The sequence below is a fragment of the Halomonas sp. OfavH-34-E genome, from assembly GCF_024124525.1.
Classification (GTDB): Bacteria; Pseudomonadota; Gammaproteobacteria; order Pseudomonadales; family Halomonadaceae; genus Halomonas; species Halomonas litopenaei.
Genome location: NZ_JAMXRY010000008.1, coordinates 1 through 57,488 on the forward strand (window position 1 = coordinate 1; position 57,488 = coordinate 57,488).

The 57,488-nt window shown below is 66.1% G+C and carries 49 protein-coding genes (1 of these 49 running past the window's edge); 15 read left to right on the plus strand and 34 right to left on the minus strand.

Features of this window, described 5'->3' with window-relative positions:
• Positions 1-98 precede the first annotated feature (98 nt).
• The 19 genes from NH448_RS05335 to NH448_RS05425 form a co-directional block, all read right to left on the minus strand.
• Entirely contained in the window at positions 99-662 is a 564-nt protein-coding gene (locus NH448_RS05335) for a cytochrome b/b6 domain-containing protein (RefSeq protein WP_045993503.1), read from the minus strand.
• Between the two features lie 92 nt (positions 663-754).
• Positions 755-1,630 (minus strand): DMT family transporter, encoded by an 876-nt coding sequence (locus NH448_RS05340; RefSeq protein ID WP_045993504.1) that lies wholly within the window; start codon positions 1,628-1,630, stop codon positions 755-757.
• 240 nt (positions 1,631-1,870) lie between these two features.
• Positions 1,871-3,415, minus strand: a complete 1,545-nt coding sequence (locus NH448_RS05345) for a D-alanyl-D-alanine carboxypeptidase (protein WP_045993505.1) — start codon at positions 3,413-3,415, stop codon at positions 1,871-1,873.
• 208 nt (positions 3,416-3,623) lie between these two features.
• Positions 3,624-6,494: an HD domain-containing phosphohydrolase gene (locus NH448_RS05350; RefSeq protein WP_045993506.1), complete on the minus strand. Its 2,871-nt coding sequence runs from the start codon at positions 6,492-6,494 to the stop codon at positions 3,624-3,626.
• 140 nt (positions 6,495-6,634) lie between these two features.
• Positions 6,635-9,484 carry an HD domain-containing phosphohydrolase gene (locus NH448_RS05355; RefSeq protein ID WP_045993507.1) on the minus strand — a complete coding sequence of 950 codons (2,850 nt, stop codon included), beginning with the start codon at positions 9,482-9,484 and terminating at the stop codon, positions 6,635-6,637.
• Between the two features lie 160 nt (positions 9,485-9,644).
• Positions 9,645-10,406 (minus strand): sulfite exporter TauE/SafE family protein, encoded by a 762-nt coding sequence (locus tag NH448_RS05360; protein WP_045993508.1) that lies wholly within the window; start codon positions 10,404-10,406, stop codon positions 9,645-9,647.
• 249 nt (positions 10,407-10,655) lie between these two features.
• Positions 10,656-11,993: a VOC family protein gene (locus tag NH448_RS05365; RefSeq protein ID WP_045993509.1), complete on the minus strand. Its 1,338-nt coding sequence runs from the start codon at positions 11,991-11,993 to the stop codon at positions 10,656-10,658.
• Positions 11,994-12,276: 283 nt separating this feature from the next.
• Entirely contained in the window at positions 12,277-13,005 is a 729-nt protein-coding gene (locus NH448_RS05370) for an amino acid ABC transporter ATP-binding protein (RefSeq protein WP_045993549.1), read from the minus strand.
• Positions 13,006-13,082: 77 nt separating this feature from the next.
• Positions 13,083-14,159: an amino acid ABC transporter permease gene (locus NH448_RS05375; RefSeq protein WP_045993550.1), complete on the minus strand. Its 1,077-nt coding sequence runs from the start codon at positions 14,157-14,159 to the stop codon at positions 13,083-13,085.
• A 159-nt stretch (positions 14,160-14,318) separates the two neighbouring features.
• Positions 14,319-15,494: an amino acid ABC transporter permease gene (locus tag NH448_RS05380; RefSeq protein WP_157033075.1), complete on the minus strand. Its 1,176-nt coding sequence runs from the start codon at positions 15,492-15,494 to the stop codon at positions 14,319-14,321.
• 155 nt (positions 15,495-15,649) lie between these two features.
• Positions 15,650-16,687: an amino acid ABC transporter substrate-binding protein gene (locus NH448_RS05385; RefSeq protein WP_045993511.1), complete on the minus strand. Its 1,038-nt coding sequence runs from the start codon at positions 16,685-16,687 to the stop codon at positions 15,650-15,652.
• A 282-nt stretch (positions 16,688-16,969) separates the two neighbouring features.
• The gene (locus NH448_RS05390; protein ID WP_083970483.1) at positions 16,970-18,577 is read right to left on the minus strand and encodes a nitrite reductase; all 1,608 of its coding nucleotides are present in this window, start codon (positions 18,575-18,577) and stop codon (positions 16,970-16,972) included.
• Positions 18,574-19,377, minus strand: a complete 804-nt coding sequence (gene cobA, locus NH448_RS05395; RefSeq protein ID WP_045993512.1) for a uroporphyrinogen-III C-methyltransferase — start codon at positions 19,375-19,377, stop codon at positions 18,574-18,576. Before cobA ends, NH448_RS05390 begins: the two co-directional genes overlap by 4 nt.
• A 13-nt stretch (positions 19,378-19,390) precedes the next feature.
• Positions 19,391-20,569, minus strand: coding sequence for a heme d1 biosynthesis radical SAM protein NirJ (gene nirJ / locus NH448_RS05400; RefSeq protein ID WP_045993513.1), 1,179 nt, complete (start codon positions 20,567-20,569; stop codon positions 19,391-19,393).
• The gene (locus NH448_RS05405) at positions 20,557-21,105 is read right to left on the minus strand and encodes an AsnC family transcriptional regulator (RefSeq protein ID WP_045993514.1); all 549 of its coding nucleotides are present in this window, start codon (positions 21,103-21,105) and stop codon (positions 20,557-20,559) included. Before NH448_RS05405 ends, nirJ begins: the two co-directional genes overlap by 13 nt.
• Complete coding sequence (locus tag NH448_RS05410) at positions 21,080-21,616, minus strand: Lrp/AsnC family transcriptional regulator (protein ID WP_239452570.1); 537 nt, start codon at positions 21,614-21,616, stop codon at positions 21,080-21,082. Before NH448_RS05410 ends, NH448_RS05405 begins: the two co-directional genes overlap by 26 nt.
• A 16-nt stretch (positions 21,617-21,632) precedes the next feature.
• Positions 21,633-22,169: an Lrp/AsnC family transcriptional regulator gene (locus tag NH448_RS05415; RefSeq protein ID WP_045993515.1), complete on the minus strand. Its 537-nt coding sequence runs from the start codon at positions 22,167-22,169 to the stop codon at positions 21,633-21,635.
• On the minus strand, positions 22,166-22,657 hold the full coding sequence (locus tag NH448_RS05420) for an Lrp/AsnC family transcriptional regulator (protein ID WP_045993516.1): 492 nt from the start codon (positions 22,655-22,657) through the stop codon (positions 22,166-22,168). Before NH448_RS05420 ends, NH448_RS05415 begins: the two co-directional genes overlap by 4 nt.
• Before the next feature lie 62 nt (positions 22,658-22,719).
• Positions 22,720-24,444, minus strand: coding sequence for a nitrite reductase (locus NH448_RS05425; RefSeq protein WP_083970485.1), 1,725 nt, complete (start codon positions 24,442-24,444; stop codon positions 22,720-22,722).
• Positions 24,445-25,107: 663 nt separating this feature from the next.
• Here NH448_RS05425 and NH448_RS05430 point away from each other — a divergent pair.
• The 6 genes from NH448_RS05430 to NH448_RS05455 all read left to right on the plus strand — a co-directional run bounded on the left by NH448_RS05430 (position 25,108) and on the right by NH448_RS05455 (position 28,701).
• Positions 25,108-25,458, plus strand: a complete 351-nt coding sequence (locus tag NH448_RS05430; RefSeq protein ID WP_052704405.1) for a cytochrome c — start codon at positions 25,108-25,110, stop codon at positions 25,456-25,458.
• Positions 25,455-26,780 carry a cytochrome D1 domain-containing protein gene (locus NH448_RS05435; protein ID WP_275041605.1) on the plus strand — a complete coding sequence of 442 codons (1,326 nt, stop codon included), beginning with the start codon at positions 25,455-25,457 and terminating at the stop codon, positions 26,778-26,780. The genes NH448_RS05430 and NH448_RS05435 overlap by 4 nt, the downstream gene beginning before the upstream one ends.
• Before the next feature lie 16 nt (positions 26,781-26,796).
• The gene (locus tag NH448_RS05440) at positions 26,797-27,267 is read left to right on the plus strand and encodes a hypothetical protein (protein WP_052704406.1); all 471 of its coding nucleotides are present in this window, start codon (positions 26,797-26,799) and stop codon (positions 27,265-27,267) included.
• Positions 27,268-27,365: 98 nt separating this feature from the next.
• Complete coding sequence (locus NH448_RS05445) at positions 27,366-27,932, plus strand: cytochrome c oxidase subunit 3 (protein WP_045993557.1); 567 nt, start codon at positions 27,366-27,368, stop codon at positions 27,930-27,932.
• 5 nt (positions 27,933-27,937) lie between these two features.
• On the plus strand, positions 27,938-28,357 hold the full coding sequence (locus NH448_RS05450) for a hypothetical protein (protein ID WP_052704407.1): 420 nt from the start codon (positions 27,938-27,940) through the stop codon (positions 28,355-28,357).
• Positions 28,354-28,701, plus strand: coding sequence for a hypothetical protein (locus tag NH448_RS05455; protein WP_045993517.1), 348 nt, complete (start codon positions 28,354-28,356; stop codon positions 28,699-28,701). Before NH448_RS05450 ends, NH448_RS05455 begins: the two co-directional genes overlap by 4 nt.
• 40 nt (positions 28,702-28,741) lie before the next feature.
• Here NH448_RS05455 and NH448_RS05460 read toward each other — a convergent pair whose 3' ends face one another.
• From NH448_RS05460 to norR, 8 genes are all read right to left on the minus strand, one after another.
• Positions 28,742-28,942, minus strand: a complete 201-nt coding sequence (locus tag NH448_RS05460) for a hypothetical protein (RefSeq protein ID WP_052704412.1) — start codon at positions 28,940-28,942, stop codon at positions 28,742-28,744.
• Between the two features lie 5 nt (positions 28,943-28,947).
• Positions 28,948-30,933, minus strand: a complete 1,986-nt coding sequence (locus NH448_RS05465) for a VWA domain-containing protein (RefSeq protein WP_045993519.1) — start codon at positions 30,931-30,933, stop codon at positions 28,948-28,950.
• Between the two features lie 8 nt (positions 30,934-30,941).
• On the minus strand, positions 30,942-31,769 hold the full coding sequence (locus tag NH448_RS05470) for a CbbQ/NirQ/NorQ/GpvN family protein (protein WP_045993520.1): 828 nt from the start codon (positions 31,767-31,769) through the stop codon (positions 30,942-30,944).
• Positions 31,770-31,821: 52 nt separating this feature from the next.
• Positions 31,822-33,162, minus strand: coding sequence for a cbb3-type cytochrome c oxidase subunit I (locus NH448_RS05475; protein ID WP_045993521.1), 1,341 nt, complete (start codon positions 33,160-33,162; stop codon positions 31,822-31,824).
• 82 nt (positions 33,163-33,244) lie between these two features.
• Complete coding sequence (locus NH448_RS05480; RefSeq protein ID WP_045993522.1) at positions 33,245-33,697, minus strand: cytochrome c; 453 nt, start codon at positions 33,695-33,697, stop codon at positions 33,245-33,247.
• 286 nt (positions 33,698-33,983) lie between these two features.
• Entirely contained in the window at positions 33,984-34,373 is a 390-nt protein-coding gene (locus NH448_RS05485) for a SirB2 family protein (protein ID WP_045993523.1), read from the minus strand.
• A 6-nt stretch (positions 34,374-34,379) separates the two neighbouring features.
• The gene (locus tag NH448_RS05490) at positions 34,380-35,564 is read right to left on the minus strand and encodes an NnrS family protein (protein WP_045993524.1); all 1,185 of its coding nucleotides are present in this window, start codon (positions 35,562-35,564) and stop codon (positions 34,380-34,382) included.
• A 186-nt stretch (positions 35,565-35,750) separates the two neighbouring features.
• Positions 35,751-37,340, minus strand: a complete 1,590-nt coding sequence (norR, locus tag NH448_RS05495) for a nitric oxide reductase transcriptional regulator NorR (protein WP_221621218.1) — start codon at positions 37,338-37,340, stop codon at positions 35,751-35,753.
• A gap of 490 nt (positions 37,341-37,830) precedes the next feature.
• Here norR and hmpA point away from each other — a divergent pair, with 490 nt between their 5' ends.
• On the plus strand, positions 37,831-39,015 hold the full coding sequence (hmpA, locus tag NH448_RS05500) for an NO-inducible flavohemoprotein (protein ID WP_124805204.1): 1,185 nt from the start codon (positions 37,831-37,833) through the stop codon (positions 39,013-39,015).
• A 204-nt stretch (positions 39,016-39,219) separates the two neighbouring features.
• Here the strand turns inward: hmpA and NH448_RS05505 are convergent, their stop codons facing one another.
• From NH448_RS05505 to NH448_RS05515, 3 genes are read right to left on the minus strand one after another with little or no spacing between them, the layout of a single operon-like run.
• Positions 39,220-40,734 carry a tripartite tricarboxylate transporter permease gene (locus tag NH448_RS05505; protein WP_045993526.1) on the minus strand — a complete coding sequence of 505 codons (1,515 nt, stop codon included), beginning with the start codon at positions 40,732-40,734 and terminating at the stop codon, positions 39,220-39,222.
• Between the two features lie 3 nt (positions 40,735-40,737).
• Entirely contained in the window at positions 40,738-41,277 is a 540-nt protein-coding gene (locus tag NH448_RS05510) for a tripartite tricarboxylate transporter TctB family protein (RefSeq protein ID WP_045993527.1), read from the minus strand.
• 46 nt (positions 41,278-41,323) lie between these two features.
• Entirely contained in the window at positions 41,324-42,295 is a 972-nt protein-coding gene (locus tag NH448_RS05515; protein WP_045993528.1) for a tripartite tricarboxylate transporter substrate binding protein, read from the minus strand.
• Positions 42,296-42,965: 670 nt separating this feature from the next.
• On the opposite strand from NH448_RS05515, the gene NH448_RS05520 reads away from it, so the two are divergent.
• From NH448_RS05520 to NH448_RS05535, 4 genes are all read left to right on the plus strand, one after another.
• Complete coding sequence (locus NH448_RS05520) at positions 42,966-44,246, plus strand: aminotransferase class III-fold pyridoxal phosphate-dependent enzyme (protein WP_239452573.1); 1,281 nt, start codon at positions 42,966-42,968, stop codon at positions 44,244-44,246.
• A gap of 184 nt (positions 44,247-44,430) precedes the next feature.
• A complete protein-coding gene (locus tag NH448_RS05525; protein WP_045993530.1) occupies positions 44,431-45,927 on the plus strand; it encodes a CoA-acylating methylmalonate-semialdehyde dehydrogenase in 1,497 nt (498 codons plus the stop codon).
• 370 nt (positions 45,928-46,297) lie between these two features.
• Positions 46,298-47,293, plus strand: a complete 996-nt coding sequence (locus NH448_RS05530) for a peptidase U32 family protein (RefSeq protein WP_045993531.1) — start codon at positions 46,298-46,300, stop codon at positions 47,291-47,293.
• Positions 47,294-47,304: 11 nt separating this feature from the next.
• Positions 47,305-48,222 (plus strand): U32 family peptidase, encoded by a 918-nt coding sequence (locus NH448_RS05535; protein ID WP_045993532.1) that lies wholly within the window; start codon positions 47,305-47,307, stop codon positions 48,220-48,222.
• A gap of 100 nt (positions 48,223-48,322) precedes the next feature.
• Here NH448_RS05535 and NH448_RS05540 read toward each other — a convergent pair whose 3' ends face one another.
• Positions 48,323-48,883 carry an SCP2 sterol-binding domain-containing protein gene (locus tag NH448_RS05540; protein WP_083970484.1) on the minus strand — a complete coding sequence of 187 codons (561 nt, stop codon included), beginning with the start codon at positions 48,881-48,883 and terminating at the stop codon, positions 48,323-48,325.
• A 235-nt stretch (positions 48,884-49,118) separates the two neighbouring features.
• Here NH448_RS05540 and NH448_RS05545 point away from each other — a divergent pair, with 235 nt between their 5' ends.
• Together NH448_RS05545 and NH448_RS05550 are read left to right on the plus strand one after the other, a co-directional pair.
• Positions 49,119-49,307 (plus strand): hypothetical protein, encoded by a 189-nt coding sequence (locus tag NH448_RS05545; RefSeq protein ID WP_045993533.1) that lies wholly within the window; start codon positions 49,119-49,121, stop codon positions 49,305-49,307.
• Positions 49,304-50,215: a hypothetical protein gene (locus NH448_RS05550; RefSeq protein WP_045993534.1), complete on the plus strand. Its 912-nt coding sequence runs from the start codon at positions 49,304-49,306 to the stop codon at positions 50,213-50,215. Before NH448_RS05545 ends, NH448_RS05550 begins: the two co-directional genes overlap by 4 nt.
• A gap of 152 nt (positions 50,216-50,367) precedes the next feature.
• On the opposite strand, the gene NH448_RS05555 is transcribed toward NH448_RS05550, so the two are convergent.
• From NH448_RS05555 to hemN, 3 genes are all read right to left on the minus strand, one after another.
• Complete coding sequence (locus tag NH448_RS05555) at positions 50,368-51,144, minus strand: hypothetical protein (protein ID WP_045993535.1); 777 nt, start codon at positions 51,142-51,144, stop codon at positions 50,368-50,370.
• Positions 51,145-51,225: 81 nt separating this feature from the next.
• On the minus strand, positions 51,226-53,337 hold the full coding sequence (locus tag NH448_RS05560) for an adenosylcobalamin-dependent ribonucleoside-diphosphate reductase (protein ID WP_045993536.1): 2,112 nt from the start codon (positions 53,335-53,337) through the stop codon (positions 51,226-51,228).
• Positions 53,338-53,571: 234 nt separating this feature from the next.
• Positions 53,572-54,957 carry an oxygen-independent coproporphyrinogen III oxidase gene (hemN, locus tag NH448_RS05565; RefSeq protein WP_045993537.1) on the minus strand — a complete coding sequence of 462 codons (1,386 nt, stop codon included), beginning with the start codon at positions 54,955-54,957 and terminating at the stop codon, positions 53,572-53,574.
• Between the two features lie 398 nt (positions 54,958-55,355).
• Between hemN and NH448_RS05570 the strand changes: the two genes are divergently transcribed.
• A complete protein-coding gene (locus NH448_RS05570; protein WP_045993538.1) occupies positions 55,356-55,673 on the plus strand; it encodes a cytochrome c in 318 nt (105 codons plus the stop codon).
• Positions 55,674-55,728: 55 nt separating this feature from the next.
• Positions 55,729-57,488, plus strand: the 5' portion of a protein-coding gene (locus NH448_RS05575) for a NosR/NirI family protein (RefSeq protein ID WP_052704409.1). The gene runs 436 nt beyond the window's last position; only the first 1,760 of its 2,196 coding nucleotides appear in the window; its start codon is at positions 55,729-55,731; its stop codon lies off the right edge, out of view.

Sequence of the window (57,488 nt, forward strand, 5' to 3'; positions counted from 1 at the left end):
GGCGGACCCGGCGTGCGCCGCGAGGGACCTGCTGACGGCCTGGGAAGGCTGAACCGGCCTGGGAGCCCGGCCAGGCAGCCCACCGCCGAACGCGACCCTCAGACGCGAGGCCCGACCCTTCGACGCCCATGGACCATTGCGGCGATCAGGTTGTCGCCCAGTCGTCGCCCCTCCAGGATGGCGCCGCCCACGTGCAACGGCACCAGACACAGTACCGCCGTGGCGAGGCCCTCGTGCAGCTCCTCCATCCAGTGCACATCGTGGAAACGCTCGGTGTGCACCATCAAGATGCCGGTGGTACCGAGCCCCACCAGCAAGGCCAGCATCAGCAACATCATCACCGCCCCCAGCGGGGTATGGGTGATGCGCTGAGGGGAACTGTTTTCCTTTGCTTCCTGTGCTGCGGCCTGTCTCTTGAGCGCCGCTCCAAGGCGCGAGGGTGTCGGCCAGAAGCTCGACCAGCGCACCGACCAGGGCCCCACCAGCCCCCAGACGACACGCAGCCCTATCAGCCCCATCAGGGTGTAGCCGATATAACGATGAGGGCCAATTTCGGCGTAATTGAGGGCAAACCCCAGCACCAGCGCCCAGTGAAAGACGCGGACCAACGGGTCCCACACCTTGATCTGCCGGCTTTTTGAATGTGACGGAATCGATGCCATCGTCCTGCTCCCTGAAGGTGATACGCCTTGTCGCGTAACAGGCAGCCTGACGGCAGCAACTTAAGGCAAGCTTAGGACGGCAAGTGCCCAGCTCAGGCCGAAGGGCGCCGCTTGAGGCTGGTGCGCCCCTCCTGGTAGGCGATCGCCAGGCCGCTGGCGATGATCAGGGTGCCGCCGATCAGCACCCCGAGATCCGGCACCTCGTCCCAGATCATCCAGCCGAGCAGGACCGCCCACAGCATGGCGGTATAGTCGAAGGGGGCGGCGATAGCGGCCGGAGCGTGACGAAAGGCCAGGGTAATAAAGGCGGTGGCGCCGACCCCGAGCACCCCGGACATGAGAAAGGCCGGCCAATGCTCCAGCGCCGGCGCCTGCCATACCAGCGGCAGGGCGACGCCGGTCACCACAAAGGGCACCAGGGTCATGTAGAACACCATCGCCCACAGGTGCTCGCGGGCGCCGTAGCGCCGAGCGGTGATCATCATCAAGGCATAGAACACCGCCGCCCCGAGCATCGACAGAGCACCCAGCGAGATGCCTTCACTGCCTGGACGCACGATCACCAATACACCGGCAAAGCCCACCAACGACGCCAGCACCACCGGCACGCTCACCCGCTCGCCCAGCAGCGGGACCGACAGCAGGCTGACAAACAGCGGCGCGGCGAAGGCGATGGCGGTGCCCTCGGCGAGCGGCATCATCGTCAACCCCAGCACGAAGCAACCCATGGTGCCGGTATAGATCAGACCACGGATCAGATGCACCCCAGGACGTCGGGTCGACAGGGTGCGTAGGCCGCCCCCCTGGTGCGCCAGCAGCATGATCAACGGCAACGACACCAGGGTGCGAAAGAAGATGATCTGCAACGGCGAATGCACCTCGCCGAGCCACTTGGAAATGGCGTCACCGAGCGCCAGGCACAGCACGCCAAGACACATGAACCCGATACCCTTGAACGATGATCCCATGCTCTCCTCCCTGTCCGCAGCACTGATGGCAAGTGGCTCACGACCACCATCTACCTGACCTAAAAACGAACCCCGCCGGCACGGGGCCGACGGGGGTAACAGGGACAACGTTAGGGGGCGAACGCTTCGCTGGCAAGAACAGACGCACCAGAACTGTGCACTGGTGTATGCCATGCAGCAAAAGGCCCGCCAGAGGCGGGCCTTGTCGGAGAACGACGTGAAGGTGGCGCGAACTGACGCTTAGAGGCTGGCCTGAACGACCATGCAGTCCATGCCCTGCTGCAGCAGTCGCCGACAGGCCGAACGGGCCTGGCCTTCCTGCAGGTCCACCACGCGGGCACGGTAGATGTTGGCATTGTCGGCTCGCGCCACCGCTACCCGGGCGTGGGCCATCTCGCCCGCCAGACGATCGGCCGCCTGGCTGGCCTGGCTGCGCGCGCTGTCCATGTCGCTGAACGCCCCCACCTGGACCCCCCAGTCGCCGGTCTGCGCGATGGTGCTGTTCGCATTCGCGCTGGTGGTGTTCGTGCTCGCCACGCTGGACGGCGCGCTGGACGGCGCGCTCGACACGGAACTCGACACAGGGCTGGGCTCAGGCCTCGCCGCTGCCGCGTCGGGCACCGAGGCCGCCACCGGAATCGATGCCAGGGCGGGTGCCGAGGCACTCGGCTGGTCGATCAGGTTGCGCAGCGGGTCGGGACCGGACGAAGAACGACGCGAATCGGAGATGATCGGGGCGGCGGACTCGAAGCGCACCGGCGCTGTCGCCGACTGGCGGCTGGCCAGCGTCGGCGTGGCCGGACGAACCACGGTCTCGACCCGTGACGGCCGCACCGCGGTCGATGGCACCTGAGCGACACGGCTCGGCGTCGGCGCAGAGATCAACCCACGCTGGCGAGGCGCCATCAGTTCGCCACCGGAGACGTCGGTATTGGCAAGGAAACCACGACCGTCGACCAGCGAAGCCCGCAGGAAGCCACGGTCGAGCAGGCTCATCATCTGCTCATCCCTGGAAGCGGCGGTGTAGCCGCCCATGACCACCGCCACCATGCGCCGTCCATTGCGCGTGGCCGAGGTCGCCACATTGAAACCGGAGGCGCGAATGAAGCCGGTCTTGAGACCATCGGTGCCCGGGTACTTGGTCAGCAGACGGTTGTGACCGGTGTGACGAGTGCCACGCCAGGTGAACTCGGTAAGAGAGAAGTAGGGGTAATACTGGGGGAAGTCCAGCATCAGACGGCGCGCCAGGATGACCATGTCCCGCGCCGTGGTGACCTGGCCGGAGTTGGGCAGGCCCGAAGCGTTGCGGAAGGTGGTGTTATTCATGCCCAGGCTGCGCGCCTTGCGGGTCATCATGTCGGCGAAGTGAGACTCGGAACCGCCCAGGGACTCGGCCACCACCACCGCCACGTCATTGGCGGAGCGCACGACCAACGCCTGGATGGCCTTCTCCACCGGGATGCTGTCACCGGGCTTGAGCCACAGCTTGGTCGCCGGCATCGAGGCCGCATGGGAAGAGACCGGCAGCGGCTGGCCCAGACTCATGGTACGACCGTCCAGAGCCTCGAACAGCATATAAAGGGTCATCATCTTGGTCAGTGAGGCCGGATAGCGGCGCTCATCGGCGTTTTCCGCGTACAGGATCTCATGACTCTCGGCGTCCACCACGATGCCTGCGTAGCGCGGATTGCCTGCCTGGGCGGACTGCACCACCATCAGACAGGTCACCACCAGCGCGACCAGCATCGTCAGCGAACGCCACCCGGAATTCCTTGTGGTCACCATTTATCCAAACCCCTGCGATTTCCAGACTGCACTGACGGCATTATGACCCACTTGACCGGCCTGTACAGGCCAAATTGGCGAGCGTTCACCATCATTCTCGGCATTATATAGACCATTTCGGGCGAACCAGCCGTTCATGCAGGCGCCTTTGTCGTCGTCCACTTGGGCAAAAGCCGGAGCGGGCCTACTCCTGCGCGCTTGCGTCAGGTCAAACTCCCGCACGGGCCAGCAGCGCCTCGGTATCAACGCTATCACGCTGGGCCGGCGTCAAGAAGCGTTCGGCGTAGTCGCTGTAGATCCGCTGCTCCAGCATCAGCCGGAAGATCTCGGGGTCCAGATGGCCCTCCCGCACCATGTCGGCCAGCGTCGCCAGTGCCCGGGAAAGGGTCATGGCCGACTTGTAGGGGCGGTCCGCGGCGGTCAAGGCCTCGAACACGTCCGCCATCACCATGACCCGCTCCTCGAGGCTGGCGTCCTTCATCGCCAGTCGGCGTGGATAACCGGTACCGTCCATGCGCTCGTGATGATTGCCGGCGATGGCCGGGACCCGACGCAGGTGCGCGGGCCAGGGCAGCGCCTCGAGCATCATGATGGTCTGGACCACGTGCTCCTGGATGCGGAATCGCTCGACCTCGTTGAGGGTGCCGCGGGACACCCTGAGATTGAAAAGCTCGCCCTGATGGCCGGCCAGTTCACTGGGCCGCATGTCGAAACGCCAGACATTGTCGGGGTCGTCCGGCGCCACCGCCGGGCGAGAGCGGTGCCAGGGAATCTCGTGACGTGGCAGGTCGGCCAGCAGGCGCTCCTCCGCGGGCAGCCTGCGCAGGGGTTCGCGGGACATGCGCTTGAGCTCATCTCGCGACACCCCGAGCCGATCATCGAAGCGCCGCCACCAGCGCCACTCGGCGATGACGGTCAGGCGCTCCAGCAGCTCATCGCTGATGGCCTCGCCCCCCCGATTGGCCTCGGCCACGCATTCGAAGGCTGCGATCAACTCCTGCTGTCGCGCATGGCGCCGTCGCTCCAGCGTCACCGGATCGCCACCGTGGGCGCGCCCCTGCCAGTAGGCCACGTCGGCATCGCGCCACAGCACCTCGAAGCGGGTGCGAATCTCATGGATACGGTCGTAGCGGGCCTCGAGCTTGGTGGCCTTTTCCATCACCTCGTCGGGAATCGCCAGCTTGCCGCAGTCATGCAGCCAGGCCGCCAGATGGAAGGCGCTGCGGCGGGTCGCGTCGAAGTGAGTCTCGGCGTATACCCCGTGCTCGCTGCGATCGATGCCCTCGACGATCATCTCTGCCAGTACCGGCACTCGCGAGCAGTGGCTTCCGGTATGCGGCGACTTGGCGTCGATGGCATGGGCCACCAGCTGGACGATGCCCTCCAGTAGACGCGCCTCACCGCGCAGCAGTCGCCTCAGGTCGATGGCCACCGCTGCCGCCGCCGACACTTCGGCGACGAAGGCACGCCAGTGAGCGTCGTCATCGTCCAGCGAGCGCCGCGCCAACGCCAGCAGACCCAGCGTCGCTCCCTCCCGGTTACGCAGCGGCTGCAACAGATAGCCGGCCGCCTCAAAGCGCTCGATCAGCGCCTCGAGCTCGGCCTCGGAGCCTTCCTGCAGTCGCAGCTCCCGACTCCGTGGGTCCGCATCGGGGTCCCTCGCCTCCCCCTCCCTGGCGATCCGAGCGAAGCGTCCCTCGTCCTGTTCATCGGCCAGGTAGATGGCCCCGGCGCGACTGCCGGTGCCGCGCAGCAGATCCTCGAGAATGCTGGTCAGCATGCGATCCAGGCGTGGCTCGCTGTTGAGCACCCGGGTGATGCGTCCAAAGCCCTCGATACCACGCGCCAGCCGGCGCAGTGCCACGCTGAGCCCGCGCACCTCGGTCACCCGCGAGCCGACACCGTCGCAGGCGGAAAAATCGTAGCGCCCGAGCGCCTCGACCTGTCCGGACAACTCCCGCAATGGACGCCCCAGTCGTCGTCCCAGCAGCACCCCCAGCGGCAACAAGGCCAGTGTCACGGCCCCCGCCAGCAACGAACTCTCCAGCATCATCTGGCGCACATCGGAGGTCAGCTCGTCTTCCGGGACCGCTGCCATCAGCCGCGTGGCCTCGCCCCCCAGGGTGACAAAGGGCAGCACCAGCCCCCACCACTGGCGACCGTCATGGGACAACCGCCGCGGCGGCTGGTCGACGTTCGTGCTCAACAATTGCGCCAGCACCGGCATGGCCAGATCCTCGAAAGAGGACAATTGGCGGGCGTTGCCGAGCCCAGGATCCAGTGTGGCGTCCAGGGTGGTCGCCAGCGCCTGGCCGGAGGCGGTGACCACCGCCATGCGTGTCTGCGGCGTCAACCGCAGGTCATCCAGGCCGACGCCGAGGTCCCGCGAGGCGACATCCAGGCCGACCACGGCGTCACCGCTGCGGCGCGCCATGCTGATGCCGATTTCGCCAGTGTTGAAAAACACATAGGGAGCGGTCAGGAAAGGGGCGTCACCCTCGGGGGCCTGCTGAAACCAGGGACGGCTGCGCGGATCGAAGAAGTACTGGTCGAGTCGCTCGCGCCCGAGCGGAGCAAGCGATGGATCGAACAGATGCCATTCACTCTGCGGTGGCTGGCCAGGGCGTGCATCCACCACCAGCGCCAGGTAGGCCGCGTCCTGGCCGTCGTTGTTGACGAGGTCGGGTCGCTTGCTCTCGAGCATGCGATCCACCGCGCGAAACATCAGGAAGTCGCCGCTGCCATAGCCGATGTAGACGGCGTCGACCAGTCGATGGGCTTCCAGCGCCGCCCTCATCAGCGGCAACGCTGCCAGCCGGCCGTCCCAGTCGTCGGCCTCGCCCGGGGCCCCGTTGGCCAGCATGTCGATGGCCACCCGTGCCGGCCTCACCAGCGCCTGGGTACGCGCCTCCAGGGTGTCGACCAGCTGGGCCGAGGTCTCTTCCAGGGTCGCCCCCAGCGTGCGCTGGGACTGGTGCCAGGAGAACCCCAGCAGCGCCACCGCCATCACCACCATCACCCCGACGATAACGATACCGATCAGCCACTGCACCGGAATGACGAGTCGATGGCGGTACATGGTCGGACCTCTCGTGACGAGGCAAACGGGACTTTCAAGCGTGACGAAACGCCCTAAGCCGAAAGGGGTAGCGCTCTCTCCACTATATGTGCAGATCTGCAGACGCGTATCCCGAACACAGCGGCAGGCTCCACGTTAGGTCAACGCCGAGCTCGGGCCCGGATGGCATCGATATCGACCTGGTCGATCTGTCGGTCGGCCACAAAGGTATCGGCGTAGCGCCGCCACACGCCGCTATCCAGCAGCAACTCGAAGACCGCCGGGTCCAGGTGGCCGTCCTTGACCATGTCAGCCAGGATCTCCAGTGCGCGGGACAGCGGCAGGCCACTCTTGTAGGGACGATCGGAGGCGGTCAGCGCCTCGAACACATCCGCCAGCGCCATGATCCGCTCTTCCAGGCTGGCCTCGCCGAGTCGCAGCCGCCGCGGATACCCCTGTCCGTCCATGCGCTCATGGTGATTGCCGGCGATCTCCGGCACTCGCTTCAGGTGAGCGGGCCAGGGCAGAGACTCGAGCATGATGATGGTCTGGATCACGTGCTCCTGCATGCGGAAGCGTTCGACGTCGTTGAGCGTGCCCCGGGCGATGCACAGGTTGTAGAGCTCCCCCTGATGCTCCGCCAGGGACGGCGGCTCCATCGAAAAGCCCCAGTGATTGTCGGGGTCCTCGGGATGCACCGGGGGACAGGGACGCTGCCAGGCAATGCGATGACGGGGCAGATCGGCAAGCAGACATTCTTCTGAAGGCAAGGCGCGACGGGGTTCTTCGGCCATGTTGTCCAGTTCGGCCCGCGACAGCCCCAGGCGGTCATCGAAGTAACGCAGCCAGCGCCACTCGCCGATGGTCTTCAAGCGCTGGCAGTCGGCCTCGCTCATCGCCTCGCGGCCATGGTTGGCCTCGGCGACGCAGGCGTAGGCCTCCTGCAGCTCCTGGCGCCGACGCTGCAGTACCTGGTCAAGCTTTGTTGCTTCGCCCCCCTGGGCGATGGCGCGCCAGTAATCGAGTTCGGCGTCTCGCCACAGCACCTCGAAGCGGGTACGGATCTCGTGGATCCGGTTGTAACGGGTCTCGAGCTTGGTGGCCTTCTCCATGATGTGGTCTGGGGTGGTCAGCTTGCCGCAGTCGTGCAGCCAGGCCGCCAGGTGGAAGGTGGCGCGCTCTTCCTCGCTGAGGTGAACCGCAGCAAAAGGGCCCTGGCGCGCCCGGTCCACCTCATCGATCAGCATCTCCGCCAGCTGCGGTACCCGGGTACAGTGTCCACCGGTGTGGGGTGACTTGGCATCGGTGGCCCTGGCGACCAGCTGAATCATGGCGTCCAGCAGACGCGCCTCGCCCTCGAGCAGGCGGCGCATGTCGATGGCCACCGCCGCCACCGATGACACCTCGGCGACGAAGGTGCGCCACTGGTCATCATCCTGACCACCGTCCCGGTGCGCCAGCAGCAGTATCCCGAGACGCTTGCCGGCGCGGTCGCGCAGCGACTGCACCAGATACCCTTGCGCCTCCAGCGCTCGCCGCACCTCCAGCAGAGGGCCCGAGTCCTGGTCGACCTCGAGCGTCGCCGGCAAGGAGGCATCGCCCCATCCCTGACCCGCCTCGGCGACCGGCGACAGGCGGCCGGAACTGTCCTCATTGGCCAGATAGATGACCCCGTGGTGGCTGCCGGTGACGTTCAACAGCTCATCGAGGATGCCGTCGAGCATCACGTCGAGTCGGCGCTCGCGTCCCAGCATGCGATTGATGCGCCGAAACTCGCCGACGCGATGCACCAGAGTGTCCAGCGCACCGGACAGGTGAGCCACCTCGCGCACCCGGGAGTCGACCCCGCGATAGGCATCGAGGTCGAACTCGGAGATGGTCCGTACCTGCTCACCCAGTTCGCGCAGTGGGCGCCCGAGTCGGCGACCCAGCAGGATGCCGAGTGGCACCATCAGCGTCACCAGCCCCAGCGACAGCAACAGACGGTGCCACAGGGATTCACGCAGGCTCGCCATCAGCTCCCGCTCCGGCATGGCCACCAGCAGCCAGGCCAGTCGACTGCCGAGCATGTCGAAGGGCAGCGCCAGCCCCCACCAGTACTGCTCACCACAGAAGTAACGGACCGGCGTCGCCAGCACCCCCTGATCCTTGAGCTCGATCAACGGCGCCTCGCCCAGATCCTCCAGCGAGGTCCCCGGCAACAGCGCCGCATCCTTGTCCGCGTTGTGGGCGAGCACATCGCCCTCGGGGGTAGTGATGGCCAGCAGTGACCCCTGGGTGGTGGCAAACGCATGGATTTCCTTACCGAGATCCGCGGAGGTCATGTCGATGCCAAGCACGGCGCGTCCATCACGGGATCGCTGGGACAGGGTGACGCCCTGCTCACCGTTGGTGAAGAAGGTATAGGGCGCCGATAGCTGCGGGCCGTGCTCGTCCAGCGCCTGACGAAACCAGGGTCGATCGCGCGGGTCCAGGCCGTGGCTCTCGATGGCGATGCGACGTAGCTCCCTCGCCTCATCGTCGAGTACCTGCCAGTAGCCAGCCATGCCTTGCCGCCTGTCGCCGTGCAGGATCAGCGCCAGGTAAGTGCCACCGGCCAGATTCAATGAGTCGGATACTGCCCCGGGCGACAGTCGCTCGATGGCGCGAACCATCAGAAAGTCGCCGTTGTCGGAGCCGATGTAGGCGCCTCCCAGCACCTCCTGGGCGTCGACCACCGCCGCCAGCATGGGCAGTAGATGATCGCTTCGGGCACTGTCGAAGTTCTCGATGCTCGTTTCTCTGCTCAGCACACCGAGCATCGCCCTGGAAGGTTCGATCAGCGAGCGGGTCTTGACCTCCACCGTCGCCGACAGCTGCTGGCTGGATCGCTGCAGCGCCTCGACCAGCGAGTCCCGAGCCTGATCCCACGACTGCCACAGCAGCAGACCGGCCATCATCAGCGTCATGCCGACGATGGAGGCAGCGATAAGCCATTGGATCGGGAGTTCACGGCGGGCAAATAGAGGCATTGAAGGACTCGAGGGTGGCAGTCGACCAGCAGTGACGACTACCTATCACTCTATGCCAATTCAGCCGCTCTGGAGCGGGGGGCAACTACCCCCTATGCACTACTTCGCCCACATCTTTCGTCTTGACCCTCGCCCATGGCGGCCGTGCCTGCCCAGACGTTCAGGTCAGCAGCCGCGTCATGCCCAGCCACACCAGACGCAGCGACAGCGCGGTCAACACCACCCGGAATCCGGTGTCGAAACGCCGCTCCGACACGTGATGCAACAGGCGCAGTCCAAGCCAGGTGCCCAGCACCCCGACGCCGATCATCAGCAGGATCAACCACAGCCAGTCGGCGAACAGGAAACCGGCGACGCCGAAGACGAAGGCCTTGGTCAGGTGCTGGAAGGTCATGCAGGCGGCGAAGGTGGCCACCGTGCCCTGGCGGGAGTTGCCGTGCTGCTTGACGAAGGCCGCCACCATGGGCCCACTGGCGCCGACAAAGCTGGACAACAGGGTGGTGACGGCGCCGGCGATCAGGGTGCCCAGGCGGCCCAGGGCGCGCTTGGGCAGCCCCGGCCCCCACAGGGTATAGAGCACAAAGGCGGCAATCGACAGTTCCAGCACCCCGCTGGGCAGGCGGATCAGCAGCCAGCCGGCCACCAGGGCGCCGACCAGGGCACCGGGGACAAAGGTCGCCAGCAGCGGCCAGTGGACGTGCCGCCAGCTCATGGCCAGGCGTCCGCCGTTGGAGCCCAGCTGGACCATGCCATGCACCGGAATCAGCGCCGCCGCCGGCATCACCTGGGCCATGGTCATGATCAACAGGGTGCCGCCGCCCACGCCCAGCGACGCGCTGATCATCGAGGTGACACCGGACAGCAGGATCAGGCCGAGACTGACGACGGGGGACAGCGGCGAGATAGCGGCGAGCCACTCCATGGCGACAAACTCCTGAGACAAGAAAAGCCAGAAGCTTACCTTTGTGTGCCACGGCTCGCACTCGCTGACGACCTGCCCGCCAACATCGCCTCGCTACCCGCAACGCCAACGCCAACGCCGATCGATCTTCCGGGCGGAAGATCGATCGGCGCGGGTACTTTCCGTGAAGGCAAGAGCCGTGACGACAGGATCAGCGATGGGCACATTCAGCGGCTGATACAGAGAAGAGGCTCAGGCCAATCATCAGGATCAGCGTTTCAGGCCAAGCGCCGCCAGGGATTCGCGCTCGCGGCGGGCGTAGAGCTCGAGTTCATCGCGCACCGAGGCCCCCAGCGCCGCCTCGAAGGCGTCACGGTTGGCGTTGCCCTGCCCCACCGCACTCTCCTCACCGCCCAGGTTGGACTGGAAGATGCCCGCCGCCGACACCGGCAGAAAGTCCTCGTAGGTCAGCGGTTCGGCCACCACCTTGCCGGCGGCGATCTGTACCTCCACAGAGGTGTCACCGTCGAACTCGTCTACCGCACGGTAGACGAAGTAGGCCAGGCCCTCGCGGCGCAGGGTGGTCTCGTCATCAGGGAAGTCGGCGAAGACCTCGGCCAGGCGAGCCTGATGGGCGGCGTTGTCCAGCCCCTGGGGCGCCTTGCGGGCCTCGCCCAGCAAGCGGTCATAGAGCGCCCGGCCCTTGGGGGTCAGGGCTACACCACGCTGCTCGATCTCGCCGAAGCGGGCGGTATGGCTACCCTCGGCGTCACCGACGAAACGGGTGGTCTCTTCCAGCGCCTTGAAGCTGGTCTGACGCAGCAGGATCGGACAGGCGCGCCGGGGCGGGCCCTCGATCACCGCCTTGGGCGTCATGCCATGCTCGGGCATCCGGCGCTGGGCCTCGTCGATGTCCAGGGTACGCGGGGTCAGATGGTTGATGTGCGGGCCACGGAAGCACACCACATCGGCGATCAAACGGTGGGCCGAGTGCAGCCGCTCGTAGGTGGCGCGGTCCACGGTGGCGTCCTGGTGCCAGCGGAAGGTCTCCAGGGCTTCGGCGACGAAGCGCTCGGCCTGTTCCTCGGTGAGGCCACCCTGCTGCTCGAAGGTGGCGATCAGTTCACGCACCCCCGGAGTGAAGATGTCGCGCTTGGCCAGGATCTCGCTGGCCAGGGTGCGCAGCTCGACGTCCTCGATCAGCTCGAGGCGCAGCAGCGAGGTAAACAGGCGGAAGGGATTGCGTGCCAGGGCCTCGTCGGTGACCGGGCGAAAGGCGGTGGAGTGCACCGGCACCCCGGCCTCGGACAGGTCGTAGTAGCCCACAGGGAACATCCCCATCACCGCAAACAGGCGCCTCAGGGTGGCGAGTTCCTCGGCCGTGCCCACCCGGATCGCACCGTGACGCTCGACGCCCAGGCGAGCGTGCTCGCCGCTGGCCTCGAGCCGCTCGGCCAGCGCCGGATCAGCCTCGAGGGTCTGCCGATTCACCTGCTCGACCAGTGACAGCAGGGTGCCGTACTGGGGCACCTCGGCCTGGTACATGGCCGACATGGCAGAGGCAAAGCGGTCACGAATCTCGTCGGCGGTCACAAAGTCGGAAGACATCCGGGCTCCTATCGGTTGGCAGGCGGTGATGCCACCGATAAGACCAGAGCGGGGAGGCGGCGACAAACGAAAATTATCGCTGGTTGTATTCCTTCAAGGAATGCCACGGCGGTGGTCGCCGCCATCGCTCTCGACACTCCGCGCCTTTATCGGCGCAGTCTTTCTCGCAGCGACGCCATGGGAGCCACCCCGCGCTACCAGTCCTCCAGCTTATGTGCCCCGCTGCTGTCGCCCCCGTCCGCCTTGCCGCGCTCTGCGCGAGCAAGCGCGCGGCCAGGGCGCCTCAGTGCCCCAGGATCTGACTCAGGAACAGCTGGGTACGCTCCGAGCGCGGGTTGTTGAAGAACTCCTGGGGCGGCGCCTGCTCGATGATCTGGCCCTGATCCATGAAGATCACCCGGTCGGCCACGGTCTTGGCGAAGCCCATCTCGTGGGTCACGCAGAGCATGGTCATGCCTTCCCGGGCCAGCTCGATCATCACGTCCAGCACCTCCTTGATCATCTCCGGGTCCAGCGCCGAGGTGGGCTCGTCGAACAGCATCACCTCCGGGCGCAGACACAGCGCGCGCGCGATGGCCACGCGCTGCTGCTGGCCGCCGGACAGCTGGCCCGGGTACTTGTGGGCCTGGTCGGCGATCTGCACCCGCTCGAGAAACTCCATGGCGGTGGCCTCGGCCTCGCGCCGGGGTTTCTTCTGTACCCAGGTCTGGGCGATGCAGCAGTTGTCGAGCACCGACAGGTGAGGGAACAGATTGAAGTGCTGGAACACCATGCCGACGTGCCGGCGGATCTGTTCGATGCGCTTGACGTCCTGGGTCATGTGCACCCCGCCCACGGTGATGCGGCCCTGCTGGTGTTCCTCCAGGTGATTGATGCAGCGGATCAGGGTGGATTTGCCGGACCCCGAGGGCCCGCACACCACGATGCGCTCCCCTGGCTGCACGGTCAGGTCGATGTCGCGCAGCACGTGGAAGTCCCCGTACCACTTGTTGAGGCCGTCGATCTCGATCATCGGCGTGTTCGAATCCGCCGTGGTCGCCGCTTGAGCAGACATGGCTGCCTCCCGATCAAATTTGTTGTTGTGGGCCGTCAATGGCCGGTATGTAGACGCCGTTCGATATATTGGCTGTAACGTGACATGCCGAAGCAGAAGATCCAGAACATCAGCGCGGCGAACACGTAGCCCTCGGTGGCGAAGCCCAGCCAGTTGGTGTCGGTGAGCCCGGCACGGATGATCGCCAGCAGGTCGAACAGGCCGATGATCAGCACCAGTGAGGTGTCCTTGAACAGCGCGATGAAGGTGTTGACGATGCCCGGGATCACCAGCTTGAGCGCCTGGGGCAGGATGATCAGGCCCATCCGCCGCCAGTAGCCCAGGCCCAGCGCCTTGGCGGCCTCTTCCTGGCCTCTGGGGATCGCCTGCAGGCCGCCACGCACCACCTCGGCCATATAGGCGCTCCAGAAGAACATGATGCCGATCAGTGCGCGCAGCAGCTTGTCGAACTCGACCTCGCTGGGCACGAACAGCGGCAGCATCACCGAGGCCATGAACAGCACCGTGATCAAGGGCACGCCGCGCCAGAACTCGATGAACACCACCGACAGGCTGCGCACCAGTGGCATCTGCGAGCGCCGGCCCAGCGCCAGGATCACCCCCAGCGGCAGCGAGCCGACGATACCGACGATGGCCACGGTCAGGGTCAGCATCAGCCCGCCCCACTCACGGGTGGGCACCGCCGGCAGGCCGAAGTGGCCTCCCAGCAGCAACAGCCAGGCGATCACCGGAAAGCCGACCAGGGCGAAGATCACCACCCAGCGCTTGGCCGGCAGTCGGGGAATCATCAGCCAGGCGATGGTGGCCACCAGCAGCGCCAGGGTGATATCGACGCGGTAGCGCTCGGTCTCGGGGTAGAAGCCGTAGACGATGGTCTCGAAGCGGGCGCTGATGAACACCCAGCAGGCGCCCTCGCCGGTACAGGCTTCGCGAGTGGTGCCGATCCAGTCGGCGTCGATCAGCGCCCACTGCACCAGCGGGGACAGCGCCCATACCAGCACCGCCAGGGTGATCAGCGAGACCACCGAATTGAGCGGGGTCGAGAACAGCCGGCTGCGGAGCCAGCCGGTGACACCATGGCGCGCCACCGGCGCCGGCCGGGCGGCGATCATCGAATGCTCGGTGGACGCGGCAGCCGGCGCCACCTCGGGCTCACTCGGGGGGTGCACCGGGGACTGGGAAGGAGGTGTGGGACGCTCGGTCATGGCAGCAGTCCTCCAACGAAGACAGGCAAGCGGCTCATGGCAGAGCGCATGGTTGGCGTATTCATCTCAGCGCTCCTTGAGCAGGGTCCGGGCGTTGTAGACGTTCATCAACGCCGACACCACCAGACTGATGGTCAGGTAGACCGCCATGGTCATGGCGATGATCTCTATCGCCTGGCCGGTCTGGTTGAGGCTGGTACCGGCGAACACCGCCACTAGGTCGGGATAGCCGATGGCGGTCGCCAGCGACGAGTTCTTGATCAGGTTCAGGTACTGACTGGTGAGCTGCGGCACGATCACTCGCATCGCCTGGGGGATGACCACCTTGCGCAAAGTGATGTTGCCCGGCAGGCCGATCGCCCGGGACGCCTCGATCTGCCCCTTGGGCACCGACTGGATCCCTGAACGCACGATCTCGGCGATAAAGGAGGCGGTGTAGATCGACAGCGCCAGCCACAGTGCCATCAGCTCCGGGATCACGGTGATACCGCCGGAGAAGTTGAAGCCCTTGAGCGACGGCACGTCCCAGGCAAGCGGGCTGCCGCTGGCCACGAACACCAGCAGCGGCAGGCCAATGATCAGGGCGCTGCCGAGCCAGTACACCGGCAGCGCCTTGCCGGTACGCTGCTGCAGCCGTCTGGCGTAGATACCAAGGGCCACCACCGCCAGGATCGCTGCCACCAGCGCCAGCTGGGTCAGGCCGAAGCCTGGCTCGGGCACCGGCACCGGCACGATCAGCCCGCGCACATTGAGAAAGAACGCCTCGAGCAGCGACATGCTCTGGCGCGGACTGGGCAGGGCCTGGAGCACGGCGAAGTACCAGAACAGGATCTGCACCAGCAGCGGAATATTGCGGAAGGTCTCGACGAAGGCCGCCGCCAGGCGAGCCAGCAGCCAGTTGGGCGACAGCCGGGCGATACCCACGGCGAAGCCGATCAGGGTGGCGGCCAGAATGCCGAGCCCGGACACCAGCAGGGTATTGAGCAGCCCCACCACGAAGGTGCGGGCATAGCTGCTGTCGCCGGAGTAGTCGATCAGGGTCTGGGGGATCGAGAACCCGGCGCGCTCACCGAGGAAGTCGAAACCGGTGGTGATGCCCCTGGCCTCAAGATTGGTCAGGGCATTGCCGATCATCATCGCGATCAGCGCGGCGAGGCCTGCCAGCAGCAGCGCCTGGATGATCAGCGCACGAAAGGCAGGACGCCGCCATAGCGGCGTCCGTTCGATAGGGGGCGTGGACATGGGCGAGCCTCTTGCTGGACGACGCTTGCCTCCGGCCCGTCTCGCGGCCGTGGGCATTCACCCGCGAACGGCGAGGGGGCCGGCGCGCGACGTCGTCGCTCTATCCGTCATGGGTCGGACGACCCCGGCCATGGCCGGGGTCGCAGCGGACAGTATCAGCGGATCGGCGGGGCGTAGAGGATGCCGCCTTCGTTCCACAGGGCGTTCATGCCACGGCTGATGCCCAGCGGTGAGTTCTCGCCCACGGTATCGGCGAACACCTCACCGTAGTTGCCCACCTGGGAGACGATGTTGTAGGCCCAGTCGTTGGTCAGACCGAGCTGCTCGCCGTAGGTGCCGTCGACACCCAAAAGGCGCGCCACCTGGGGATTGGGCGGATCATTCTTCATCTGCTCGGCGTTGTCGCTGGTGATGCCCAGTTCCTCGGCATTGACCATGGCGAAGACCGTCCACTTGACGATGTCGAACCACTGGTCGTCACCCTGGGCAACCACCGGGCCCAGCGGCTCCTTGGAGATCAGCTCGGTGAGGATCTCGACGCTGTCCGGTTCCGGCAGCTGCAGGCGCAGGGCGCTGAGCTGGGAGGTGTCCGAGGTGAGCACGTCACAGCGCCCGCTGGCGAAGCCCGAGGCGGTCTGGTCCGGGGTATCGAAGGTCACGGTGTTGATGTCGATGCCCTTGGCCGGGAAGTAGTCCGCCAGGTTGAGCTCGTGGGTGGTGCCGGACTGGATACAGATAGAGGCACCGTTCAGGTCCTCGAGGCTTTCGATGCCGAGATCCTTGGCCACCATGAAGCCCTGACCATCGTAGAAGGTGGTCGTCGTGAAATTGAGGCCCAGGGAGTTGTCCCGGGTGGCGGTCCAGGTGGTGTTGCGCGAGAGCACGTCGATCTCACCGGACTGCAGCGCGGTGAAGCGCTCCTTGGCGGTCAGCGGGGTGAACACCACCTTGTCGGCGTCGCCGAAGATCGCCGCCGAGATGGCGCGACAGGTTTCCACATCGAGTCCCTGCCAGTTGCCGTTCTCGTCCGGCGAGGAGAAACCGGACAGGCCGACGTTGACACCGCATTGGAGTTCGCCGCGGGAGGTGACTTCGTCCAGGGTGGCGGCCGAAGCACTGCTCGTCACGCCCAGCGCCGCTGTGGATAGCGCGGCGAGGGAGAGGGTCAGCAACGTCTTGTTATTGTGTCGCATGGATTCAACTCCAGTAATGGATGAGCGTTGTACGCCCATTCACTATCCGAGCCTCGGCCGGCGTGGTCAATGCTGGTGTCGACGTTTGTTTTAAACGATGGATTGAAGATCGATGGCAGCCCCCATCGAAAAGAGGCCCGGGAGGAGCGTGCCCGCTGGCACGCCCCCTCCGGGCAAGACGCACTCTTCTCCTGCACCAGGCCCGCCTTGTATCAGGACAGCGCCACGTCCTTGGGCGTTGTCCGTAAAGACGCCGAGCGCAGGCACTTTTCACATAGGCCTCTAGTGCGAGGTGCCCTCTTCGTAGTGGGTCTTGTTCCACACGTTGTACTTGCCTGACGGCTTGTCCATCGGCACCCGGGTGATCTCCTCGAGGGTATCGGCGTCGTAGGCGATCACCGCGCCGTCGCGCTCCCACAGGCTCAGCAGCAGGGTCTCGCCGTCACGGTCGAACTCCACGTGGGCAGACGTCTTGCCCTGCTCCGGGATCAGGGTGCGCACGATCTCGAGGCTGTCCTTGTCGATCACGTGGACACGATCACGGTTGGGCCCGAAGAACACGTCGGTCCAGGCGTAGCGGGAGTTTTCGTGGCTGCGCATGAAGAAGCCCGGTCCGTCGGTATGCAGCGTCTTGATCAGCGAATAGTCGTCCATGTCGATGATCGAGACTTCCGGCTTGGCCAGGTGGGGAATCGCCATCACCCGACGTCCGCCGGTCTCCCAGGTGATGCCGGAACCCAGATGGGGCATGCCCGACAACGGCAGGTCGGCCAGCTTGTCGCCGCTGTCCAGGTCGATGACCATGGCCCCATCGCCACCGCGGGAGGCGCCGATGACGCGGCGGTACTCGGGGTCGAAGAAGAAGTCGTCGAGGTAGTCCGGCACCGGCAGACGCCGGACCTCGAAGCTCTCGCCCCTGGCCTCCAGAGCCTTGCGCGCGGGATCCAGCGGCTCGTCCATATGCCCCGTGGCCACCACCGCTTCAGGCGTCACCGGCCAGGGGATCTCCCACAGCTCCTTGACGTCCTTGAGCGCGGCGATAAAGCTCGAGCGCGGCGGCGCGGCGTAGACGGCGCTGACCCGGGAGCCGTTGCCTTCGGCGTCGGCGGCGGGATAGACCCGCATGGGATCGAGCCGGTGGGCGTCGAACAGCACCAGGTTGCCCGGCAGGGTGTTGGCGGCCATCACGTAGCGGCCATCGGCGGACACCGCGATATTGCGCATATTGATGCCGGCGCGGACTTCGGCCACCACGGCGAAGTGATAGAGATCGAACTTGGTGATCCAACCGTCGCGGGAGCCGAAATAGACGTAGCGGCCATCCGGGCTGTACTTGGGCCCGCCATGCAGGGCAAAGCGGGTAGGGAAGCGCGCCAGGAGCTCGAAGGTATCGCCGTCGAGCACGCTGGCGTGGTGATCGCCGGTCTCTACCACCACGAACAGATTCTGCGGATCGGCGTCGAACTCGGGCGTGTCGCCAAGGCTGCCGGGGGGATGCGACACCACCTGGCTTGCACGGATATCGTCGAGCGTCCAGTCGGGGGTCACCGGCGGGTCACTCAGCACCCAGTCGCTCAGCGCATCGACCTGGGCCTCGGCAAGCGTGTCGGTAAAGCCGGGCATCTGGGTCGCGGGGCGGCCATCGGCGATCACCCGACGAACCTCTTCGGGCTTGATACGCCCCAGGTTCTGGGGCAGCAGCGCTGGTCCCATGGCGCCCAGACGATCGGCGCCATGGCAGCTGGCGCAGTGATCCTGATAGAGCTGCGGCGGCGCCGAATCTGTCGCCTGCGCCTCGGCCGATACTGGCATCAAACCCAGCATCAAACCCGGCACCAGACTCGGCATCAGCCCGATCAGGGCCGCGCCCAGCAGTCTTGCCGTGTTCATGCCACCGCCTCCGTCATGGCGTCCATATCGAGTCGCCCGGCCAGGGACACCACCTCGCCCACCACGATCAGCGTCGGCGGTTTGAGCCCCTCGGCCTGGATGGTCTCCGGTAACTGGCCCAGACGGGTGATCACCCGGCGCTGTTCCCGGGTGGTGCCGCGTTCGATCAGCGCCACCGGCTGGTCGGCGGGCAGGCCGTTGGCGAGCAGTTCGCGGCGAATCAGCTCGGCGTTGGTCAGCCCCATGTAGAACACCAGGGTGTGGCGGCGACTGGCCAGCGAGCGCCAGTCGAGATCGAGGCTGCCGTCGGCGCGGGCGTGCCCGGTGACGAAGGTCACCCCCTGGGCGTGGTCGCGATGGGTCAGCGGAAAGCCGGCGTAGGCGCTGCAGCCCTGGGCCGAGGTGATTCCCGGCACCACGCGAAAGGGAACCTGGTTGTCCACCAGCATCTCGGCCTCTTCGCCGCCGCGCCCGAAGATGAAGGGGTCGCCGCCCTTGAGGCGCACCACCCGCTTGCCGGTCACCGCCAGGCGCACCAGCAACTGGTTGGTTTCCTCCTGGGTCAGGGCGTGGCAGCGCGCCGCCTTGCCCACGTAGAAACGCTGGGCCGCCTTGGGCGCCAGCGCGAGCACCTCCGCTGACACCAGGCGATCATAGACCAGGCAGTCCGCCTGGCTGAGCAGGTACAGCGCGCGCAGGGTCAGAAGGCCGGGGTCACCGGGGCCGGCGCCGACGATGGCCACCTCGCCGGAGGCGAGCGGCGCTTCGCCGAGCTGGTCGTAGAGGGCTTGCAAGGACATGGTGATCTCCCGTTCAACCGGTCGTCAGAATCATCTTTGGCGAGACGGCATCGGTCAGGCCGATCTCGTCATCGTCGAGGTAGCAGCCCGGGTCCTCGGCCCAGGGATCGCCCAGGGTCTTGAAGGCGCGCACCCGGGTATTGCCGTTGCAGATCGGCAGGTAGCGACAGGCGCCGCAGCGTCCCTTGAGCGGCCGCGGACGACTGCGAAAGCCCTGCATCAGATCGTCGTCGGCCTCGCACCAGATTTCCGAGAAAGGCCGCTCACGTACATTGCCGAGATGGTGGTCCCACCAGAAGGAGTCCGGGTGGACATTGCCCAGGTTGTCGATATTGGCGATGTACTCGCCGCTGGCGTTGCCGCCCCAGGCGAGCAGACGCGCCTCGAGATCGGCGACCCGCTCGGGGAAGTGGCGCCTGGCCCAGTGCAGCAGGAAGGGGCCGTCGGCGTCGTTGTTGCCGGTGACGTACTCGCGCCGGATACCCACCTCGAGTTCGGCGCGACAGCGGTCGAACAGTCGGGTCATGGCGTCGCGGGTCATCTCGTGCCAGGCGTCGTGCTTACGGTGACGATGACCGCGTCCGCCATAGTTGAGGTGTGACAGGTAGAACTTGTCGACGTCGTGCTCGGCGGTCAGCGCCAGGATGTCGTCGAACTGGGCGTAGTTGTCCCGGGTCAGGGTGAAGCGCAGCCCCACCTTGATGCCCCGTTCCTTGCACAGCCGGACTGCGGCCATGGACTCGCGAAAGGCGCCACGACGCTGGCGGATCTGGTCATGGGTCTCCTCGAGGCCGTCGATGCTGATGCCGACGTAGTCGTAACCGGCATCGGCGATGGCGTCGATGTTGTCCTCGGTGATCAGGGTGCCGTTGGTGGACAGCCCGGTGTACAGCCCGAGTTCCTTGGCCCGGTGCGACAGTTCGAAGATGTCGGGGCGCATCAGCGGCTCGCCACCGGACAGGATCAGCGCCGGCACCCGGAAGGCCTTGAGGTCCTCGAGCACCCTCAGCGCCTCCTCGGTGGACAGCTCACCGGCGAAGTCGACGTCGGCCGACACCGTGTAGCAGTGCCGACAGGTCAGGTTGCAGCGGCGAATCAGATTCCAGATCACCACCGGGCCTGGCGGGGTGCGGGCAGGCGCCAGTGGCGTCGGCTCGAGCAGGCTGTCGATGTAGCGGGTCACTCGGAACATGGCGAGGCTCCCTTGGCGGTGGCGAGCCGTAGCCCGGTCTTCTTGAGGATGCGGCTGCTGTAGAGAATACGGTGGTCGCGGCAGGCGTCGCCCAGCCATTCACGCAGCCGCTCGGCCTGGGCCTCGACCTCGTCGCGGTGGTGGCCGTGCAGCATCACGAACAGGTTGTAGGGCCAGTCCGGCAAGCGGCGAGGCCGCCGGTAGCAGTGACTGACGCCCGGCCAGTCGGCCAGCTGCCGGCCGAGTTCATCGATGCGCTGATCATCGACGTCCCACACGGTCATGCCGTTGGCCAGGTAGCCCAGGCGATAGTGGTTGGGTACCGCGGCGACGCGGCGCACGACGCCGGTCAGGCGCAGTCGCTGAAAGCGCGCCAGCACCTCCTCGCCGCTCATGCCGATGGCCGCGCCCACCGCCGCCCAGGGGTCGGCCACCAAAGGCAGGCCCGCCTGGGTGGCTTCGATCAGGGCGCGGTCGCCGTCGTCCAGCACAGAGACGTCGTCGCGGCCCCTAGACGGGCAGGTGGAGATGGACATGGAACTCCTCCTCCTTGGGCAGGTTGATCACCTCGAGCCCGGTGGCCTCGGTGATGGCCTCGATCACCGAGGCGACGCGGCCGGGGCGATCACAGGCGATGACGAACCACATGTTGTAGTGGTGCTCGCGGCGATAGTTGTGGGCCACCTCGGGGAAGGCGTTGACGACCTCGGCGACGCGCTCGAAGTCGGCTTCCGGCACAGCCAGGGCGGCCAGCGTCAGGGCACCGCCGAGACGCTCGGCCTGGAACATCGGGCCAAAGCGACTGAGAATCCCTCGATCGAGCAGCGACGACAGGGCGTCGAGCAACTCGCGCACCCCGAGCCCCAGCTCCAAGGCCAGGTCGCCGTAGGGGTCCGGGGTCAAGGGCACACCCAACTGCAGGCGGTTGATGATCCGACGCTCTACCTCAGACAGCGCAGCCACCGCGTCATGGCGAGCGGTGGCAGCGTCGTGTGGATGGCGGTCGGGGTCGCCGGGAAAACCCCGGGACGGTGTTTCTGAGCTCATGGCTCCTCCGGGGGTGTCATGGTTCCTCGGGCGTGTAGCGTCCGCCGCGCTGGCGATAGGCCTGGCGGCTGAACAGCACCTGGTGGTCGACGTCTTCGAGGCCATGGCGCTGGATCAGCGCACGGATCTGGGCCTCGACACGCACTCGCCGGACGCCGTGGATCATGCAGAACAGGTTGTAGGGCCAGCCGAGGCGACGCACCCGCTGGTAGCACAGGGTGACCTCGGGCTCAGCGGCCAGACGCCGGCCTACCTCGTCGACGCGATCATCGGGCAGGTTCCATACCACCATGGCGTTGGCGGCGAGGCCCAGGCGGCGATGGCGGACCACCAGGCCGAAGCGTTTGATGAAACCGCTGTGCTGCCAGTGCCCGATCCAGGTGCGGACCTCCTCGACGCTCAGGCCGGTCTGCTCGGCCAGCACCTTGAACGGCTCAGGCACCAGCGGCAGCCCTTGTTCCAGACAGGCCCTGAGTCTGATCAGACGGCGATCCTGAGCCTGCAGCGGGCTCGCCGGACGGCGCTCAGCGGTGGACGTGACGGCCTCGATCATGCTTCCTCCAGCTCCGCCCAGGGCAGGGCGAAGGCCAGGTCGATGTGATAGCTCTGGACCATGGGCAGACGCAGCAACGGAGTGGCCAGTTCGGCCTCCAGCCGCGTCAGGCGCAGTTCCAGGCTGGTGCTGTCCGGCGCCGTCACCACGAACCACAGGTTGTAGCGGTGCTCGCGCCAGTAGTTGTGGTTGACCCCGGGGCAGGCGTTGATGATCTGTGCCACCGCCTCCCGGCGATGGTCCGGCACGGCCACCGCCACAAGCTCGCTGGCGCCGGCCTGGCGGTGATCGAACACCGCGCCGACACGGCCCACCACGCCCAGGTCACACAGACGCTGCAGGCGTTCGATCAACGCCTGTTCATCCAGTCCGAGCTCTTCGGCCATGGCCGCAAAGGGACGCTCCACCAACGGCAGCGATCGCTGATAGCGATCGATCAGACGCCGGTCGATGCGGTCCAGGTCGTCGACCACCTTGTCGGTTGCCATGGCCATCTCCCGAAAAGCGAAAAATTGGGGCGGGCCGCCCGTGCGAGCGGCCCGCGAGGACGTCAGTAGACGTCGTGCTGGGTGTTGTAGACGTTGAACTTGCCGGTCGGCGTGACCAGTCGCTCGTCCTTGATCACCGCTTCCAGCTGCAGCGTCTCGTCGTCGACCACCACCAGCGCGGAAGACTGATCGGCGGTGTTCCACACCGAGAACCAGACCTCGTCGCCGGCACGGTTGTACTCCGGCTGCACCACCCGCTTGGGTCCTTCGCCGAGATCCGCCCAGTCGGCGATCGGCAGCACCTGGAAGCCCTCTTCCAGGTCGTTGACGTCATACACGGCAACGCTCTGGCTGATGGCCTCGTCGGGGTTCAGCGCGGTGTCCACGTAGAGGTGCTCGGACTCGGGGTGGGTCTTGATGAACAGCGAGCCGCCGCCCTGACCTTCCAGGGTGCGCACCACCGTCCAGGCCTGGTCCGGATGACCTTCCGGGTCGGTACCGATCAGCGAGATGGTGTTGTCGCCCAGATGGCTGGTAGCCCACACCGGCCCGAACTCGGGGTCGACGAAGTTGGCGCCACGTCCCGGGTGCGGGGTCTTGCCCACGTCGATGATCGCCTCGAGCTCACGCTCCTTGGCATCGATGACGACGATCTGGTTGGACTGGTTGGCGGCGGTCATGAAGTAGCGACCGCTGCTGTCCCAGCCACCGTCGTGCAGGAAGCGGGAGGTGTCGATCTCGACGCTGGACAGGGCGTCCAGGTTCTCGTAGTTGACCAGACGGACCTTGCCGGTTTCCTTGACGTTGACGATGAACTCCGGGTGCTGATGGGACGCCACGATGGCCGCCACACGGGGCTCCGGATGGTACTCCTGGGTGCCCACCGTCATGCCGCGGGTGCTGACGATCTTCTTCGGCTCCAGGGTCTCGCCGTCCATGATCACGAACTGCGGCGGCCAGTAGGTGCCGGCGACCGCGTAGGTGTCCTCGTAGCCCTCGAACTTGGAGGTCTCCACCGAACGCGCCTCGAGACCCACCTTGATCTCGGCCACGGTGGTCGGCTCTTCCATCCACAGGTCGATCATGTCGACCTTGGCGTCGCGACCGATGACGAACAGGTAGCGCCCGGAAGCGGACATCCGCGAGATGTGCACCGCGTAACCGGTATCGATGACCTTGACGATCTCCTTGCTGTCGCCGTCGATCAGGGCGATCTGGCCGGCGTCACGCAGGGTCACCGAGAACAGGTTCTCCAGGTTCAGGTCGTTCATCTGCTCGGTGGGGCGATCTTCCGGCGCCACGAACACGGTCCAGCTGTCCTTCATGTCGGCCAGGCCGAACTCCGGGGGTACCGGTGGCTCATGCATGACGTAGTTCGCCATCATCTCGATCTCGTCATCGGTCAGCTGGCCGGAGGTACCCCAGTTGGGCATACCGGCCGGTGAGCCGTAGGTGATGAAGGTCTTGAGATAGTCCATGCCGCGTTCACGGGTGATGTCGGTGGTCAGCGGCTTGCCGGTGGCCCCCTTGCGCAGCACGCCATGACAGCCGGCACAGCGTTCGAAGTAGATCTCCTTGGCGTGATCGAACTCTTCCCGCGTCATCGCAGGGGCGCCCTCTTCATCGGGCATCATCACCGCCGCCGGGTCGACGCCGGACGGATTGCTCTGGTAGGCCGCCTCTTCCGGAGACAGGTTCTTCTCGGCGCCATGGGCGCTTCCCAGGCCTGCAATCACGATGGCTATCGCTGCGGCAAGGGGCTTGAGAGTCGTGACGCTTCTGGTCATCTTTTCACCTCGAGTCATGATCCACGTGTCTTTCATCCTGTCGCCAATGTCGTGCCACAAGATGAAAATGTCGCCAGGTTTTCCGCTTTCTCTTGAGCGAGTTATTTCCCTTGGTACGGCAATCCCTTCCCTGGATAAGCGACACATCTTCCTTCCAGATGAAGGCGGCGAAGAGGCCCGCTCTCTTCGCGTTTGCCCTGCCTACCATGGAAGCGCGCATTCCCGACGATTTCACTGGGTCTCTTGCCGACTCTTGACCCCTATCAACAATCACTCCTCCGCGCACCACCAGAAATTTTTCCCCTTTAATTTCTTAAGCTTAATGACCAAATAAGACTTTCGGAGCTACCTCGAAAGGAGCATTTCAGTACTTTTTGATCAAGACGTTGACGCGCATCATCCAATGGCTCCAGCCGCTATCGACAGCAGGACGAAACTCGACTACTGCTTGCCACTTCAAGAAACACCAATACCTTCGGGATAAAACGACGACCCATATCAATAAACATTTTCGATGAATCAAGGACACTGTCGGGTCCTACAGGGACCTTCGCCGGGGGACACTTGTCGATGGCAACACCTATTTCCCAGCACCCTTTCAGGTGCCATGCGTGCTCAGTGCTTTTGCCACGATGGCGTGCCGCCCTCGCCTGCCTTCTGCTGATGGGAGCATGGGCTGTCGATACATCGGCGGCGCCAGCGCCCAGCGCCTCGTCGATACACAAGACCAGCGCTGCGACAGATACCAACGGCGCAGCAGTGGACCCGGAGGCGCTCGGCAACCTGCTCCTTCAGGACTGCGGTTCCTGTCACGGCATGACCCTCAAGGGGGGGCTCGGCCCAGCTCTCACCCAGGAGCGCCTGGCGGTCTACGACGTCGACACCCTGACCACCATCATCCTCGAAGGCCTGCCCGGCACCGCCATGCCGCCCTGGCGCGATCTGCTGAGCGCCGAAGAGGCCCGCTGGATCGCCGAGACGCTCAAGCACACCGACGCTCAGGAGCTCCCATGAGGCACCGTTCTGCATTGCCCCATCCCCCCGCCGCCGCCGGTCTGCGGCGCTTTCACGCCCCGGGCTTCATGCTTGGCCTGGCCCTGGCCTGCGGCCTGATCGCCTGGGGCCAGAGCCCGCACGGCTCAGCCGCCATTGCCCACAGCACCGACGCCGGCACGCCGGAGGCCAGCTGCGCCAACCTCGCCACCGGCGGACTCGGGGTCGTGGTCGAACGCGCCGATGGCCGCCTGGCCCTGGTCGACCGCCGCCAGCATCGCGTGATCACTCGTGTCGAGGGGCTGGGTGATCTGTCCCACGCTTCGGTGAAGTTCTCCAGCGACGAGCGCTTCGCCTACGTGTTCGGCCGCGACGGCGGTCTGACCAAGGTGGATCTGGTGTGCGCCACCATCGACAAGAGAGTGCTGCAGTCCGGCAACAGCATCGGCGGGGCCATCTCCCAGGATGGCCGCATCATCGCGGTGGCCAACTACGAGCCGGGCGGCGTGAAGCTGTTCGACGCCGACAGCCTTGAGCTGTTGGCCGAGGTAGCGGCGCGCTACACCCAAGATGACGGCAGTCAGGCGCTGTCCAAGGTGGTCGGCCTGGTCGACGCCCCGGGCAACCGCTTCGTCTACAGCCTGTGGGATGCCAACGAGATCCAGGTGCTCGACGCCTCGACGCTTATCGCGGACGAACAAGGTGCCAGCGAGCTTCCCGCCATCACCCGCTTCTCCGATATCGGCGAGAAACCCTACGACGCCCTGATCGATCCCATCGGGCGCTTCTACGTGGCCGGCCTGTTCGGCGAAGACCACCTGGCGCGGCTCGATCTGTGGCATCCCGAGAACGGGGTCGAGCCGGTCCTGTCCGGCTATCGCCAGGGCGACGACAAGCTGCCGGTGTACAAGATGCCCCACCTGGAGGGCTGGACCATCGCCAACAACCACGCCTGGTGGCCGGCGGTGGGTCGCCACGAGGTGCTGATGGCGAACCTCGACGACTGGCGCCTGGAGCGACGAATTGCGATGCACGGGCAGCCGGTGTTCGTGATGAGCCGGCCGGACCAGCGCCAGCTGTGGGTCAACTTCGCCCACCCCGACAACGATGTGGTCCAGGTCATCGACAGTGAAAGCGGCGAGGTCATCCGCACCCTGACCCCAGGCCAGGCGGTACTGCACATGGAGTTCAGCCCGCGCGGCGAGGAGGTCTGGATCTCGGCGCGGGACTCCGACCAGGTGGTGGTCTATGACACCGCCACCTTCGAGCGCCTGGCGACCCTGGAGGCCGAGTCGCCCAGTGGCATCTTCTTCACCGATCGAGCCCATCGCATCGGCCTGTAGGCCGCGGGAGAACGCCATGCACCCTGCTTCGCTGGAAACTCGCCAGTCGCAATCACAACAGACAACCGTCGTCACGACGCCTTCCGGGCAGCGCAAGGTGCTGCTGCTCTACGCCCTGATGCTGGGCAGTGTCATGGCGGTGGTGACCGCCCCCGTCAGCGCACTCGTCACTCATCTTTGGCTGGCCATCAGAAGACCCACCGATGCGGTGCTGGTGAGCCACCTGCGCTTTCAGCTGGCGACCTTCTGGTACGGCGTGCTGGCCGGGGCGATCGGACTCGGCCTGTGGGGGCTGATCGGCCACATCGACCTGCCGGGGCTCACCGGCTGGGCTTACGGCTATCTGGGCTTCACCCTGGCGCTCATCTGGATGGTGGGACGCTGCGCCCTGGGCATCCGCCGGCTGTTGCACCACCTGCCCGTCCCGCGCCCCCTGTCCCCGCTGCTGGGTGGCTGCCGCGTGCGCTTTACGGACAGCGACCGGTGAACCTCGATCGCGGCGCCTCTGGCATGCCGGGCTCTGGTTCTCAGGACTCTGGTTTGCAGGGCTCTGGTTTTCAGGGTTCTGGCGTTCCGGGCTCTGGCTTGCCCAATCCTGGCTGGGGGCCGCTGTCGGGCCTGCCGGGCAACCCGCTGATCTGGGTGCTGATCATCAGTGAGCTGCTGGTGTTTGCCGCCTTCTTTGGCGTCTTTGCCTGGCAGCGGGTACTCGACCCCGTGGGTTTTCTCGCCGGGCAACGCCATCTCGAGCCGCTGCTTGGCGGCCTCAATACCCTGGTGCTGCTGACCAGTGGCCTTGCTGCGGCGATGGCGGTCACGCAGTCCCAGTGTCCACCCCACGCCCTGCGCGAGCGCCGGATACGCCAGTGGCTGGCGCTGGCCGCAGCGCTGGGCATGGCCTTCTGTCTGATCAAGGCCAGCGAGTATCACCTCGAGTTCTTCACCGGCCCACTGCCGGACAGCGGCAACTTCTTCACCTTCTACATCGGCCTGACCGGCTTCCACGCCGCCCACGTCATCTTTGGCCTGTGCCTGCTGGGCGTCGCGATATGGCGCCCGCGAGCGGACACCGTGGAGACCGTCTGCGCCTTCTGGCACATGGTCGATCTGATCTGGGTACTGCTGTATCCCCTGCTCTATCTGGTGCGGTGACGACAATGCATGACACGGATACTCAGCGCAGACGCCTGTGGCGCACCTGGGCCCTGCTGATGGGCATGACCCTCATCGCCATGGTCAGCGGCGCGCTGCATCGCGGCCCGCTGGCGCTCTGGGCCCTGGCGCTGGTGCTCATCGCCAGCCTGGTCAAGGCGCAACAGATTCTCTCCATCTACCTCAACCTGCGTATTGCCCCTGCCTCCTGGCGAGGGGGACTCTTGGTACTGGTCGGGGTGATGGGGCTTGGGCTGGCGGCTGCGGGACTGCTGCCTCGCTGGATCGAGGCTCCTGGTGCGACCTCCGGTGCGACCTCCGGTGCGACCACCATCCCGGTCTCGATCCACAGCACCACAACGAATAACACCACTGATCGACACACTGAACGACACAACGAACGACAGGCACAGGAGCCCAGATGAACAAGGCCGTGGAAATCGACATGACCTTCGAGGAAGACCCCGGCGAGACCATTCGCCTGGTGGCGGTGGTCAACGACCGAGGCGACCTGACCTCGACTCAGGTCTACGGCTTCGCCCGCGACCGCGCGGAAGAGGAACTGGTGACCTACCCCTTCGTGCTGGATCGAGCGGGCGATGATCACTACCAGATCCGCTGGGGCTACGGCGACTGCACCGAGAGTGCGCTGAACTTCTCATCCCCCGCCGTGGCCCTTGGCCAGCGCGTCTATCGCGTCGACACCTACCGCACCGGCAGCGCCCGTTTCTGCTACGAGATCACCGCGATCAACGACCTGGTGCGCTGAGCTGCTAGCGACTGACGGCCAACGGCGAGCAACCGACCACTCAGCCCCACAGCGCCCAGCGTTCGAGCCGGCGCCATAGCCGCAGGGTGAGCCAGACCGCAAGGGGCACCAGCGCCATCAGCACGATGCCCCAGTCACGGTGATGGATCAGCCAGGCCAGCGGCGTGAACAGTATCAGCGCCGCAAGGCCGGCGGTGGCGAGCGCCAGCCGCTGGCGCCAGCGAGTCTGTGACGAAGACATGACGTTCATTGGGCCACCAGCTGTCGGTAGATTCCCGGCAGCGCCAGGGCGAGATGCTCCGGACGCGGCACGATGGCGTAGCCCCCTCGACCGAAGATGCGACCGAGATAGCGACTGGCCTCGCGATCGATGGTCACCCCGAATACCCGCACGTCTTCTCGCGCCGCCTCGCGCACCGCGTGGCGGGTGTCCTCGATGGCGTAGCGCCCCTCGTAGTAGTCGGTGTCGTTGGGCTTGCCGTCGGTCAGCACCAGCAGCAGCCGATGTCTTCTGGGGTGTTGGCCCAGCTCCCTGGCCAGGTGGCGAATGGCCGGCCCCATACGGGTGTAATGCCCCGGCGTCAGCGCCGAAATGCGGCGCTCCACCCGCTCGCCCATGGCCTCGTCGAAGGCCTTCAACCGCCTGACCCAGACCCGATGCCGGCGCTGGGAGGTAAAGCTGTGGATGCTGACGTCGTCACCGCAGCCGGCGATGCCGTGGCCCAGTACCATCAGCGCTTCCTGGGCCACGTCGAGCACGCGGCGACTTTCCAGCCAGGCATCGGTGGACAGCGACACGTCGATCAGGATGGACACCGCCAGATCACGCCCCTGGGGCCTGGCGTCGACGAACAGGCGGTCGCTGGCCTGACCGCCGGCGGCCAGGTCGCAGCGACTGCGGACCAGGGCGTCCAGGTCCAGCTCGTCACCGTCCGCCTGGCCCCGCAGCCACTCTCGCCGAGGCCGCAGGGCCTCGAACTGGCGGCGCACCCGGCGTACCCGGCGAGTGGCCGCCTCGTCGCCCTGCCAGGGCTCGCCCTCCTCGATGGCAGGTTCGGCGATCACCCGGCAGTGGGCCGGCAACAGCCGGCCCTTGCGGTAGTTCCACTCAGGATAGAGGTGCTCGACGCTGGAACCGGCGGCCAGCGACTCGCCACAGGCGGCGTCGGGCGCCAGGTCCAGCGACATCTTCAGCCGTGAGGCAGCCCGTCGCCGGTTGCGGCTCAAGGTGATCTCGTCGATCTGGTCGGCCGCCTCGCGCGCGGCGTCTTCCTCCTCGTCATCCAGGTGGCGGTTGACGTTGACCATCTCCGCCCAGGACAGCATCTTTTCCGAGGCATTGAGCATCAGCGGGTCGTCTCGCTCGGCCTGATCCTGATAGCGGCGCTCGGCCTTGCGCCGGGCACCTTCCACCTCGGCGGCCTGGGGCGGAGCCGTCTCTTCGTCCTCGTCATCCTCATCGGTCGACCTCGAGACGCACTCGAGCGTCGACGCCTCGCCCCACAGCGGCACCGGCAGAAAGGGCCGATACCCCCGTGGCGCGCGCACCGACGGGCGCCCTTGGTCATCCGCCGCCTGCAACCAGGACCACCACTGACGCGCGTCGCCTTCGGGACTGTCTTGCGTCTGGGCCTCGCTATCGAAGGATCGGTCGTCGCCCAGCAGGCGCCGGACCAGTGTCTCTACCGCAGCTTCTTGCGGAGGCAGGCCGCGGCGCCGAGGACGCACGGCGAGCAGCGCCTGGCACAGCCGGGCATGGCGCCGGACGAAGCCCGGGTAGCGCGCAAGCGTCACCTCGGTTGAGCGCCGCGCCTCGGCCAGGCGCACCAGATCCTGTTCAAGTGGATCGTCGCAGCGCGCCACGGGACGGCGCTCGGCCAGCGACATGGCCAGCCAGCGATATAGATCGCGATTGAGCTCAACCTCAGGCAACAGCGCCAGTCGCTGCGGCAGCAGCAGGTGCTCGTCGTCACGCCGCGAGACCTCCAGCGCCTCCTCGTCGAAGCCCAGGCGCTGACGCAGCGACAGACGATGGCGCGAGGCGCGCTTGCCGATCGCATCCAGGGTAACGCCGGGGTCGCCGCCGCTGGCGCGAAACAGCACCCCCAGCGAACGCGACACCTCATCGAGGGTCACCGCCGCCTCGGGATATTCAGAATAACTGGCGGCACGTGACGCCCAGCGGTGCCAATGACGGCCGACGAACTCCTCGACCTCGAGAAACTCCAGCATGGTCGTGGCTATCCGAAGGTGGCGGTGACGACGTCCTCGATGCCCTTGAGCACGTCGGGATCGTCACTGAGTGGCTCGAGCAGGGCCGCCCGGGCGGCGTCGAGCACCGGCATGCCGGCCTGGATCAGGCTGGCGCAGTAGATCAGCAGGCGAGTGGACACCCCCTCTTCCAGGTCCTGGCCCTTCATCGCCCGCAGGCGTGCCGCCAGGTTGACCAGGGCCTCGCAGCGCCCACGCGAAAGGCCGCTTTCATGGGCGACGATGTCGACCTCTGTGTCGGCATCGGGGAAGTCCAGCGAGATCGCCACGAAGCGCTGGCGGGTGCTCGGCTTCAAGGTCTTGAGAATGTGCTGATAGCCAGGGTTGTAAGACACCACCAGCATGAAGTCGTCCGGCGCTTCGAGTCGCTCGCCGGTACGTTCCAGCGGCAGCAGACGACGATCGTCGGTCAGCGGGTGCAGCACCACGGTCACGTCCTTGCGCGCCTCCACCACCTCGTCGAGGTAGCAGATGCCGCCTTCGCGCACGGCCCGGGTCAGGGGGCCGTCGGACCAGGCGGTGTCACCGCCCTTCAACAGATAGCGTCCGGTCAGATCGGAGGCGGTCAGGTCGTCGTGGCAGGCCACGGTGTGCAACGGCAGCCCGAGACGTGCCGCCATATGGCGCACGAAACGGGTCTTGCCGCAGCCCGTCGGCCCCTTCAGCAGCAGCGGCAGACGCTGGCGGTAGGCGTGCTCGAACAGCGCGACCTCCTGGCCGGTCGGCTGGTAGAAGGGGATGTCGTCACGCACAGGGTCCTGGTGCAAGGCGCACCGAGACAGGGTTGTTTGGGTCATCAACAGGGTCCTCGAGACCATCGAGGCCGCCTGACGGCGGCCTCGATCGGGTTCAGCTGGCGGACATCGCCGGCTGGCCAGAGGCCGACCGACGGGCCGGACCGAACAGCGCGTAGAGCAGCAGCACCGCGCCCATCGTCACCGCGATGCCGGTGCCCAGGCGCATGGTGTAGAACAGGCCGAGCTGGTCCTGCACCTCCATGTAGTTCATCCCCAGCACCCGCTGCAGATGGGTCTGCACCGCACCGGCAAAGGTCAGGGTGAAGGTCATGAAGCACATGGCCGAGGTCAGGATCCAGAAGCCCCACATGTTGAGCACCTGGTTGAACGGCTGGCTCCGACGCAGCTGCGGCATGGCGTAGGTGATCACGCCGAGGATCAGCATCACGTAGGCACCGTAGAACGCCAGGTGGCCATGGGCGGCGGTGACCTGGGTGCCGTGGGAGTAGTAGTTGATGAACGACAGGGTGTGCATGAAGCCCCACACGCCGGCGCCGAAGAAGGCGACCGTCGGGCAGCCCATGGTCCACAGCATCGCGGCCTTGTTGGGGTGGTTGCGCGACCCCTTCCAGAACATCACGAAGGCGAACACGACCATGGCGAAGAACGGAATCACCTCAAGGGTAGAGAAGATGCTGCCGATGGCCTGCCAGTAGCCCGGCGTACCGATCCAGTAGTAGTGGTGGCCGGTGCCCAGCAGCCCGGAGAACAGCGACAGGCCGACGATGACGTAGAGCCACTTCTCGATCACTTCGCGGTCGACGCCGGACATCTTGATCAGCAGATAGCCGAGCAGCGACGCCATGATCAGCTCCCACACGCCTTCCACCCAGAGGTGAACGACCCACCACCAGTAGACCTTGTCTACCGCCAGGTTGCCGGGGTTGTAGAAGGCGAACAGCCAGAATACCGCCGCCAGCCACAGGCCCAGCATCAACACCAGATTGATGGTGGTCTTGCGGCCCTTGAGCAGGGTCATGCTGGTGTTGTAGAGGAAGATCAGGAAGGACACCGTGATCAGCACCTTGACGAAGAAGGGCTGCTCGAGGAATTCACGTCCCTCGTGGATGCCAAGCTGATAGCACACCAGGGCGGCGACCCCGGCCACCACAAAGATGCCCAGCTGCAGGTAGGCCAGCATCGGGCTATGAATCTCCCGTTCGGCCTCTTCCGGCATCAGGTAGTAGGTGCAGCCCATGAAGCCGATCAATAGCCACACGATCAGCAGATTGGTATGGCTGACGCGGATAATGTTGAAAGGCATCAACTGGGCCAGGAAGTCTGGAAAGACGTAGACCAGCGCAGCCATGATGCCAAACACCAGCTGAAGGGCAAAAAGCCCCATCGCCACCAGGAAGAAGGCGTAGGCCACCTTCTGTGTTTCATATTTCATTTTTCATGTTCCTCCACGGTTTCCCCTCACGCGACGGGTACGCCATTGCGATCTTGTCGATATGTCACGCGAACCCACCGACCTATCCCGATACGTGGGGCGGCCAGTTCTGATCATCGATAGCGTCGGTCCACTCGAGGAAATCGATCAGCGAGGTCATTTCCTCGTCGCTCAGATCGAACTGCGGCATCTTGCGCCGCCCTGGTACGGCCAGCGGCTGAGCGCGCATCCAGGCCGCCAGTCCCGCCCTTGCCGCCTCGGGGTTTTCGCGCCCGTGATAGCGGGTCCAGACATTGGACAGTTCAGGCGCAAAATAGGCCCCCTCACCCATGATGCTGTGACAGTTGATACACATGTTCTTTTCCCACACATGCTTGCCTTCGCGTACCGAATCGGTCAGCGGAAGTGCGCTGGTGGACTCCGTCACGATGTACCAATGACTGTGAGCAGTCAGCGCTACAAAGATCAGGAAAAAGAACAGTGAGCCCCCGTAGAAGATGTTGCGTGCTGCGGATTTTGTCAGACCCTCGGCCATGACCACGTCTCCTCATTGTTTGGCCCATGGTGCCGGAGAGTCAGACCTCCCTGGCCCCGTTGACCATTGTATTGAGGAGCGCTCTTCTATACCTGAGTTAAACACTCGGAATATGACATGCATCACCAAAATTCTTGATTGATTCGCCCCATCAACCACTTAAACAGTCGCCTGGACTATCGGCGATAAACGATGAATTTGACGAGACAAGATGACGACAATATCGCCGCTGCCAGGAGAAAAAACCAACGCCATTGAGGTAAATCAATGCATTGCAATAAAGAGGCTATACCAGCCAGGACAGGACGCTGTGTCGGTGCGCGGCGCCAAGCATATAGACGAAGATCAGCAGCGCCAGACAGGCCGACAGCGCCCGCGTTCGAACGCTGGCACCTCGTCGAAGCGCCAGACTGCCGAAGCCGACATAGGCCAGCAGGGCGGTCAGCTTGGCCGCCAGCCATGGCGTCTGGTGAGGCCACTGGGCGGTGAGCACCATCAGCGACAGCCCCGCCGCCAGCAGCAGGGTATCGAGCAGATGGGGCAGCACACGCACCCAGGGGCGCTTTAGCCAGGAAGAGCCGGCCACCGACCACAGCGCGCGCAGGGCGAAGAGGGCACCGCTGACCAGCGCCAGCGACACATGCAGGGACTTGAGGGTGAGGTAGAGCGGTAACATCTGAGCCTAGCCGTCCTGACCGTCGACACGCGGACTGCCGAGAATCGGCACGTAGTGGGCCAGAAAGATGGCGTAGCCCAGACACCACAGGAGGATGCTCAGGCTGTAGACCCAGTGGGTGACCGAGGGCCACAGCGCCAGCACCAGCGAGCGCGACAGCCCCGCCGCCACCAGCAGGCCCAGAGCCACGCCGATGCCCGGCAGACAGCGCATGGGGCGGCCGGTATGGCCCAGCGACACCCGCGACATCATCGACAGCATCATGGTGCCCATGGCACCCACGGTGATGGCGTGGACACCCAGCTCTGCCCGGCCCACGCCCCACAGCCCCAGGGCCCACAGCAAAAGCCCCAGCGGCACGAAGGCGTAGCTCAGGTGAAGGCTCCACAGCAGGGGTTCACGTCCGGTGGCGCGGCCTTGCCAGCGTATCAGGCGCAGCGGGTGGGCCAGCGCCGCCGCCAGCAGCGCCAGCGCCAGTACGCTGTCGGGCAGACCGCCACCCAGGGTGCGCGTCAGCTGCAGCACCACCGCCAGCGCCAGGCTGCCGAGCGCCATCCCCTCGAGCCAGGGCAGCGCCGGGCGGCGCTTCAGGCCCAGCCGGTTGGCGGTGAACATCGGGATCACCCGTCCCCCCAGCACCCCCATGATCAGCGTCACCAGCAGCACCGCCAGGTAGGACGACTGGCGCACCAGCTCAGGGTCACCCTGGAGCACGCCCAGATGGCTGCCCAGGTTGGCACCGGCGAGGATCGCCAGCACCGGCACGAAGATCAGATTGCGCCAGCGCTTCGCCCGGATCACCATCACCGCCATCACGGCGCAGACGATCAGCAGAAAGCCCACGTCCAGGGCCATCACCAGCGCCTGGGGCAAGACGGGAAAGGCCAGCCCCAGCCGGGCCCCCAGCCACAGTGCGACGAGCCCCAGCAGCGGGGCGCCATGGAGCCCCCTGAGGCCGGTCCAGGTCTGCACCGCGGTCAGCAAGAACCCCGAAACTACCGCCCCCACCACACCGAACAGCATCTCGTGCTGGTGCCACCACAGCATGCCCGCCCGGGGCGACAGCACGAAGATGCCGTGCCAGAAAGCGAGCCACACCAGCAGGGCCACCACGCTGAAGGCCGCCGCCAGCAGGAAGAAGGGACGAAAGGCGAGGCGCGCAAGAGGCAGACGAGCGGCGACGGATGACATGGCGAGTACCTGAGTAATTCACTTGGTCTTGTGAAGTCTGGCCCGCTTTGGACAACATCACCATGATGCACATCAAAGGCACTGCCGATGCCGCAAACCTGACTCACCCTGGCAAGCCCTGCATCTCCCACCCCAGCCCCAACCCCGCGACAGCCTCGCACGCCCTTGGCGATGACCAGGACAGAATCAGGCCTTTAGCCCCAGCCGCCGCGCCAGGCGATGCAGATTGCCGGGGTCCAGCCCCAGCCGGCGAGCCGCCCCTGCCCAGTTGCCTTCAGTGTCCAGGGCCTGCCGGATGCGCTCGCGCTGAAAGGCCTCGGTGGCCTCCCGCAGCGAGGGCTCTCGATCCAGCACCTCGCCCGCTGGACGATCGGCCGGCGACACGGCGCTTCGAGACGTGTCGCCTTGCGCTGCGGGCGCGCCAGTGACCCGGGCTGTCGCCGGCGCCAGCCCCAGGTGCTCGACCTCGATGCGTACGCTACGGCGGCGAGCATCGGGCGTCCCGAGCACGTCCACCGAGGCCAATGCCAACAGCGAGGCACGTGCCAGCAGCGACTCCAGCTCACGTACATTGCCGGGCCAGTGCCAGGCCGCCAGCGACACCCGCGCGGCCTCGCTCAGGCGCAGGTTGCCGACGCCGAGACGCACCCGGTTCTGCTCCAGGAAGTGTCCGACCAGCAGCGCCAGGTCCTCGGGACGCTGGCGCAGCGGGGGTACCTCCAGCGGAAAGGCGCTGAGCCGGTGATAGAGATCCTCGCGAAAGCGTCCCTGGGCGACCTCCAGGGCAAGATCCCGGTTGGTCACCGCGACCACCCGAACGTCGACATGCTGGAGCCGATCGCTGCCCAGCGGCTGGACCTCGCCTTCCTGCAGCACCCGCAACAGCTTCGGCTGCAGCTCCAGCGGCAGCTCCCCCACCTCGTCCAGCACCAGGGTGCCGCCGTCGGCCATCTGGAAGTGCCCGCGATGGTCGCTGGTTGCCCCGGAGAACGCCCCACGCCGATGGCCGAACAGGGCGCTCTCGATCAACGAGGCCGGCAGCGCGGCGCAGTTCACCACCACCAGTGGCCCATCGGCACGTCGCGAGCCGTGATGGAGGGCATGGGCGATGCGTTCCTTGCCGACGCCGGTCTCGCCCAGCACCAGCACGCTCATGTCGGTGGCGGCGACCAGCTCCACCGAGGCCATCAGCTTGCGCATGGCGCCACTGCGCCAGCCAGTCAGCCGACGTGGCAACTGGCCGTGGTCATCGCGCTGCAGGGCGAGCTGCAGGCGGGCGCCGTCCAGGCGCCGGGACAGCCGCAGGCAGGTGCCCAGCAACTCGGCCGCCGCCAGCAGGCCCTGGTCATCCAGCTCGGCCAGCGCCCCCGGGGTCAGGGCGTCCAGGGTGACCATGCCGATCAGCTCATCACCGTCGCGCAACGCCACCCCCAGGCAGTCATGGACAGGGCTAAGACCGTCATCCAGCAGCCCGTCGTAGGGATCAGGAAGGGGCGAGTCCGCGGCAAAGCGGCAGACCCCCGGCGCCTCGGCGATGGCGGCGAGGCGAGGATGCTCGCTCAAGGCGAAGGTCCTGCCGGCCACGCCCTCGGGCAGGCCGATGGTGGCCACCGGCCTGAGACCGGAGCCCTGCGCCACCAGCAACGCGCTGGCATCCGCCGCGGTGGGGGCCACCAGTGATTCGAGCAAGCCCTGCCAGGCCTCGGCGAGCTCGGGGCCCTGCTCATCGCCCAGGCGCTGCAGCAGGGCACGCAGGCGTCGTAGAAAGCTGACCACCTCGAATGTCCTTTTGACTATCAACAGTGTCAAAACGATAGCACTTGCAGTGTCAGATCGACATGCAATCTCGATTTCATTCGCAAGAGTTACCACTGCCCAGGGCGAATACCGGGACAGAATCGGGTCGGAAACGTGGCCGGGAACCGGGCCAGAAAAAAAGGAGCCGGGTAGCGTGACCAGCGCTCTCGACAAGCGCCCTGTGGATCCACACTGCCCGCTCATTACCCGCTCTGGATCACCCACACTGTGGCAAGTTGGCGCACCTCAAGCGAAGCGGCATATCGCTTGCTCCATACAGGGTACAGAAAGGCGACGAGCGATACGCCCCGACCCCGTGGAAGCACCGCAGGTGTCGAGGCATATCAACCGATGCTCTGTTCACAAGCTGTAGAGAAAAAGTAGGCCCAAACGAGCCAGGCCTCCGACGCGGTGAAGGTTTTTTGCCACAGTGGGAGCGCGCTGCGCCATATCCCTGACAGGAGACGCCATGACCACCGCTGCCCAAGACGCCATCATCGATGCCACCGCCCCTCTGGTCGCCGAACACCTCGACGCCATCACCGCCCGTTTCTATCCGCTGATGTTCGAGCGCTACCCGGAGGTCAAGGCGGTGTTCAACCAGGCCCACCAGGCCGACGGTGGCCAGCCGAAGGCGCTGGCGCGAGGGGTGCTGGCCTATGTCGGCCTGCGCCGCCAGCCCCAGGAGGTCATCGACTCGATGCAGACGGTGATCAGCAAGCACGTCTCGCTGGGCATCCAGCCCGAGCAGTACCCCATCGTCGGCGAATGCCTGATGGCCGCCATCGGCGAGGTGCTGGGCGAGGTGGTGACGCCGGAGATCGCCGACGCCTGGGCGGCCCTGTACAACGACCTGGCCGCGCTGTTGATCGCTGCCGAAGCCGAGCGCTACCAGGCCTTCGCCGATCGCCCCGGCGGCTGGCGTGGACTGCGCGAGTTCCGTGTCGCCCAGATCCAGCGCGAGTGCGAGGTGATTCGCTCCTTCACCCTGGAGCCGGTCGACGGCCAGCCGGTGGCCGACGCCGAGCCCGGCCAGTACATCGGCCTGCGTCTGGCGGTGGACGAGGCAATCGTGCATCGCCACTACAGCCTGTCCGGCAGCCCCAACGGCCGTAGCTATCGTATCTCGGTGAAACAGGAGCCGGGCGGTCTGGTCAGCAACTTCCTGCACCAGCAGATGCGCGTCGGCGACACCCTGGAACTGCTGCCCCCCGCCGGTGAGCTGACCCTGGACGATGGCGACGCGCCGGTGATGCTGATCAGCGGCGGTGTCGGCCAGACACCGATGCTGCCGCTGGCGCGCCAGGCCCTGGCCCAGGGACGCCGGGTCTGCTACGTCCACGCTGCCCGGAACATCGACCACCACGCCTTCCGTGGCGAGGTCGAGGCCCTTGCCCGAGACTATCCGCAACTGCTGACCCGGGTCTGCGCCTACGAGGAAGGCGACGGCGGCGACATCAAGGGCCGCCTCGAGCGTGAGCTGCTGGCCCGCCTGCTGCCCGGCGGCGACGCTCAGTGCTACTTCGTCGGCCCGCCGCCCTTCATGAGCGCCATCGACAGCCATCTGGCAGAACTGGGTATCCCCGAGCAGCGCCGTCACTACGAGCACTTCGGTCCCTCGCGTCCGCTCAGCAACAGCAGTAGCGTCGCCTGAGCCGCAGCTGGCTATCTTGTTCGACGTGTCTGCGCTGCGCCGCCGTCATGAAAACTTCGGTCCCTCGCGTCCGCTCAGCAACACCAGTAGCGTCGCCTGACAAGCACGTCTGACCGTCGCGTTCCACTCAGCCCACCACGACAAGGCCGCGCCCGAGGGCGCGGCCTTGTCGTGTCTTGCGGCGGTCTTTCACCAACCAGAGGCTCAGGCGTGCTGTCGCGCCTCGGGCTTTCTCACCACCATGAAGTAGTAGAACACCCCGGTCAGCGCCAGGAAGAACAGGCTGTCGGGACTGGTGAGGAAGATCAGCGGGTTGCCGTCGGACAGCGACAGCGAGCGTCGGCAGTATTCCTCCAGGCTCGGGCCGAGCACGAAGCCGAGCAGCAGGCAGGCCACCGGATAGCCCTGGCGCCGCAGCAGGAAGGCGAGCACCCCGAACACCAGCGCCAGTCCCATCTGGAAGATCGAGTAGGTAGCCACGTAACAGCCGACCAGCGCGATCACCGCGATGCTGGCGTAGAGCACATCGCGGCGGATCGAGACGATCCGCACGAACCAGGGCCCCAGCACGTAGAGCGTCAGCGGCACCATCACCAGGGCCGCCACCAGCAGCGCCATGAACATCGGTGCCACCAGCGCAAGCTGACTGTCGAGGAACTGCGGCCCGGGCTGCAGACCGTTGATCACCAGCACGCCCAGCACGATGGCGGTGGTGGGATCACCGGGAATACCGAACGACAGCATCGGCACGAAGGCGCCGCTGCACATGGCGTTGTTGGCGCCCTCCGCCGCCGCGATGCCTTCCACCGAACCCTTGCCGTACTTCTCCGGGTGGCGTGAGCTGCGCATGGACTCGGCGTAGGCGACAAAGGCCGCCATGGAGCCTCCGGCGCCCGGCAGCACGCCGACGCTGTAGCCGATGATGGCGGTCTTGACGTAGCGATAGACGCCGATTTCACGCACCTCGTGCCAGGGTGGAATAAAGTCCCGGCGGCGAATGACGCTGGCCTTGATGGCGTCGACCTCGACGGTGCGCGAGGCGCGGTTCTGCGACTGCACCAGCAGCTCACTGACGGCGAAGGCGCCGATGACCAGCGGCATGATGTCGATGCCCTGCATCAGCACGCCGGTGCCGAAGGTGAAGCGGGTGACCGGCTGCATCACGTCGATACCGACGGTGGCCACCATCACCCCCAGGGTGGTGGCGACCAGGCCCTTGGAGATGGCCCCACGTTGGGAGATGACGATCACGATCAGGGCGAAGGCGATCAGCGAGAACTTGCCCGGTGTGCGAATCAGCAGCGCCGCCTCGGTGGCCAGCGGCGCCATCACCATCAGCATGATGGCACCCAGGGCGCCGCCGATCATCGACGCCAGGGCGGCATGGCCCAGCGCCTTGGCGCCCTCGCCCCGCTGCTGCATGGGGTAGCCCTCTATGGCGGTCATCATCGAGGCCGGGGCACCGGGAATATTGATGGTGGTGGCGGTGATGCTGCCACTGCACATGCCGGCCATGAAGATGGCGGCGCAGGCGACCAGCGCCGCGGTGATGTCGAGGCTGTAGGTCAACGGCAGCAGCAGGGCGATGGCCAGCATCGAGGTGAGCCCCGGCACGGCGCCAAAGAAGGTGCCGATCAGGTAGCCGCCGATCAGGTAGGGCAGGATGTCGGGCTGCATCAGCACGGCAAGGCCCTTGGAGAGTTCGATCAGATAGTCCATGGGTCAGATCCAGGGCGTCGGCAGGCGAACCTGGAACACCAGCTCGAAGAGCCCGTATCCCAGCAGGGTGATCACGCCGGCCACCAGCGCCTTGAACCCAAGCGCCTGCGGCGAGGGCCGCCCGGTGGCGAAAGCCAGCGTCATGCTGAAGGCGTAGAGGAAGGTGGCGATGAAGTAGCCAAGGTGGGCAAACAGGGCGATATAGACGGCGGTGAGCAGGGTGACCGCCACCGGCCCTCGCCACGCCGCCACCTTTGCATCTCCATGGTCGTCGCCTCCCTCGTCGCTTTCCCCGGCGCCGGCCTCGCCACCAGCCTCGCCACTGGCCGCCTCGCGTCGATCGGCGAGGATCACGCCACCCAGCGCCAGCAGCATGACCACGGCGAGCGCCACCGGGAAGAAGGAGGCGGTCAGGGCCCCGTTCTTGATGGGCGGGGCGATCTTGAACGCCTCGAGCAGATAGATCAGGGTCAGGGCCAACAGGCAGACGACGACACCTGTCGGCCCCGTCAGCCAGGTCCCCAGGCGGGAGAGCGATTTCATCGGGAGTCCTCCGGAAAAGAGCCGCCACCGCGGTGGCGGCGCGGGCTTACTGGCCGATCAGGCCGGCTTCCTTCAGCTCGTCCATGCGTGCGAACAGCTCACCCTGGGTCTGTTCGGCCCAGTCCTCGACCTCATCGGTGCCCAGCCAGTTGGGGGTGACACCGACGTCGACCAGCCAGGTCTGGAATTCCTCGCTGTCGTAGGCCTGCTGATAGGCCGCCTCGAGGGCCGTCACGGCGTCGTCCGGCGTATTGGCAGGCGCCGCCAGGATCACGAAACTGCCCATCTGGATGTCGTAGCCCAGCTCGGTTGCCGGGGGCACGTCGGGGAAGCTCTCGCTCTGGACGTCGGTGAACTCCACCAGGCCACGGGCGTCACCCGCCGAGATCAGCGATTCGAAGTCACCGAGGCTGGTCAGCGCCAGGTCCACCTCGCCGTTGAGCAGGGCCTCCTTCTGGGGCGCCGCACCACCGGGATAGGAGACGATCTTGAACTCCACCTCGGCCTGGTCCTGCAGTTGCAGCAGCGTCAGGTGGGTCCGCGAGCCCATGTTCTGAATACCGGCGCGGATCTCCCCGGGCGCGGCCCTGGCGGCTTCGATCAATGCCTCGAGGCTATCGAAGCGCGAATCCTCCGGCACCACGACGGCGTCCGGCTCACTGGTGATCCGCGCGATCAGATCCAGCTTGTCGATATCATAGCCGGCCAGCATTCCCTGCCACGGGATGGTGACGACGCTGTCGTAGGTCAGCGCGATCAGGGTGTAGCCATCGGGGCGCGCGCCCAGCGCCTGCACCAGGCCGTTGGCGCTCATGCCGCCTTCGATGTTCTCGACGTAGACGGTGCCCCCCAGCGGCTCCTCGGCCAGGTTGGAGATCTTGCGCACGATACCGTCGGTACCGCCGCCGGCGCCCCAGGGCACGATCATGCGAACGTCGCGCTCCGGATAGTCCGCCGCGACCGAGGCACTGGCGACCAGCGCCAGGCCACCCAGGGTCATGCTCATCGACTTGCGCATCTCATCCACTCCTTGCCACCGTCAGGGCAGTGCTTGTTGTTGGCTTGCGGGGACGGCCGACGCAACGCGGTGTGGCCGTTCCTGTGGGGACTGCTGCTCTTGTGGTTGCTGCTCTTGTGACGACTACTTCGGCTTTTGCACTTAAGGTATTACATCATACAAAGTATTCGTGTACCCAAGATAGCCAGAGCATGACGACTGCGAAATGCGACTTTAGTGAGGGATATCCGTCTGTCGGCGCGGCATCGGGCGCCATAAGAAGGCGCTTCATCAACTGGGCACCACAAGAAGGCGCGGTCCTCGAGTGCGATAAAGACTTTACCGCCACGCTGGAGCATGACCTTGTCTAGACGCGCCAGGACAGCAGCTCCGCACCGCCAGGACCCGCAGGCACCGTCGCCCCAGCCAAGGCTGGAGGGCCTCGACTGACAATGCACCTGGTCCCTGTCATGGAGACCATGGTGCCGAGCCAGCAATCGCGTCAGCAAAACCCAACCTGAACGAAAGCAGAGCATGATTTTATTAACCTGACTTCCGGTCCATGCTGAGTCCATGTCCGCCCTGCGGCCCTGACTGGAGAATCGCCATGCTGACCTTCGACACCCTCGATACCCATCCCGACGCCCACGCCGAGCGACCTGCGGGGGCCGGGCTCAACCATCACTACTGGATGCCGTTCACCGCCCACCAGGACTTCCACCAGCATCCGCGGATGATCCAGGGCGCCGAGGGCCGCTACTTCATCGACGACCGCGGCCGCCGGGTGTTCGATTCGCTGTCGGGTCTGTGGACCAGTGGCGCCGGGCACAACCGTGAAGAGATCCGCGAGGCGGTGGCCCACCAGCTTGGCAGTCTCGACTTCGCGCCGAGCTTTCAGGTGTCCCATCCGCTGGCCTTCAAGCTGGCCGAGAAGGTCGCGAGCCTGACCCCGACGGGACTCGACCATGTGTTCTTCACCGATTCCGGCTCCGAGTCCGCCGATACCGCGCTGAAGATGGCCAAGGCCTACTGGCGACTCAAGGGTCGCCCGGAAAAGACCCGCATGATCGGCCGGGCCAAGGGCTACCACGGGGTCAACATCGGCGGCACCAGCCTTGGCGGCATCGGCGGCAACCGCAAGCACTTCGGTCAGTTGCTGGACTCGAGCCACCTGCCCCACACCCTGCAGCCGAACCAGGCCTTCACCCGGGGCCAGGCCGAGACCGGGGCCGAGCTTGCCGATGCGCTGCTCGAGCAGATCGCGCTGCACGACGCCTCCAACATCGCGGCGGTGATCGTCGAGCCAATGTCCGGCTCCGCCGGGGTCATCGTGCCGCCCAAGGGCTACCTCGAGCGGCTGCGCGAGATCTGCTCGGCCCACGACATCCTGTTGATCTTCGACGAGGTAATCACCGCCTTCGGTCGCAGCGGTGCGCGCACCGGCGCCGAGGCCTTCGGCGTCACCCCGGATCTGATGACGGTGGCCAAGCAGATCACCAACGGCTGCGTGCCGATGGGTGCGGTGATCGCCTCTGGCGAGATCCATGACACCTTCATGCACGCCGGCGGCCCGGGGCACGCCATCGAATTTCCCCACGGCTACACCTACAGCGGACATCCGGTGGCCTGCGCCGCCGCCCTGGCCGCGCTGGACCTGCTCGAGCGCGAGGACTTCCCGGCCCAGGTCAGGGCCATCGCCCCGGCCTTCGAGGATCGCCTGCACGCCTTGAAGGGCCGCTCCCATGTGGTCGACATCCGCAACTTCGGCCTGGCCGGGGCGATCCAGCTGGCCCCGCGCGACGGCGATCCGGCCATCCGCCCGCGCGACGCTCACCTGGCGCTGTGGGAGGCCGGCTTCTATGTGCGCTTCGGCGGCGACACCCTGCAGTTCGGCCCTCCATTCGCCACCACCGAGGCCGAGCTCGAGCGCCTGTTCGACGCCGTCGCCGAGACCCTCGACCGGCTCGACTAAGTCCGCTTGACTGGGGCCGCTCGACTAAGTCCGCTCGCCTGGGGCCGCTTGCCGGTACCGAGCGCCCGGCTTATCCACCTGAAACCGACAGCCTGTGGACAACCTTTACACCCACTGTTCACAGCGTTATCCACAGCGCGGACGGGCCATGCCCGTCCGCCCTTTCGACACTTGAGGACCCTCGATGGACAACGTCAATCACTGGATCAATGGTCAGGATCTCGAGGCCAGCCGCCATCTGCCGGTCACCAACCCGGCCACCGGCGAGACCATTCGCCAGGTCGCCGACGGCGACGCCGACACCGTCAAGGCCGCCATCGACGCCGCCCAGGCGGCCTTCCCGGCCTGGCGCGATACCCCGCCGGCCAAGCGCGCCCAGGTGATGTACCGCTTCAAGGCGTTGCTGGAGCGTGACGCCGATCGTCTGGTGCGACTGATCAGCGAAGAGCACGGCAAGACTCTCGAGGACGCCATGGGCGAGCTCAAGCGCGGCATCGAGAACGTCGAGTACGCCTGCGGCGTGCCGGAGCTGCTCAAGGGCGAGTACTCCCACAACGTGGGGCCGTCCATCGACGCCTTCTCCAACTTCCAGCCGCTGGGCGTGGTGGCCGGCATCACCCCGTTCAACTTCCCGGCGATGGTACCGCTGTGGATGTACCCGATGGCCATCGCCTGCGGCAACGCCTTCGTGCTCAAGCCCTCCGAGAAGGACCCGTCCGCCGCCCTGGCGGTCGCCCGCCTGCTCGAGGAAGCCGGCCTGCCCCAGGGCATCATGAACGTGGTCCAGGGCGGCCGCGAGACCGTCGAGGCGCTGCTCGACGCCCCCGAGATCAAGGCCGTGTCCTTCGTCGGCTCGACCCCCATCGCCGAAACCATCTACCGACGTGGCGCCGAGAGCGGCAAGCGGGTGCAGGCCCTCGGTGGCGCCAAGAACCACGCCGTGGTGCTGGCCGACGCCGATATCGACAACGCCGCCAACACCCTGATGGGGGCCGCCTACGGCAGCGCCGGCGAGCGCTGCATGGCGATCTCGGTGGCGGTATGCGTCGGCGATGACACCGCCGACCGTCTGATCGAGGCCATGGGCCCCAAGATCGCCGCGCTGAAGATCGGCCCCGGCACCGACAAGGGCCTGGACATGGGCGCCCTGGTCACCGCCCAGCATCGCGACAAGGTGCTCGGCTATATCGAGAAGGGCGTGCAGGAAGGGGCCACCCTGGTGGCCGACGGCCGCGAGCTGGTGGTCCCGGGCCACGAGAACGGCTTCTTCGTCGGCGGCTGCCTGTTCGACCGGGTCACCCCGGAGATGACCATCTACCGCGAGGAGATCTTCGGCCCGGTGCTGTGCGTGGTGCGTGTCGACAGCCTCGATGAGGCCATCGCCCTGACCAACGCCCACGAGTACGGCAACGGTACCTGCCTGTTCACCCGTGACGGCGAGGCGGCGCGCCGCTTCACCGACGCCATCGAGGTCGGCATGGTGGGTATCAACGTGCCGCTGCCGGTGCCGGTGGCCAGCCACAGCTTCGGCGGCTGGAAGCGTTCGCTGTTCGGCGACCTGCACGCCTACGGCCCTGACGCGGTGCGCTTCTACACCCGTCGCAAGGCGGTGTCACAGCGCTGGCCCTCGCCCTTCGAGACCACCCAGGCGGAGTTCCACTTCCCCTCCGGCGGTCAGTAGGCTCCGGCAAGAATGCCACGGGCCCTGCGGGGCCCGTTTTCGTTTACCACAGCGAGCGAGCCGCTGATCCACCACTGACAGGCGACTTATACACCGCTGCCCACAGCCCCTGCACCGCCTGCCCACCGCTTTTCACAAGGTGCCACACAGGGTTATCCACAGAACGACTCACAAGCTCATCGCCACCTTTATCTGCACGCCTGACCCGCAAGTCGGATTCCCACCATCGCCAGGTTGTCCACACCCGGCCCCGGTGCAGCGCGTCATCCCTTCGCTCCATCCCCCACTTCATTGGCGGACACTGATACGCATCAAGCCGGCGGTGTCCGGGCGGGGCTAGCATGGCGCCTCTCTTCGCTCGGAGATCGACATGGAACTGGTCTGTCCCGCGGGTAGCCTGCCCGCTTTGAAGCGCGCCGTGGACGAGGGCGCCAACGCGGTCTACTTCGGCTTTCAGAATGCCACCAACGCCCGCCAGTTCGCCGGGCTGAACTTCACCGACAAGCGCGCCCGCGAGGGTATCGACTACGCCCACGCCCGGGGCTGCCGGGTGTTCTGCGCGATCAATACCTACCCGCAGCAGTCGAGCCTGGCCCAGTGGCGCGCGGCGGTGGACCAGGCGGCTTCGCTTCAGGTCGACGCCCTGATCCTGGCCGACCCGGGCCTTTTGGCCTACGCCGCCGAGCGCCACCCGGACACCCCCCGCCACCTGTCGGTGCAGGGCTCCGCCACCAGCCATGAGGCGCTGGCCTTCTACCACCGCGAGTTCGGCATCCGTCGCGCGGTGCTGCCCAGGGTGCTGTCGATCCACCAGGTGCGCGACCTGGCCCGCCACAGCCCGGTGGAGCTCGAGGTGTTCGCCTTCGGCAGCCTGTGCATCATGGCCGAGGGCCGCTGCTATCTGTCGTCCTACCTGACCGGCGAATCACCCAACACCCACGGCGTGTGCTCGCCGGCGGCCCACGTGCGCTGGGAAGAGACCGCCAGCGGACGCGAATCGCGCCTGAACGGCGTCTTGATCGATCGCTACCGCGCCGACGAACAGGCCGGCTACCCGACCCTGTGCAAGGGACGCTTCAACGTCGAGGGCGACGTCGGCCACGCCATCGAGGCGCCGACCAGCCTCAGCACCCTGGACCTGCTGCCCCAGCTGGCGGCGCTGGGCATCAAGGCGATCAAGATCGAGGGTCGTCAGCGCAGTCCGGCCTATGTGGCCAGCGTCACCCGCGTGTGGCGCCAGGCGCTGGACCATCTGGACCGGGCCGGCGACGACTATCGCCCCCAGGCCGACTGGAGCGCCGCCCTGGCGCCGCTGGCCGAAGGCTCCACCCATACTCTCGGCGCCTACGAGCGCGACTGGAAATGACAGGAGGCGAGATGACCGCTGCTTCACTGGAATTGAGCCTTGGCCCGGTGTCCTTCTACTGGACCCGCGAGCGCTACTTCGCCTTTTATGAACAGGCCTGCCACTGGCCGCTGACCAGCGTCACCCTGGGCGAAACCGTGTGCTCCCGGCGGCGCGACATGAAGCTCGCCGACTGGCTGGAGATCGGCCACCAGCTCGCCGCCGCCGGCAAGCAGGTGATCCTCGGCTCGCAGACCCTGATCGAGTCCAACGCCGACCTGCGCGACCTGACCAGGCTGTGCGACAACGGCGACTTCCTGGTCGAGGCCAACGACATGAGCGCGGTGCACCGGCTGTCCGAGGCGGGCCTGCCCTTCGTCGGCGGCCCGGCGCTCAACCTCTACAATGTGCCGACCCTGGAGATCCTCAAGCGCGCCGGCATGTTCCGCTTCGTCGCCCCGGTGGAGTTGCCCGGCGCCGACCTGGCCCGGCTGCTGTCTGACGCCCGCGAGGCGGGGCTGGCGCTGGACTGCGAGGTGCTGGCCTACGGCCACCTGCCGCTGGCCTGGTCGTCGCGCTGCTTTACCGCGCGTCACCATCAGCACCCCAAGGATCGCTGCCAGTTCGTCTGCCAGGACTATCCGGAAGGGCTGTCGCTGACCACCCAGGACGACAGCCGTCGACTGTTCACCCTGAACGGTATCCAGACCCTGTCCGGGGCCTGTCAGGACCTGCGCCACGAGCTTGCCGAGATGGCCACAATGGGCGTCACCACGGCCCGGCTAAGTCCGCGTTCAGAGGGGATGGATGAGGTGGTGGCGGACTTCGACCTGGCCCGCCAAGGACGCTACTCGGCGCCCTCGCCGCTGGCGCTGGTGGACGCCGAGCTGTGCAATGGCTATTGGCACGGCCAGGCGGGGATGGATCTGGCGCCGGTACTGGAAGACTGAAAGCCCCTTCCCTCTCACACCACCTCACTCAGGAGGCCGGTTCGCCGGCCTCCATCGCTAGATGGCTCAACCCGCCAGCCAGCAGGCGGTAACCAGGCGCCTAGGCCTGGCGAGGCAGCCAGCGCTGCAGCTGGCCCAGCGCCTCGAGCAGGTAGGGATGCAGCAGTTCCATTTCCTGCCCATCCAGCAGGTTCTTCACCGTCAGCCCCAGTTCGGTATCGCCCTCCAGGCACAGCCGGCGCTGGAAGAACAGGCTGTCCGGGTCTTCCTCGCGGCTGGCCAGGCAGGCGAACTCGCGCCAGCCCCCCGCCACCTTCACCTCCCAGGGCGCGTCGGTGACCTGCAGGCGACCGTGCGTGAGGGTCAGGGTGACCGCCAGCGCCAGATCATCGATGGACAGACACACCCGGCGCCCTTCAAGCACGTCGAACTCACCGTCGGCCAGTGGCTCGGCCAGGGTGCGGTTGAGCCAGGGCTCGAGACTCGTGCGCAACAGCGGCAGGGGCAGCGGGCCGAGACGGCGCATCAGTGACAGATGCAGACGATGGGGCACCCGGGTCAAGGCGCCAGACGTCAACGACGACGGCAACGAAGGAAGGGTGGGCAGGGCAGGAAGGGCAAGAGAAGGCAACGACAGCGAGCCGAGCGGCGACAGCGACATGACGGGTTCCTGGTCAAGCGGCACGACGCCGCCGGGTCATGCTAGCGATACCGTCGCCCTCGGTTCATGACGCCCATCAAGCCCTCTGGTGTAGCGCTCGTTGAACGCTCTGACACAGCCGAATGCCGGGGTCGAAATGGGAACTCTGCTACACTGCTGACATCATCGGGTTCGGCCCCTTGGCTTCACCCAGGTTCCGCAGAGCATTGAGTTCACAAGCGGAAAAGGAGCAACGATGTCCATCGAAACCAGCTTCGAAGGCTACCTCAAGGCCAAAGAGGGTGGCCACCTGCGTAGCATGAAGATATCGCATCGCGGCGCCGTCTCCGTGGACAGCGCCGAGCTGGTGCGGTCGCGCAAGGTCAAGAGCAACGTCAGAGCCCTTCGCCGCAGCCTCGATCGCAGGGACAGCAAGCCGGAATGAGCGGCATCAAGCTGCTGCCACCTTTCGTCCTGCTGGTGGCCGGCTTTCTGCTATGCCATTCGATCCCTTCCTGGCGACGCTACGTCATTCGTGCCAACGGACAACAGCTGACCTTGCGCAGCGCCATCGCCGGCTTTGGGGCCGCCCTCCCGGTCTTCGCTGTGCTTTACCTCCTGCACGCTTTCTCTGCCCCCTCCGCTTCTCCTTACGCCTACCCAGACACCCAAGGCGAGCCCTTCGGCGAGCCCTTCCTTCAGACGTCGCTGGTTACCCTCACTATTGCGATCATCTGCCTGGCGTTTACGAAACTGGTGGCCTGGTACTATGCCTTCTATCTGGGCCAATCCCGTCTGCGCCAGCGCCTGGCCGGGTTTGCGCGTCGCAGCGTCGGGGCTAGTGTCTATCACCGACTGCAACGAGCAGCACAGTGGTGCCACTGGCAGAGCTATCGCTTCACCGTCCACGCCATGCGCAAGCTGATAGAGGGTGACCATGCCGAAACCCTCTACCTTGGCAGCCTGCTTGGCACCGGCAGCGGCCTCTGCATGTTCGTGCTGGATTCTCGCAAGGTGATCATCGGCAACGTGACTGGCATGCCCGAACCCTCGGCGCCCAAGGAGGAAAGCCAGATACGTGTGTTGCCCTACTTCACCGGGCATCTGTGCGAAGCCCATCTCCAGTTGCATATCACCACCGACTACACGCCCTACCTGGACGCCCAGAGTCGGGGCGAGGCCCACCGCGACTACGCCTTTGACATCGTGCTGGCCGCCCACAAGACCAGCTACGTCCGGGAGTTCGACATCCGTTTTTTCCGCAGCCGGTTCATCAACCACCACTGCCCCTGCGGCCACCCCGTCTACAACACCACCCGCTCCGGCCAGGCTCAGCCGCCTGGGGCGTCATAGCGCCTGCTGTCACGACGCTGGCTGAACGAAAACCACCCCTCCAGACACAACGATGGGCCCCGAAGGGCCCATCGTTGTGACGCTGGGTTGTTCGCGCGCCAGCCGTGCTTTCTAGCCACGTATTCTAGTCGTGCTTTCCAACCAAACGTCGACTAGCCACACTTCGACCAGCCGCAGCCGGCGTAGCAGGTGGGGCAGCCGTCCATCATGATCAGCTCGCCGCGACACTCGGGGCAGTTGCCGACCACGGCGGGGCTGGCGCCTTCGGCGGCGGACTCGGCAGGCTTGCCATCCAGCGGCTCGACCGCGCCGCTCGGGGTCTCGTCCTCGACCTCGGCGGGGTACCAGCCGTGGCCGGAGGCCTGGCGCCGGGCGTAGCGGCTGACCAGCTCCTCCACCGGAATCTGGTTGCCGTCGATGTCGAGGAAGCCGCGACGATAGAGGATCTGCTGGATCGACCAGGCGATGGCGGCGACCTCGGAGTCGTGGAACATCGGCTTGTTCCAGCGGTTCATGCCGCAGCGCACCAGGCCCTTGTCCCAGGCCACCTTGCGCAGATCCGCCACCGCCTGGGTGACGTAGCCGCCGCGGGCGGCCAGCGACAGGCTGCGCATGGTGGCGGTGATCCACTGGTGTTCGCTGGACAGCTGGCCGGAGGGGAAGAAGAACTCCACCGGGCGCTCGATAATCACCCGCTGGCCGTTGAGCACGCCTTCCACCGGCATGAAGGACACCAGCAGGTAGACCTTCTTGCGGCCTTCGGCGCCGACGTAGGAGATCTTCTCGGATACTGCCTCCAGCGTTCCCTCGGGGCGCGAGGGGATGCGCATGGTCAGCGGGTTTTCCTCGGGCAGCGGGGCCGGCGCGGGGGCGGCCTCCTCGCTCTTGACGCGGTAGCCCACGATCTTGGAATTGATTTCGACAGCCATCAGCGGGCTCCTCCAGAAAGATGATGCGGGCGTGACACGCTCACGACCCAGGCATGATGTTGCGGCTCGCCGCTGGTCCGATTACCACTTGCCATAGGTCCCCTCCTTCAAGCCGTCGTAGAGGTTGGCGGCGTTGTGTTCCTCGCCGTCGTAGATCACCGTCTCGTCGCCCTTGAGTTCGAGGGTCTCGCCGTTCTCCAGCTCGAAGATATAGGTGGTGTTCTTGAGGTCATCCTCGCGCACCAGCACGCCCTGGAAGGCCTCCGGGTTGAAGCGGAAGGTAGTGCAGCCCTTGAGGCGGCTCTGGTAGGCGTCCAGGTACAGGTCCTTGAACGCCTCGAAGGCAAAGTCGGTGGGCACGTTGACGGTCTTGGAGATCGCCGAGTCGACCCAGGCCTGGGCCGCGGCCTGCACCGCCACGTGCTGCTTGGGGGTCACCGCGTCGGCGGTGATGAAGTACTCGGGCAGGTCGCTTTCCACCGCGTCGGCGTGCATGAAGTGACGGTAAGCGGCAAGCTCGAAGGACACCACCTCGACCTGCTCCTTGGTCTTCTTGCCGGCCTGGATCACGTTACGGAAGTAGCGATGGGAGAACGACGGCTCGATACCATTGGAGGCGTTGTTGCCCAGCGACAGGCTGATCGTCCCGGTGGGGGCGATCGACGAGTGGTGGGTGAAGCGCGCGCCGTGCTCTGCCAGCTCCGCCACCAGCTGCGGCTCGACCTCAGCGATCTTCTGCATATAGCGGCTGTAGCGCGCGTGCAGGATGCGCCCGGGCACCTTGTCGCCGACCTCATAGCCGTCGCGGCCGAGCTCGGGACGCTCGCGAAGCATCTTCGGCGTCAGCTCGAACTCCTGCTCGAGGATCGGGGCCATGCCCTTCTCGCGGGACAGCTCCAGCGCCTGCTTCCAGCCCTCCACGGCCAGCACTCGGCTGACCTCCTCGGTGAAGCCCAGCGACTCGGCCGAGCCATAGGGCATCTTGAGCATGGTCATGGTCGAGCCGAGGCCGAGGAAGCCCATGCCGTGGCGGCGCTTGGCCTCGATCTCGCGGCGCTGGCCGGACAGCGGCAGGCCGCTGATCTCGACCACGTTGTCGAGCATGCGGGTGAAGATCGCCACCACCTCACGGTACTTGTCCCAGTCGAAGCGCGGCTTGTCGCCGAACGGATCGATCACGAAGCGGGTCAGGTTGACCGACCCCAGCAGGCAGGCGCCCTCCGGCGGCAGCGGCTGCTCGCCGCAGGGGTTGGTGGCGCGGATCTCTTCGCAGAACCAGTTGTTGTTCATGCGATTGACCTGGTCGATCAGGATGAACCCGGGTTCGGCGTAGTCGTAGGTGGAACGCATGATGGTGTCCCACAGCTCGCGGGCCTTGATCACCTCGACCACGCGGCAGGCCACGCGACCTTCGGCGTCCTGGGTGTAGCCGTCCTCGATCACCGGCCAGTCGCGGTAGATCAGCTCGCTGTCATCGACGTCGCCCTTCTCGCCCTCGTGCAGCGGGAAGGCCAGCGGCCAGTCGGCGTCCTGCTTCACCGCTTCCATGAACTCGTCGGTGATCAGCAGGCTCAGGTTGAACTGGCGCAGGCGACCGGCCTCGCGCTTGGCCTCGATAAAGTCGCGCACGTCGGGATGACCGACGTCGAAGGTGCCCATCTGGGCGCCACGACGGCCGCCGGCGGAGGCCACCGTAAAGCACATCTTGTCGTAGATATCCATGAACGCCAGGGGGCCGTTGGTGCCGGCACCGGCGCCGAACACGAAGGCGCCCTTGTGGCGCAGGGTGGAGAACTCGTAGCCGATGCCGCAGCCGGCCTTGAGGGTCATGCCCGCATCCACCACGCTGTCGAGGATGTCGTGCATGGAGTCGCGAATGGTCCGCGATACCGTGCAGTTGATCAGGCTGACCGCGGGCTTGTAGCCCTCGGCTCCGGCGTTGGAGGTGATCCGGCCTGCCGGCACGGCGCCGTTTTCCAGCGCCCAGCGAAACTTCGGCAGCCACTTGTCGGCGGCGTCGCCCTCGACGGCGGCCAGCGCCTTGGCCACGCGGTCCCAGGTGGCCTGAAGGTCGGCGTCGACGGGCTGGCCGTGGCGGTCCTTCAAGCGATACTTGGCGTCCCAGATGTCATACGAGGGGCCCTGCATGGGAACCTCCTGCGACAGGGCGGCGGCCTTGGCGGATGTGGTCATGAAAGCTTGTCTCCGATGAAGTTACCGGCAAATAAACGGGGTCGTAAAGGGGCGGATGCGCGCTCCGGATAAGCTCGGGCACCCTACCAGATATAGTAAAATTTTCGACCGGCGGCACAATATAAACGAAAAATCGGGCCATGGAAGACCCGATCGTTAATTCGGCTTTGGCGCATGAAAGGTAGCGCGGCCTACCCCGGGCGTCTCGCCCCGGGGCAGCCGCGATAGAGCCGGCTAGACGGTGCGCGAGAAGCGCCCGCTGCCGGGGACCAGGTAGGCATCGAAGGCCATGGCCACGTTGCGCATCATCAGGCGTCCTGCCGGCAGTACCCTGAGCGCTTGCTGCTTGATCTCGATCAAGCCGTCGGCCTGCATCTCGTCGAGCTGGTCGAGGGCGCTGGCGAAATGCGTGCGAAAGTCGATAGCGTGACGGGCTTCGAACTCGGCGAAGCGCACCTCGCCGTGACACATCAGCGAGGTGATCAGTTCGGCACGCAGCTGGTCTTCGTCGCTCAACCGATAGCCCCGCAACACCGGCAGCCGCCCGGCCTCGAGGTGCTCGGCGTACTCGGCGGTGGTCTTGACGTTCTGGCTGTAGGCGTCGCCGACCTTGCCGATGGAGGTGACCCCGAGCCCGATCATGTCGCACTGAGCGTGGGTCGAGTAGCCCTGGAAATTGCGCTGCAGGGTACCGTCGTGACGGGCTCTGCTGAGTTCGTCCTCGGGCAGGGCGAAGTGGTCCATGCCGATATAGACGTAGCCCGCCTGGGTCAGCCGCTCGATGGTCAGCTCGAGCAACTCGAGCTTGCGCCCGGGCGGCGGCATGTCCTCGTCGCGGATCAGCCGCTGGGCCTTGAACAGCGACGGCAGGTGGGCGTAGCTGTAGGCGGCGATGCGGTCGGGTCTCAGCGCCACCACCTTGGCCAGGGTGGCGTCGAAGCTGTCGCGGGTCTGCAGCGGCAGCCCATAGATCAGGTCCACCGACACCGAGGCGAAGCCGGCGTCCCGGGCGGCGTCCACCAGGGCTGCCACCTGGGCCTCGCTCTGCACGCGGTTGACCGCCTTCTGCACCAGCGGATCGAAGTCCTGGACGCCGAAGCTCAGACGATTGAAGCCCATCTCGCGCAGTTCATGGATCTGGGCGGGGGTCACCGTACGCGGATCCACCTCCAGCGAGAATTCCCGGCGCTGCTCCGGGGCGAACCGGAAGTGGCGCGCCAGGGCGTCGATCAGCCCCTTGAGCTGGTCATTGGACAGAAAGGTCGGGGTGCCCCCACCCAGGTGCAGCTGGTTGAGCTCCCGGGTCTCGTCGAACAGCGCCGCCTGCAGGGCGATCTCGCGCTTGAGCAGCGCCAGGTACTCAGCGGCACGCTCGCGATTGTGGGTAATGATCTTGGAGCAGGCACAGTAGTAGCAGAGGCTTTCGCAGAAGGGCACATGGACGTAGACCGACAGCGGCTTCGGCTCCCCCTGCTGGCTGCGCTCGACCGCCTGGCGATAGTCGGCGACACCGAAACCGTCGTGGAAGTGCGGCGCGGTGGGATAGGAGGTGTAGCGCGGCCCTGGACGGTCGTACTTCTCGACCAGCGCACGCTGAAACGGCAAAACATCGGATGACATCGACAAGGCCCCTCGTGACACGACCGCCCGACGGCGGCATCTGTCGGCATTGTCGCACGTCGAATCCGCCCGTCCCGGCAAGACGAAGCCAGACATGATCTGCATCAAATCACGGCAGCGGCATCACGGCGCTTGCCCCTGTGGCGTGTTCTCGCCCGAGGTAGTGCAAACGCGAGCCAACCGCAATGATGCCCCTGCCATCCCAGTGATCCCGATCAAGCATAGTACGGAAGACGTACCTCTCCCCGCCTAAAGTTGACCAACGTCATAGGGTATTGTCGCTGAGCGCTCCAATACTCGAGAGTCCCAAGGGACATCCCGCACAAACCGTGATGCCTGACCCAAGCCGCACGCCGCTTGCGTCAGGTATCACGCCCCAAGACCGAGGAGCGCTCATCATGAAATGGATCCCCCTGGCCGCGCTTGGCGCCGCCTGTCTGTTCAGTCTCAACGCCCAGGCCGCCGGCGACGCCGCCGCCGGTGAAACCAAGATCGGCGCCTGCGCCGCCTGCCATGGCACTGACGGCAAGGCCACCGGACCGATCTATCCCAACCTGGCGGGTCAGAACGCTCCGTACCTGGAAAGCGCGCTCAAGGCCTACCGCGAGGGTCAGCGCGGTGGTGGCATGTCCGCCATCATGGCGCCCCAGGCGGCGGCCCTGTCGGATCAGGATATCGCCGACATCGCCGCCTACTTCTCGTCGCTGACGCCCTGATCCCACCCTGGTGCGCGAAGCGTCCTCGGGGCGCTTTGCGCCTCGAGGTCATGCCATGACCCAAGCCCCCCGCCATTTTCCCCGCCACTGGTCTTCTCCCCTGCGCCTGCTTGTCGTGCTGTTGGCGATGTGCTTGAGCCTGCCCGCCCTGGCGCTGGAATTCGATCAGTATCCCGGTGACCTTGGCAGCGCCAAGGGTGACCTCGCGCTGTTTCAGCAGGCCTTTCCCGGCACCGACAGGGTCGAGCCGGTGACCGACCTGCCGTGGCCGGTCAATGCGCTCTACCGTGGCGACGAACTGGTCGGCTACGCCTTCGAGAGCGCCGAGGTCGCGCCGATCCCCGCCTACTCGGGCAAGCCGGTCAACCTGCTGATCGCCATCGATCCTTCCGCCAGCCTGCGCCTGGCCAAGGTACTCAATCATTCCGAGCCGATCATGCTGGTCGGTATCCCGTCAGAGCGCCTGGACGACTTCGCCGGCCAGCACCTGGGTACCTCGGTGACGTCGCGCCTGGAGGTGGGAGAGGACGTCGATGCCATCTCCGGCGCCACCGTGACCGTCATCGTGGTCAACGACACCATCATGCGGGCAGGACGCCTGGTCGCCGCCGCCCTGGGGCTGATCGAGGACCCCGCGGCAGCGCCAATCGCCCGCGTGCGCGACGAGATCTACGCGCCCGCCGACTGGCAGGGCCTGCTCGACCAGGGGGCACTGGGCCACCTGACCCTGCGCCAGGGAGAGGTCGATGACGCCTTCGTCGGCACCCCTGCGGAGCACTACCTGAGCGGCCAGCGTTCGCCCCGCGACGCCACCTTCATCGATCTTTACCTGGGCTACCTCAATGCGCCGAGCGTTGGCCGCAATCTGCTCGGCGAGCGCGGCTACGACCAGTTGATGGCGAGCCTCGCCCCCGGCGAACACGCCGTTGCCCTGCTCGCCGACGGCAGCTTTTCCTACAAGGGGTCGGGCTACGTGCGCGGCGGCATCTTCGATCGTATCGAGCTGGTCCAGGGCAACGCCTCGATCAGCTTCCACGACAGCGACCAGCGCCGCCTGCCGCGCCTGGCCATCGACGGAGCCCCCGCACTCAGCGAACGCGACATCTTCGTGATCCACGAGGACGCCCACTTCGACCCGGGCACGCCCTGGCGGCTAAACCTGCTGGTGCGCCGGGCCTCGGGGCCGCTGACCCAGGAGTTCACCCGCTTTCATCTCGACCAGGCGCTGCCCGAGGCCTTTATCGAGCGTCCCGAGCCGGTGGAGCCCGCCCCGCTGTGGCTCGAGATGTGGCAGCAGAGTCGGCTAGAGCTGATCGGGCTTGGTGCTGGACTGGTGACGCTGTCACTGATCCTGGCGTTCCAGGACGCCCTGGCGCGTCGTCCGCGCCTGCTGCGCCCGCTGCGCAAGGCCTTCCTGCTCTACACCCTGGTCTATATCGGCTGGGTCTCGCTGGCCCAGCTCTCGGTGGTCAATGTGCTGGCGCTGATCCATTCCGTCATCCATGGCTTCAGCTGGTCGGCCTTCCTGATCGATCCGCTGATGTTCGTGCTGTGGGTCTTCGTGGCGGTCACTCTGGTGCTGTGGGGCCGCAGCATCTTCTGCGGCTGGCTGTGTCCCTTCGGCGCGCTGCAGGACCTGGTCAACCAGCTCGCCCGTCACCTGAAGGTGCCGCAACTGACGCTGCCCTTCGCCGTGCACCGGCGGCTGTGGGTGGTGAAGTACCTGATCCTGTTTGGCCTGGTCGGGGTGTCCTTCTACGACCTGGGACAGGCGGAGCGGCTGGCCGAGGTCGAGCCGTTCAAGACCGCCATCAC

What these genes read in the sequence shown, in the direction of transcription:
- NH448_RS05375 (WP_045993550.1), bottom strand. Translation starts at nt 14,159, where the DNA reads ATGATCGCCGCCCGGCCGGCGCCGGTGGCGCGCCATGGTGTCACCGGC.
- NH448_RS05385 (WP_045993511.1), bottom strand. Translation starts at nt 16,687, where the DNA reads ATGCGACACAATAACAAGACGTTGCTGACCCTCTCCCTCGCCGCGCTA.
- NH448_RS05435 (WP_275041605.1), top strand. Translation starts at nt 25,455, where the DNA reads ATGAGGCACCGTTCTGCATTGCCCCATCCCCCCGCCGCCGCCGGTCTG.
- NH448_RS05540 (WP_083970484.1), bottom strand. Translation starts at nt 48,883, where the DNA reads ATGTCGCTGTCGCCGCTCGGCTCGCTGTCGTTGCCTTCTCTTGCCCTT.
- NH448_RS05380 (WP_157033075.1), bottom strand. Translation starts at nt 15,494, where the DNA reads ATGTCCACGCCCCCTATCGAACGGACGCCGCTATGGCGGCGTCCTGCC.
- NH448_RS05455 (WP_045993517.1), top strand. Translation starts at nt 28,354, where the DNA reads ATGAACAAGGCCGTGGAAATCGACATGACCTTCGAGGAAGACCCCGGC.
- NH448_RS05440 (WP_052704406.1), top strand. Translation starts at nt 26,797, where the DNA reads ATGCACCCTGCTTCGCTGGAAACTCGCCAGTCGCAATCACAACAGACA.
- hemN (WP_045993537.1), bottom strand. Translation starts at nt 54,957, where the DNA reads ATGTCATCCGATGTTTTGCCGTTTCAGCGTGCGCTGGTCGAGAAGTAC.
- NH448_RS05555 (WP_045993535.1), bottom strand. Translation starts at nt 51,144, where the DNA reads ATGGCTGTCGAAATCAATTCCAAGATCGTGGGCTACCGCGTCAAGAGC.
- nirJ (WP_045993513.1), bottom strand. Translation starts at nt 20,569, where the DNA reads ATGTTCCGAGTGACCCGCTACATCGACAGCCTGCTCGAGCCGACGCCA.
- NH448_RS05370 (WP_045993549.1), bottom strand. Translation starts at nt 13,005, where the DNA reads ATGATCGAGATCGACGGCCTCAACAAGTGGTACGGGGACTTCCACGTG.
- NH448_RS05410 (WP_239452570.1), bottom strand. Translation starts at nt 21,616, where the DNA reads ATGAGCTCAGAAACACCGTCCCGGGGTTTTCCCGGCGACCCCGACCGC.
- NH448_RS05505 (WP_045993526.1), bottom strand. Translation starts at nt 40,734, where the DNA reads ATGGACTATCTGATCGAACTCTCCAAGGGCCTTGCCGTGCTGATGCAG.
- NH448_RS05355 (WP_045993507.1), bottom strand. Translation starts at nt 9,484, where the DNA reads ATGCCTCTATTTGCCCGCCGTGAACTCCCGATCCAATGGCTTATCGCT.
- NH448_RS05465 (WP_045993519.1), bottom strand. Translation starts at nt 30,933, where the DNA reads ATGCTGGAGTTTCTCGAGGTCGAGGAGTTCGTCGGCCGTCATTGGCAC.
- NH448_RS05515 (WP_045993528.1), bottom strand. Translation starts at nt 42,295, where the DNA reads ATGCGCAAGTCGATGAGCATGACCCTGGGTGGCCTGGCGCTGGTCGCC.
- NH448_RS05450 (WP_052704407.1), top strand. Translation starts at nt 27,938, where the DNA reads ATGCATGACACGGATACTCAGCGCAGACGCCTGTGGCGCACCTGGGCC.
- NH448_RS05510 (WP_045993527.1), bottom strand. Translation starts at nt 41,277, where the DNA reads ATGAAATCGCTCTCCCGCCTGGGGACCTGGCTGACGGGGCCGACAGGT.
- NH448_RS05365 (WP_045993509.1), bottom strand. Translation starts at nt 11,993, where the DNA reads ATGTCTTCCGACTTTGTGACCGCCGACGAGATTCGTGACCGCTTTGCC.
- NH448_RS05475 (WP_045993521.1), bottom strand. Translation starts at nt 33,162, where the DNA reads ATGAAATATGAAACACAGAAGGTGGCCTACGCCTTCTTCCTGGTGGCG.
- NH448_RS05415 (WP_045993515.1), bottom strand. Translation starts at nt 22,169, where the DNA reads ATGATCGAGGCCGTCACGTCCACCGCTGAGCGCCGTCCGGCGAGCCCG.
- NH448_RS05390 (WP_083970483.1), bottom strand. Translation starts at nt 18,577, where the DNA reads ATGAACACGGCAAGACTGCTGGGCGCGGCCCTGATCGGGCTGATGCCG.
- NH448_RS05340 (WP_045993504.1), bottom strand. Translation starts at nt 1,630, where the DNA reads ATGGGATCATCGTTCAAGGGTATCGGGTTCATGTGTCTTGGCGTGCTG.
- NH448_RS05460 (WP_052704412.1), bottom strand. Translation starts at nt 28,942, where the DNA reads ATGTCTTCGTCACAGACTCGCTGGCGCCAGCGGCTGGCGCTCGCCACC.
- NH448_RS05560 (WP_045993536.1), bottom strand. Translation starts at nt 53,337, where the DNA reads ATGACCACATCCGCCAAGGCCGCCGCCCTGTCGCAGGAGGTTCCCATG.
- NH448_RS05430 (WP_052704405.1), top strand. Translation starts at nt 25,108, where the DNA reads ATGGGAGCATGGGCTGTCGATACATCGGCGGCGCCAGCGCCCAGCGCC.
- NH448_RS05345 (WP_045993505.1), bottom strand. Translation starts at nt 3,415, where the DNA reads ATGGTGACCACAAGGAATTCCGGGTGGCGTTCGCTGACGATGCTGGTC.
- NH448_RS05420 (WP_045993516.1), bottom strand. Translation starts at nt 22,657, where the DNA reads ATGGCAACCGACAAGGTGGTCGACGACCTGGACCGCATCGACCGGCGT.
- NH448_RS05335 (WP_045993503.1), bottom strand. Translation starts at nt 662, where the DNA reads ATGGCATCGATTCCGTCACATTCAAAAAGCCGGCAGATCAAGGTGTGG.
- hmpA (WP_124805204.1), top strand. Translation starts at nt 37,831, where the DNA reads ATGACCACCGCTGCCCAAGACGCCATCATCGATGCCACCGCCCCTCTG.
- cobA (WP_045993512.1), bottom strand. Translation starts at nt 19,377, where the DNA reads ATGTCCTTGCAAGCCCTCTACGACCAGCTCGGCGAAGCGCCGCTCGCC.
- NH448_RS05360 (WP_045993508.1), bottom strand. Translation starts at nt 10,406, where the DNA reads ATGGAGTGGCTCGCCGCTATCTCGCCGCTGTCCCCCGTCGTCAGTCTC.
- NH448_RS05405 (WP_045993514.1), bottom strand. Translation starts at nt 21,105, where the DNA reads ATGTCCATCTCCACCTGCCCGTCTAGGGGCCGCGACGACGTCTCTGTG.
- NH448_RS05545 (WP_045993533.1), top strand. Translation starts at nt 49,119, where the DNA reads ATGTCCATCGAAACCAGCTTCGAAGGCTACCTCAAGGCCAAAGAGGGT.
- NH448_RS05520 (WP_239452573.1), top strand. Translation starts at nt 42,966, where the DNA reads ATGCCGTTCACCGCCCACCAGGACTTCCACCAGCATCCGCGGATGATC.
- NH448_RS05350 (WP_045993506.1), bottom strand. Translation starts at nt 6,494, where the DNA reads ATGTACCGCCATCGACTCGTCATTCCGGTGCAGTGGCTGATCGGTATC.
- NH448_RS05530 (WP_045993531.1), top strand. Translation starts at nt 46,298, where the DNA reads ATGGAACTGGTCTGTCCCGCGGGTAGCCTGCCCGCTTTGAAGCGCGCC.
- NH448_RS05535 (WP_045993532.1), top strand. Translation starts at nt 47,305, where the DNA reads ATGACCGCTGCTTCACTGGAATTGAGCCTTGGCCCGGTGTCCTTCTAC.
- NH448_RS05425 (WP_083970485.1), bottom strand. Translation starts at nt 24,444, where the DNA reads ATGACCAGAAGCGTCACGACTCTCAAGCCCCTTGCCGCAGCGATAGCC.
- NH448_RS05525 (WP_045993530.1), top strand. Translation starts at nt 44,431, where the DNA reads ATGGACAACGTCAATCACTGGATCAATGGTCAGGATCTCGAGGCCAGC.
- NH448_RS05480 (WP_045993522.1), bottom strand. Translation starts at nt 33,697, where the DNA reads ATGGCCGAGGGTCTGACAAAATCCGCAGCACGCAACATCTTCTACGGG.
- NH448_RS05485 (WP_045993523.1), bottom strand. Translation starts at nt 34,373, where the DNA reads ATGTTACCGCTCTACCTCACCCTCAAGTCCCTGCATGTGTCGCTGGCG.
- NH448_RS05470 (WP_045993520.1), bottom strand. Translation starts at nt 31,769, where the DNA reads ATGACCCAAACAACCCTGTCTCGGTGCGCCTTGCACCAGGACCCTGTG.
- NH448_RS05490 (WP_045993524.1), bottom strand. Translation starts at nt 35,564, where the DNA reads ATGTCATCCGTCGCCGCTCGTCTGCCTCTTGCGCGCCTCGCCTTTCGT.
- NH448_RS05550 (WP_045993534.1), top strand. Translation starts at nt 49,304, where the DNA reads ATGAGCGGCATCAAGCTGCTGCCACCTTTCGTCCTGCTGGTGGCCGGC.
- NH448_RS05570 (WP_045993538.1), top strand. Translation starts at nt 55,356, where the DNA reads ATGAAATGGATCCCCCTGGCCGCGCTTGGCGCCGCCTGTCTGTTCAGT.